50 protein-coding genes and 1 riboswitch (1 of these 51 running past the window's edge) are annotated in these 56,813 nt (G+C 72.1%); of the genes, 31 read left to right on the top strand and 19 right to left on the bottom strand.

Annotated features, from left to right (window positions below; all coding sequences use genetic code 11):
* A protein-coding gene (locus tag ABZ453_RS29995) for an MFS transporter (protein WP_359019636.1) crosses the window boundary here: on the bottom strand, positions 1-393 show its beginning. 819 nt of this gene lie to the left of the window's left edge; 393 of the gene's 1,212 nt are visible here — the first part of the coding sequence; it begins with the start codon at positions 391-393; its stop codon lies off the left edge, out of view.
* Positions 394-534: 141 nt separating this feature from the next.
* On the opposite strand from ABZ453_RS29995, the gene ABZ453_RS29990 reads away from it, so the two are divergent.
* Positions 535-2,238, top strand: coding sequence for an ROK family protein (locus ABZ453_RS29990; protein WP_359019634.1), 1,704 nt, complete (start codon positions 535-537; stop codon positions 2,236-2,238).
* Between the two features lie 474 nt (positions 2,239-2,712).
* Here the strand turns inward: ABZ453_RS29990 and ABZ453_RS29985 are convergent, their stop codons facing one another.
* Positions 2,713-3,453 carry an SDR family oxidoreductase gene (locus ABZ453_RS29985; protein WP_359019632.1) on the bottom strand — a complete coding sequence of 247 codons (741 nt, stop codon included), beginning with the start codon at positions 3,451-3,453 and terminating at the stop codon, positions 2,713-2,715.
* A gap of 90 nt (positions 3,454-3,543) precedes the next feature.
* Entirely contained in the window at positions 3,544-4,431 is an 888-nt protein-coding gene (locus ABZ453_RS29980) for an RNA polymerase sigma-70 factor (RefSeq protein WP_359019630.1), read from the bottom strand.
* Between the two features lie 230 nt (positions 4,432-4,661).
* Positions 4,662-4,792, top strand: a riboswitch (FMN riboswitch).
* Positions 4,793-4,934: 142 nt separating this feature from the next.
* On the opposite strand from ABZ453_RS29980, the gene ABZ453_RS29975 reads away from it, so the two are divergent.
* From ABZ453_RS29975 to ABZ453_RS29935, 9 genes are all read left to right on the top strand, one after another.
* Positions 4,935-5,540 (top strand): riboflavin synthase, encoded by a 606-nt coding sequence (locus ABZ453_RS29975; protein ID WP_359019628.1) that lies wholly within the window; start codon positions 4,935-4,937, stop codon positions 5,538-5,540.
* Complete coding sequence (gene pnuC / locus ABZ453_RS29970) at positions 5,537-6,178, top strand: nicotinamide riboside transporter PnuC (RefSeq protein WP_359019626.1); 642 nt, start codon at positions 5,537-5,539, stop codon at positions 6,176-6,178. Before ABZ453_RS29975 ends, pnuC begins: the two co-directional genes overlap by 4 nt.
* Positions 6,175-7,518, top strand: a complete 1,344-nt coding sequence (locus tag ABZ453_RS29965) for a bifunctional 3,4-dihydroxy-2-butanone-4-phosphate synthase/GTP cyclohydrolase II (protein WP_359019624.1) — start codon at positions 6,175-6,177, stop codon at positions 7,516-7,518. The genes pnuC and ABZ453_RS29965 overlap by 4 nt, the downstream gene beginning before the upstream one ends.
* A gap of 33 nt (positions 7,519-7,551) precedes the next feature.
* Positions 7,552-8,037, top strand: coding sequence for a 6,7-dimethyl-8-ribityllumazine synthase (gene ribH, locus ABZ453_RS29960; RefSeq protein ID WP_208783466.1), 486 nt, complete (start codon positions 7,552-7,554; stop codon positions 8,035-8,037).
* 33 nt (positions 8,038-8,070) lie between these two features.
* Positions 8,071-8,343 (top strand): phosphoribosyl-ATP diphosphatase, encoded by a 273-nt coding sequence (locus ABZ453_RS29955; RefSeq protein ID WP_030946750.1) that lies wholly within the window; start codon positions 8,071-8,073, stop codon positions 8,341-8,343.
* Positions 8,344-8,390: 47 nt separating this feature from the next.
* Positions 8,391-9,239 carry an ATP phosphoribosyltransferase gene (hisG, locus tag ABZ453_RS29950; protein WP_359019621.1) on the top strand — a complete coding sequence of 283 codons (849 nt, stop codon included), beginning with the start codon at positions 8,391-8,393 and terminating at the stop codon, positions 9,237-9,239.
* Positions 9,240-9,263: 24 nt separating this feature from the next.
* Positions 9,264-9,707, top strand: a complete 444-nt coding sequence (locus tag ABZ453_RS29945) for a PH domain-containing protein (protein WP_358603346.1) — start codon at positions 9,264-9,266, stop codon at positions 9,705-9,707.
* A 176-nt stretch (positions 9,708-9,883) separates the two neighbouring features.
* On the top strand, positions 9,884-11,209 hold the full coding sequence (locus ABZ453_RS29940) for a hemolysin family protein (protein WP_359019618.1): 1,326 nt from the start codon (positions 9,884-9,886) through the stop codon (positions 11,207-11,209).
* On the top strand, positions 11,206-12,291 hold the full coding sequence (locus ABZ453_RS29935) for a hemolysin family protein (protein WP_359019616.1): 1,086 nt from the start codon (positions 11,206-11,208) through the stop codon (positions 12,289-12,291). The genes ABZ453_RS29940 and ABZ453_RS29935 overlap by 4 nt, the downstream gene beginning before the upstream one ends.
* A 23-nt stretch (positions 12,292-12,314) precedes the next feature.
* On the opposite strand, the gene ABZ453_RS29930 is transcribed toward ABZ453_RS29935, so the two are convergent.
* Positions 12,315-14,174, bottom strand: coding sequence for an AAA family ATPase (locus tag ABZ453_RS29930; protein ID WP_359019614.1), 1,860 nt, complete (start codon positions 14,172-14,174; stop codon positions 12,315-12,317).
* 429 nt (positions 14,175-14,603) lie between these two features.
* Positions 14,604-15,266, bottom strand: a complete 663-nt coding sequence (locus tag ABZ453_RS29925; protein WP_359019612.1) for a hypothetical protein — start codon at positions 15,264-15,266, stop codon at positions 14,604-14,606.
* Positions 15,267-15,472: 206 nt separating this feature from the next.
* Here ABZ453_RS29925 and ABZ453_RS29920 point away from each other — a divergent pair, with 206 nt between their 5' ends.
* From ABZ453_RS29920 to ABZ453_RS29910, 3 genes are all read left to right on the top strand, one after another.
* A complete protein-coding gene (locus ABZ453_RS29920) occupies positions 15,473-16,810 on the top strand; it encodes a peptidase C39 family protein (RefSeq protein ID WP_359019610.1) in 1,338 nt (445 codons plus the stop codon).
* Positions 16,811-16,952: 142 nt separating this feature from the next.
* Complete coding sequence (locus ABZ453_RS29915; RefSeq protein ID WP_208782117.1) at positions 16,953-17,093, top strand: SCO1431 family membrane protein; 141 nt, start codon at positions 16,953-16,955, stop codon at positions 17,091-17,093.
* A gap of 72 nt (positions 17,094-17,165) precedes the next feature.
* Positions 17,166-17,825 carry a helix-turn-helix domain-containing protein gene (locus tag ABZ453_RS29910; protein ID WP_359019608.1) on the top strand — a complete coding sequence of 220 codons (660 nt, stop codon included), beginning with the start codon at positions 17,166-17,168 and terminating at the stop codon, positions 17,823-17,825.
* A gap of 6 nt (positions 17,826-17,831) precedes the next feature.
* Here ABZ453_RS29910 and ABZ453_RS29905 read toward each other — a convergent pair whose 3' ends face one another.
* On the bottom strand, positions 17,832-19,064 hold the full coding sequence (locus tag ABZ453_RS29905; protein WP_359019606.1) for a glycoside hydrolase family 18 protein: 1,233 nt from the start codon (positions 19,062-19,064) through the stop codon (positions 17,832-17,834).
* Between the two features lie 359 nt (positions 19,065-19,423).
* Here ABZ453_RS29905 and ABZ453_RS29900 point away from each other — a divergent pair, with 359 nt between their 5' ends.
* From ABZ453_RS29900 to ABZ453_RS29890, 3 genes are all read left to right on the top strand, one after another.
* A complete protein-coding gene (locus ABZ453_RS29900) occupies positions 19,424-20,596 on the top strand; it encodes an acyl-CoA dehydrogenase (RefSeq protein WP_359019604.1) in 1,173 nt (390 codons plus the stop codon).
* A 338-nt stretch (positions 20,597-20,934) separates the two neighbouring features.
* A complete protein-coding gene (locus ABZ453_RS29895; protein ID WP_359019601.1) occupies positions 20,935-22,035 on the top strand; it encodes a hypothetical protein in 1,101 nt (366 codons plus the stop codon).
* Positions 22,036-22,048: 13 nt separating this feature from the next.
* Positions 22,049-23,161, top strand: coding sequence for a phosphotransferase family protein (locus ABZ453_RS29890; protein WP_359019599.1), 1,113 nt, complete (start codon positions 22,049-22,051; stop codon positions 23,159-23,161).
* A 10-nt stretch (positions 23,162-23,171) separates the two neighbouring features.
* Here the strand turns inward: ABZ453_RS29890 and ABZ453_RS29885 are convergent, their stop codons facing one another.
* Positions 23,172-23,609 carry a hypothetical protein gene (locus ABZ453_RS29885; RefSeq protein ID WP_359019597.1) on the bottom strand — a complete coding sequence of 146 codons (438 nt, stop codon included), beginning with the start codon at positions 23,607-23,609 and terminating at the stop codon, positions 23,172-23,174.
* Between the two features lie 268 nt (positions 23,610-23,877).
* Between ABZ453_RS29885 and ABZ453_RS29880 the strand changes: the two genes are divergently transcribed.
* The 4 genes from ABZ453_RS29880 (at position 23,878) to fxsA (ending at position 27,983) form a co-directional block, all read left to right on the top strand.
* Entirely contained in the window at positions 23,878-24,318 is a 441-nt protein-coding gene (locus ABZ453_RS29880; RefSeq protein ID WP_020138156.1) for an Lrp/AsnC family transcriptional regulator, read from the top strand.
* A gap of 58 nt (positions 24,319-24,376) precedes the next feature.
* Complete coding sequence (locus ABZ453_RS29875) at positions 24,377-25,978, top strand: amidohydrolase (RefSeq protein WP_359019595.1); 1,602 nt, start codon at positions 24,377-24,379, stop codon at positions 25,976-25,978.
* Positions 25,979-26,547: 569 nt separating this feature from the next.
* Positions 26,548-27,342, top strand: coding sequence for a polyprenol monophosphomannose synthase (locus ABZ453_RS29870; RefSeq protein WP_359019593.1), 795 nt, complete (start codon positions 26,548-26,550; stop codon positions 27,340-27,342).
* Positions 27,343-27,422: 80 nt separating this feature from the next.
* Complete coding sequence (fxsA, locus tag ABZ453_RS29865) at positions 27,423-27,983, top strand: FxsA family membrane protein (RefSeq protein ID WP_359019591.1); 561 nt, start codon at positions 27,423-27,425, stop codon at positions 27,981-27,983.
* 101 nt (positions 27,984-28,084) lie between these two features.
* Here fxsA and ABZ453_RS29860 read toward each other — a convergent pair whose 3' ends face one another.
* The 4 genes from ABZ453_RS29860 to ABZ453_RS29845 all read right to left on the bottom strand — a co-directional run bounded on the left by ABZ453_RS29860 (position 28,085) and on the right by ABZ453_RS29845 (position 31,566).
* A complete protein-coding gene (locus tag ABZ453_RS29860; RefSeq protein ID WP_003977404.1) occupies positions 28,085-28,459 on the bottom strand; it encodes an RNA polymerase-binding protein RbpA in 375 nt (124 codons plus the stop codon).
* A 267-nt stretch (positions 28,460-28,726) separates the two neighbouring features.
* The gene (locus ABZ453_RS29855; protein ID WP_359019589.1) at positions 28,727-30,061 is read right to left on the bottom strand and encodes an MFS transporter; all 1,335 of its coding nucleotides are present in this window, start codon (positions 30,059-30,061) and stop codon (positions 28,727-28,729) included.
* 60 nt (positions 30,062-30,121) lie between these two features.
* The gene (locus ABZ453_RS29850) at positions 30,122-30,898 is read right to left on the bottom strand and encodes a glycerophosphodiester phosphodiesterase (RefSeq protein ID WP_359019587.1); all 777 of its coding nucleotides are present in this window, start codon (positions 30,896-30,898) and stop codon (positions 30,122-30,124) included.
* Positions 30,895-31,566, bottom strand: a complete 672-nt coding sequence (locus ABZ453_RS29845) for a hypothetical protein (RefSeq protein WP_359019585.1) — start codon at positions 31,564-31,566, stop codon at positions 30,895-30,897. The genes ABZ453_RS29850 and ABZ453_RS29845 overlap by 4 nt, the downstream gene beginning before the upstream one ends.
* A gap of 99 nt (positions 31,567-31,665) precedes the next feature.
* Here ABZ453_RS29845 and ABZ453_RS29840 point away from each other — a divergent pair, with 99 nt between their 5' ends.
* The gene (locus tag ABZ453_RS29840) at positions 31,666-33,165 is read left to right on the top strand and encodes a PLP-dependent aminotransferase family protein (protein ID WP_359019583.1); all 1,500 of its coding nucleotides are present in this window, start codon (positions 31,666-31,668) and stop codon (positions 33,163-33,165) included.
* A gap of 78 nt (positions 33,166-33,243) precedes the next feature.
* Here the strand turns inward: ABZ453_RS29840 and ABZ453_RS29835 are convergent, their stop codons facing one another.
* Positions 33,244-34,851 (bottom strand): hypothetical protein, encoded by a 1,608-nt coding sequence (locus ABZ453_RS29835; RefSeq protein ID WP_359019581.1) that lies wholly within the window; start codon positions 34,849-34,851, stop codon positions 33,244-33,246.
* 40 nt (positions 34,852-34,891) lie between these two features.
* Positions 34,892-35,086: a hypothetical protein gene (locus ABZ453_RS29830; RefSeq protein WP_359019579.1), complete on the bottom strand. Its 195-nt coding sequence runs from the start codon at positions 35,084-35,086 to the stop codon at positions 34,892-34,894.
* A gap of 258 nt (positions 35,087-35,344) precedes the next feature.
* Here ABZ453_RS29830 and ABZ453_RS29825 point away from each other — a divergent pair, with 258 nt between their 5' ends.
* From ABZ453_RS29825 to ABZ453_RS29805, 5 genes are all read left to right on the top strand, one after another.
* Positions 35,345-35,737, top strand: coding sequence for an ankyrin repeat domain-containing protein (locus ABZ453_RS29825; protein WP_359019577.1), 393 nt, complete (start codon positions 35,345-35,347; stop codon positions 35,735-35,737).
* A 301-nt stretch (positions 35,738-36,038) separates the two neighbouring features.
* Positions 36,039-37,457, top strand: a complete 1,419-nt coding sequence (locus ABZ453_RS29820; protein ID WP_359019575.1) for a HEAT repeat domain-containing protein — start codon at positions 36,039-36,041, stop codon at positions 37,455-37,457.
* Positions 37,458-37,640: 183 nt separating this feature from the next.
* Entirely contained in the window at positions 37,641-38,777 is a 1,137-nt protein-coding gene (locus ABZ453_RS29815; protein ID WP_359019573.1) for a glycosyltransferase family 1 protein, read from the top strand.
* Positions 38,774-39,931, top strand: a complete 1,158-nt coding sequence (locus ABZ453_RS29810) for a glycosyltransferase (RefSeq protein WP_359019571.1) — start codon at positions 38,774-38,776, stop codon at positions 39,929-39,931. Before ABZ453_RS29815 ends, ABZ453_RS29810 begins: the two co-directional genes overlap by 4 nt.
* Positions 39,928-40,773, top strand: a complete 846-nt coding sequence (locus ABZ453_RS29805) for an SGNH/GDSL hydrolase family protein (protein ID WP_359019569.1) — start codon at positions 39,928-39,930, stop codon at positions 40,771-40,773. Before ABZ453_RS29810 ends, ABZ453_RS29805 begins: the two co-directional genes overlap by 4 nt.
* Before the next feature lie 63 nt (positions 40,774-40,836).
* Here the strand turns inward: ABZ453_RS29805 and ABZ453_RS29800 are convergent, their stop codons facing one another.
* From ABZ453_RS29800 to ABZ453_RS29780, 5 genes are all read right to left on the bottom strand, one after another.
* Positions 40,837-41,706 carry a biotin-dependent carboxyltransferase family protein gene (locus ABZ453_RS29800; protein WP_359019567.1) on the bottom strand — a complete coding sequence of 290 codons (870 nt, stop codon included), beginning with the start codon at positions 41,704-41,706 and terminating at the stop codon, positions 40,837-40,839.
* On the bottom strand, positions 41,703-42,320 hold the full coding sequence (gene pxpB / locus ABZ453_RS29795) for a 5-oxoprolinase subunit PxpB (protein WP_359019564.1): 618 nt from the start codon (positions 42,318-42,320) through the stop codon (positions 41,703-41,705). Before pxpB ends, ABZ453_RS29800 begins: the two co-directional genes overlap by 4 nt.
* Positions 42,317-43,075 (bottom strand): 5-oxoprolinase subunit PxpA, encoded by a 759-nt coding sequence (locus tag ABZ453_RS29790; RefSeq protein WP_359019562.1) that lies wholly within the window; start codon positions 43,073-43,075, stop codon positions 42,317-42,319. The genes pxpB and ABZ453_RS29790 overlap by 4 nt, the downstream gene beginning before the upstream one ends.
* Before the next feature lie 72 nt (positions 43,076-43,147).
* Positions 43,148-43,993 carry a putative hydro-lyase gene (locus tag ABZ453_RS29785; RefSeq protein WP_359019560.1) on the bottom strand — a complete coding sequence of 282 codons (846 nt, stop codon included), beginning with the start codon at positions 43,991-43,993 and terminating at the stop codon, positions 43,148-43,150.
* Positions 43,990-45,285, bottom strand: coding sequence for an MFS transporter (locus ABZ453_RS29780; RefSeq protein WP_359019558.1), 1,296 nt, complete (start codon positions 45,283-45,285; stop codon positions 43,990-43,992). Before ABZ453_RS29780 ends, ABZ453_RS29785 begins: the two co-directional genes overlap by 4 nt.
* Before the next feature lie 130 nt (positions 45,286-45,415).
* On the opposite strand from ABZ453_RS29780, the gene ABZ453_RS29775 reads away from it, so the two are divergent.
* From ABZ453_RS29775 to ABZ453_RS29760, 4 genes are all read left to right on the top strand, one after another.
* Positions 45,416-46,117, top strand: coding sequence for a GntR family transcriptional regulator (locus ABZ453_RS29775; protein ID WP_359019556.1), 702 nt, complete (start codon positions 45,416-45,418; stop codon positions 46,115-46,117).
* Positions 46,118-46,240: 123 nt separating this feature from the next.
* Positions 46,241-47,767 (top strand): hypothetical protein, encoded by a 1,527-nt coding sequence (locus ABZ453_RS29770; RefSeq protein WP_359019554.1) that lies wholly within the window; start codon positions 46,241-46,243, stop codon positions 47,765-47,767.
* 31 nt (positions 47,768-47,798) lie between these two features.
* Positions 47,799-48,689: a hypothetical protein gene (locus tag ABZ453_RS29765; RefSeq protein ID WP_359019552.1), complete on the top strand. Its 891-nt coding sequence runs from the start codon at positions 47,799-47,801 to the stop codon at positions 48,687-48,689.
* Positions 48,690-48,725: 36 nt separating this feature from the next.
* Positions 48,726-53,351: a hypothetical protein gene (locus ABZ453_RS29760; RefSeq protein WP_359019550.1), complete on the top strand. Its 4,626-nt coding sequence runs from the start codon at positions 48,726-48,728 to the stop codon at positions 53,349-53,351.
* Between the two features lie 71 nt (positions 53,352-53,422).
* Here ABZ453_RS29760 and ABZ453_RS29755 read toward each other — a convergent pair whose 3' ends face one another.
* Positions 53,423-53,953: a hypothetical protein gene (locus ABZ453_RS29755; RefSeq protein WP_359019548.1), complete on the bottom strand. Its 531-nt coding sequence runs from the start codon at positions 53,951-53,953 to the stop codon at positions 53,423-53,425.
* A gap of 418 nt (positions 53,954-54,371) precedes the next feature.
* Here ABZ453_RS29755 and ABZ453_RS29750 point away from each other — a divergent pair.
* Positions 54,372-56,813: nitrate- and nitrite sensing domain-containing protein (locus ABZ453_RS29750; RefSeq protein WP_359019546.1), on the top strand; the 2,442-nt coding region annotated here is incomplete at its 3' end.

The following is a 56,813-nucleotide window of genomic DNA, read 5'->3' as shown; positions in this document are numbered from 1 at the left end:
CTGCTCGATCTCGACGCCCAGTGCGTTCATGGCGACGTCGGCCATGCCCGCGCTCGCACCGTAGACGAACATCGCCAGGCACAGGGTGAGCATGTTCGGGGCCAGCGCCGGCAGGATCAGGGACAGGGTCCACATCGCGATCAGCCCGCGCAGGGCCGTACGGCTGCCGAAGCGGTGGCTGATGCGGCCCGCCAGCGGCATGGCGCAGGACGCGCCGAACGCGGTGAAGGCGAGCGCGAAGCCCAGCTCGCCCGCGCTGAGGTGGGCGTGCTCCTGGACCCAGGGAACGCGGGTGGCGAACGAACCGGTGACGGCGCCGTGCACGGTGAACACGGCGGCCACGGCGTACCGGGCCCGCCTCACCTCGTGCCGGTCGTACACCACGTCACACATTCTCGGCCCTCCCGTCGCCGCTCCGTTCCCGCTCGCGCCCGATAAACTATCAGGAACCCTGCCTGATAAATAGGGGATTACTGGCCGCACGGGACCCCGGGCCTCGCGCCCGCCCGTCCCGCGATCTGGAAGGATCCCGGCATGCCCGCATCCCCGAGCACCGCCCGGGCCATCAACGACCGGCTCGCCCTGCGTCTGCTGCAGCAGGAAGGCCCGCTGACGGCGGCGCGGTTGAAGCAGCTGACCGGACTCTCCAGGCCGACGGTCGCCGACCTCGTCGAGCGCCTCACCGTGTCCGGGCTGATCACCGTGGTCGGCGAGGCGGGCGAGGTGCGGCGCGGGCCGAACGCGAAGCTGTACGGCATCGTCGCCGACCGCGCCCATCTGGTCGCGCTGGACGTCCGTACGGAGGGTGTCTCCGTGGTCGTGTCCGACCTGGTGGGGCGGGTGCTCGCGGAGGCGTCGATGCCGATCGGGGGCGACACGGGGACGGGGCCGGCGGTGGAGCGGACGGTCGCGCTGGTGGAGCGGGTGGCCAAGGAGGCGGGGGCGGACCGGCTGCACACGGTCGGGATCGGCGCGCCGGGTCTGATCGACCCCGCCACGGGGGAACTCCGTGACTCGACGGGCCTGCCGGAATGGCACCGCCAACTGGTCGCCGCCCTTCAGGAACGGCTCCCCGAGGCGCGCGTCAGCATCGAGAACGAGACCAACCTGGCGGCCCTGGCCGAACAGCGCGACGGCACCGCCCGGGACCGCGACACCTTCGTCCTGCTGTGGCTCAGCCACGGCACGGGCGCCGCCGTGGTCCTGGACGGAAAGCTGCGCCGGGGCGCCTCCGGAGGCACGGGCGAGATCGGCTTCCTGCCGGTCCCGGGAACGGCGGGACTGCCGTCGGCCACGGACTGCGAGGGCGGTTTCCATTCGCTGGCGGGGGCTGCGGCGATCGGCAGGCTGGCGGAGGAGTGGGGGATGCCGGTGCCCTCCGGCAGCGATGGTGACCGCTTCGGTGAGGGGACGAACGGGGCAACGGTGGCGGCGCTGGTACGGGGCGCCGCGGCGGCGGTGCGGGAAGGTGCCGGGGCTGACGGGGGTGGGGCGGTTGCTGGTTCTGGGGTGGTGGTGGGGCAGGCTGCGTCGTTCGTCGGCGGAGAGTCCGGCGGGGCTGATGCGGGTGGGGCGGTTGGTGGCTCTGGGGTGGTGGTGGGGGAGGCTGCGTCGTTCGTCGGCGGAGAGTCCGGCGGGGCTGATGCGGGTGGGGCGGTTGGTGGTTCTGGGGTGGTGGTGGGGGAGGCCGCGTGGTTGGCCGCTGGAGACTCAGATGGGGCTGACACAGGCAGGGCGGTTGCGGGTTCGGGTGCGGTGGCGGGGGAGGCTGCGTCGCCGGCCCCTGGCGGCTCGGGCGTGGCTGATGCAGACGGGGTGGTCGCCCCGCCGGGAGCGGAGGTGCCGGAGGCTGCGTCGTTTGCCACCGGAGTCTCAGGCGCTGCTGACGCGGGCGGGACGGCCGCTGCCGTTGGGCCGGCGGTGCCGGACGGGGTGACGCCTGCCATCGTCCCCGAGGCCGCCGACCGCTTCCTGGACGCCCTCGCCGACCGGCTGGCCATTGGTGTCGCCTCCGTCGTGGCGGTGCTCGATCCGGGGTGTGTCGTACTTGGCGGTGAGGTCGGACAGGCCGGGGGCGCGGAGCTCGCTGGGCGGGTGCAGGCGCGGGTCCGGCGGATGTCACCGCTGGCCACCGAGGTGCGGCCGAGTGTCCTGGGCGGCGCCGCCGTGCTGCGCGGTGCCCTGCTCACCGCACGGGACCACGCCCAGGACGAACTGTTCGCGCCGTCGGATCGGTGAGCGACGGCACGACGGCGAGCGGGACACCTCGGCCCCGCTGCGGTAACGGGCAGGCCTCCGCTCCGCTGAGGTGAGCGACGCTTCGGCCCTGCTGCGGCGAGCGTGTCGCCTGAGCCCCGCTGTGGTGAGTGGCATGCCTCGGCCTCACTACGGTGAGTGGGTCGCCTCGGCCTCGCTGTGGTGGGCGGGACGGCCTGGCCCGGCTGTGGTGAGTGGCATGCCTCGGCCTCACTGCGGTGAGTGGGTCGCCTCGGCCTCGCTGTGGTGGGCGGGACGGCCTGGCCCGGCTGTGGTGAGTGGCATGCCTCGGCTCCGCTGCGGTGAGCGGGTCGCCTCGGCCTCGCTGTGGTGGGCGGGACGACCTGGCCCCGCTGTGGTGAGTGGCATGCCTCGGCTCCGCTGCGGCGAGCCGGTCGCCTAAGTCCCACTGCGGTGAGCGGGACGCCCCGGCCCCGCTGCGGTGAGCGGCACGACTCAACCCCGCTGCCTCTCCAGGTACTCCTCGAACGTGCCCTTCCCGATGGCGTGTTCCGGCGCCAGATGGCCGCCGTCGCGGAACGCCCGATACGCCTTGCCCCACAGGGGGACGTTCAGCACCGCCCGCCTGCGCCCCGTCGCCTTCAGCCAGGCGCGGGCCAGCGAATCGAACGTGCGGATCTCGGGACCGCCCATGTCCGCGACGCGCCCCGCGGGCGCCGCCTGTGCCAACTCCGCCAGCCGCTCGGCGACTTCGGCCACCTCGACCGGCTGGTCCCGCACCCCGGCCGGCAGCAGCAGCACCGGCAGCTTCGCCAGCGCCCGGAACAACATCACCGGCAGATCGTGGAACTGCGTCGCGCGCAGCACCGTCCAGCCCAGCCCCGACTCCTCGATCGTCCTCTCCACCGCGAGCTTGGTCCGGTAGTACGGGAACGGCACCCGGTCGACGCCGACGATCGAGATGTAGAGCAGGTGTCGTACCCCGGCCCGCCGTGCCGCCGCGATCAGATGGGCGGCCGCCTTCTCGTCCCCACCAGTCTGCGTGGTCGCGCAGTGCACCACCGTGTCCACGCCCTCGACCGCCGCGTCCAGCCGGGCCCCGCCCTCGCGCAGATCGACGGCGTGGGGCGGGGTGCGCCGGCTGAGCACCCGTACCTCGTGCCCGTCCGCCCGCAGCCGCTCGGTGACGAGCCTGCCGAGGGTGCCCGTCCCACCGGTCACCAGAATCGTGGCCATGCTGTCCAACCCTTCCCGCGGCGGACGCCCCGGGGTGGAGCGCCCTTCGCCAGCTGAGACGAGGCAGCCCGCGCGAAATGTGACAGCCCCCTAGGAACGCGTGAGCTGACGCCTCACGAAGTCCAGCTTCTCCGGGTTCAGCACGATCCGCAGGTGGGCGATCAGACCGTCCCGCACCTCGAACGCGACCACGCCGGCGAGCGTGTCGCCCGCCCAGGCGGCCAGCCCGTACTCGCCGTTGATCTCGGTCGGCGTGAACTCCAGCCCCGCCGCGAACCGCTCGGCGCCGCCCACCGCGAGCCGGGCGACCTTGTCGCGCCCCTCGACCGGCCGCCGGGCCGCGCTGACCTTGCCGCCGCCGTCGCTGGACCAGGTGACGTCCGCCGTCAGCACCTTCTCCAGTCCGACCAGATCACCGTCCCGGGCCGCGGTGAGGAACGAGGTGACGAGTTCCGCCTGCCGCCCCGGCACCGGCTCGAACCGCGACCGGTCCTCGTCCACTCGCCGCACCGCCCGCCGGTACAGCTGACGGCAGTTGGCCTCGGTCAGGTCCAGCACGCCGGCGATCTCCCGGTGGCCGTACCCGAACGCCTCCCGCAGCACGTACACCGCCCGCTCGTTCGGCGTGAGCCGCTCCAGCAGGACCAGCATCGCCAGCGACACGGCCTCCCGCTGCTCCGCCGACTCCAGCGGGCCGAGCGTGCCGTCGGAGGTGATGACCGGCTCGGGCAGCCAGGTGCCGACATACCGCTCGCGCCGGGCCCGCGCCGAGGCCAGCCGGGTGAGGCAGAGGTTGGTGACGACCTTGGCGAGCCAGGCCGAAGGACGCTCGATGCCCGCGCGGTCAGCGCCGCTGAAGCGCAGATACGCGTCCTGCACCACGTCCTCCGCCTCGTCGGCCGAGCCCAGCATGCGGTAGGCAAGACCGAACAGCCGCGGGCGGTGCGGCTCGAAGTCGTCGGCGGTCGCGCTGCTCATGGCACCACCCTGCCAGAGCCCACCGACACCGCGGCTGAGAAGGCCCGGCGACGGGCAAGGGCCGTCGTCACCGCCGCCGGGCCCGTCCAATGGAGCCCTAAAGGACTAGACCAAAGGGTCCGGTAAACAGGCCGAGTTGAGAAGTACAGCGACACTCCTTGTGAGCCACCCCACACCGTTCGCCCGTATGGACGTCGATCGGGCGTGGCACACTGGCTCTGTACCAGAAGCAGCGCACTCCGGGGTCGGTGAAATTCCGAACCGGCGGTTACAGTCCGCGACCCGTCCGCTTCCAGCGGCCGGTTGACCAGGTGAAATTCCTGGACCGACGGTTAAAGTCCGGATGGGAGGCAGTGCGCGGCGGGCGGGCATTCGTGCGCGCCGCCGTATGCGCTCGTCCGTGTGGACGGGTCTGTCCGGCGTCGCCCCGGTGTTCTCGCTCGCTTATGTCGTCTTCGACAGCCCCGGAGTCCGTGCCCGAATGAGGCAGGAGGACCCGGGAAGTGTTCACCGGAATCGTCGAAGAGCTGGGTGAGATCACCGCCGTCGAGAACCTCGGTGACTCCTGTCGCTTCCGCGTGCGCGGCCCCGTCGTCACCGACGGCGCGAAACACGGGGACTCCATCGCCGTGAACGGCGTCTGCCTCACCGTCGTCGAGCACGAGGGCGACGAGTTCACCGCCGACGTCATGGCGGAGACCCTCGACCGCTCCAGCCTCGGCGCCATCGCCGTCGGCTCCCGCGTCAACCTCGAGCGCCCCACCGCCGTCGGCTCCCGCCTCGGCGGCCACATCGTGCAGGGCCACGTCGACGGCACCGGTCGGGTGCTGGAGCGCAAGCCGTCCGAGAACTGGGAGATCGTCAAGATCTCGCTGCCCGCGGACCTTTCGCGCTACGTCGTCGAGAAGGGCTCCATCACCGTCGACGGCATCAGCCTCACCGTCGTGGACGCCGGGCCCGACTACTTCACGATCAGCCTCATCCCCACCACCCTCGCCCTGACCACGCTCGGCCTCAAGCAGCCCGGTGACCCGGTCAACCTCGAGGTGGACGTGGTCGCCAAGTACGTCGAGCGCCTGCTCGCGAGCACGCAGGGAGCAGACCGGTGAACTGGCTGAACTCGCAGGCGTTCACCCTCCTCGGTCAGCACATCATCTGGTCGGACATGATCGGCAACATCCTCGGTCTGATCACCCTCGCCCTCGGCTGGCGGCGCTCCCTGCTGACCTGGCCGGTGCAGTTCCTCTCCGGCCTTGTCCTGTTCATCGCGTTCTACGGCCATCTCGCGGGCAGCGCCGGCAAGCAGGTCGTCGTCATGGTCGTCGCGCTGTACGGCTGGTGGCAGTGGAGCCGCACCAAGGGCAGGTCCGCCGACGGTCACATCACCCCGCGGTTCGCCACCTGGCGCGAACGCGGCGCGATGCTGGGCGCGGCAGCCGTCGGCACGGTCGTGGTCGCCCTGCTCTTCAAGGCCTACCCGTCCCTGTCCTGGGACCCCTGGCCGGACGCCTACATCTTCGTCGGCACGATCGTCGCCATGTACGCCCAGGCACGCGGCATGGTCGAGTTCTGGATCGCCTGGCTCCTCGTCGACCTCGTCGGCGTCCCCCTCAACTTCGCCAACGGCTACGCCTTCTCCGGCTTCGTCTACGTCATCTACGGCGCACTCGTCCTGTGGGGCATGCGCGACTGGTGGCTGCGTTCCCGCAACACACCGCAACCCGTCCTGGAAGGAGCGCCGGCATGACCGCCCACCCGTCTCCCACCACCGCCCCAAACGAGGCGCTACGCGCCGCCCCTTTGATCCCACCGATTCTCTACAGCACGGACGGCATCGAGGACTGGTCCCTCGACCCCGTCGAGCAGGCGATCGCCGACATCGCGGCAGGCCGCCCGATCGTGGTCGTCGACGACGAGGACCGCGAGAACGAGGGCGACCTCGTCATCGCCGCCGAGAAGGTCACCCCCGAGATCGTCGCCTTCATGATGAGCGAGTGCCGTGGCCTGATCTGCGCCCCCATGGAGGGCGAGGAACTGGACCGGCTGAAGCTCCCGCAGATGGTCGACGACAACACGGAGTCGATGAAGACCGCCTTCACGGTCTCCGTGGACGCCTCGGGCGCCCACGGCGTCACCACCGGGATCTCCGCCGCCGACCGCGCGACCACCCTCCAGTTGCTGGCGAGCGGTGACGCACAGCCCGCCGACTTCGTGCGCCCCGGCCACATCTTCCCGCTGCGCGCCCGGTCCGGCGGCGTCCTGACCCGCGACGGCCACACCGAGGCCGCCGTCGACCTCGCCCGCCTCGCGGGGCTGCGCCCGGCCGGCGCGATCGTCGAGATCGCCGGCGAGGACGGCCGGATGCTGCGCCTGCCCGAGCTGATCCCCTTCGCCCGCAAGCACGGCCTGACGATCATCTCCATCGAGGACCTGATCGCCTACCGCCGCAGCTCCGAGCCCACCGTCCGCCGCGAGGCCGAGACCCATCTGCCCACCGTGCACGGCGAGTTCAAGGCCTACGGCTACCGCTCCACCGTCGACGGCGTCGAGCACGTGGCCCTCGTCCACGGCGAGATCGGCGACGGCGAGGACGTCCTGGTCCGCGTCCACTCCGAGTGCCTGACCGGCGACATCTTCTCCTCCCTGCGCTGCGACTGCGGCCCCCAGCTGGGGGCCTCCCTGGAGCGCATCCAGACCGAGGGCAGGGGAGTGGTCGTCTATCTGCGCGGCCACGAGGGACGCGGCATCGGCCTGCTGTCCAAGCTGCGGGCGTACGAGCTCCAGGAGCGCGGCCGCGACACCCTCGACGCCAACCTGGAGCTCGGCCTGCCCGCCGACGCCCGGGACTACGGCGCGGGCGCGCAGATCCTCGAGGACCTCGGCGTGCGCAGTGTGCGCCTGATGACCAACAACCCCGACAAGACCGACGCGCTCGTCCGGCACGGGCTCAAGGTCGTCGGCCGGGAGCCGATGCCCGTACAGGCGGGCGAGCACAACCTCCGCTACCTGCGCACCAAGCGGGACCGGATGGGACACGACCTGCCCTGGCTGGACACCAACCCGGTGTCCACCTGCAGCAACCAGTAACCGCACCCCCAGCACATCCAGGAGACGAGAAACGTGAGCGGCAAGGGCGCACCGGAGCTGTCCGTACGCAATGTGGGTGACCTGCGGGTCGCCGTCATCGCGGCGCAGTGGCACGAAAAGGTGATGGACGGCCTGGTGGACGGCGCGCTGCGCGCCCTGCACGACCTCGGCATCGACGAGCCGACCCTGCTCAGGGTCCCCGGCAGCTGGGAACTCCCGGTGGTCGCCAAGGTCCTCGCCGGCCGCGGCTACGACGCGATCGTCGCCCTGGGTGTCGTCATCCGCGGCGGCACTCCGCACTTCGACTATGTGTGCCAGGGCGTCACCCAGGGCCTGACCCAGGTCTCCGTCGACACCGGCGTCCCGGTCGGCTTCGGTCTGCTGACGTGCGACAACGAGGAGCAGGCGCTGGACCGGGCCGGTCTGCCGGGCTCCAACGAGGACAAGGGGCACGAAGCGGTGACGGCGGCGGTGGCGACCGCGGCCACCCTCCGCTCAGTATCTGAACCGTGGCACTGAGGTAACCGGCCGTGGCGTAGTCTGACGCTCACCATGTCCAACAAGACGTTCGAGGAGCTCTTCACCGAGCTCCAGCACAAGGCCGCCCACGGCGATCCCGCCACTTCCCGCACCGCAGAATTGGTCGGCAAGGGCGTCCATGCCATCGGCAAGAAGGTCGTCGAGGAAGCCGCCGAGGTCTGGATGGCCGCCGAGTACGAGGGCAAGGAGGCGGCCGCCGAGGAGATCTCGCAGCTGCTGTACCACGTCCAGGTGATGATGGTCGCCCGCGGGATCTCCCTGGACGACGTCTACGCCCACCTGTGAGCCCCGCCTCGTTCCCACAAGAAACCCACGCGAAGGAAGCCGACCTCATGCTGCGCATCGCCGTCCCCAACAAGGGTTCCCTGTCAGGCCCTGCGGCGGAGATGCTGCATGAGGCCGGCTACCGGCAGCGCCGGGAGTCCAAGGAACTGCGCACCGTCGACCCGTCGAACGACGTCGAGTTCTTCTACCTCCGGCCCCGCGACATCGCGATCTACGTCTCCTCCGGTCAGCTGGACATCGGCATCACCGGCCGTGACCTGCTGATCGACTCCGGCGCCGAGGCCGAGGAGATCCTCCCGCTCGGCTTCGCCCGCTCCACCTTCCGCTTCGCCGCCAAGCCGGGGACGGCGAGCGGCGTCGAGGACCTCAAGGGCCGTACCGTCGCCACCTCCTACGAGGGCATCGTCGAGGGCCACCTCGCCGAGCACGGCGTCGACGCCTCCGTGGTCCACCTCGACGGCGCCGTCGAGACCGCCATCGAGCTGGGCGTCGCCGAGGTCATCGCCGACGTCGTCGAGACCGGCACCAGCCTGCGCAACGCGGGCCTGGAGGTCTTCGGCGAGCCGATCATGAAGTCCGAGGCCGTCGTCATCCGCCGCACCGGAGCCGACGGCGAGGAGCCCAAGGTGCAGCAGTTCCTGCGCCGGCTGCAGGGTGTCCTGGTGGCCCGGACGTACGTGATGATGGACTACGACTGCCGCGTCGAGCAGCTGGAGAAGGCCGTCGCCCTCACCCCGGGTCTGGAGTCGCCGACCATCTCGCCGTTGCACAACGAGGGCTGGGTCGCCGTGCGTGCCATGGTCCCGACCAAGGACGCCCAGCGGATCATGGACGACCTCTACGAGATCGGCGCCCGGGCCATCCTGACCACGGCCATCCACGCCTGCCGTCTCTGAGAGACCGTACGAGGACCGTACGAGATGTCTGATCTGCCCGCTCTCCCCGTCACCTTCCGGCCGGGCCGCACCCGGGCCGTCCTGCTCACCGGCGGCGTCGCGATCTTCGTGGTGATCACGACCGTCGCCATGCTCCTGGAGCAGCTCGGCCCCGGTGAACGGCTCAGCTTCATCCTCACCGGCGCGCTCCTCTTCGGTGTCCTGGCCATGCTCGCCCGGGTGAAGGTCGTCGCCGAGGAGTCCGGTGTCACCGTCGTCAACATCGTCAGCAGACGGCACCTGGAGTGGACAGAGATCCTCCATGTGAACCTGCGTCCCGGCGACCCCTGGGTCTTCCTCAACCTCAGCGACGGCACCAGCCTGCCCGCGCTCGGCATCCAGCCCGGTATCGCCAAGGAGCGTGCCATCGCCGACGCGCGTATGCTGCGCGCGCTCGCCGAGGCCCGCTCGACGAGGGATCTGCCGTAGAGACCCCTGTCTTGATTAATCTGTTGGCGGAGGCGTTTTCTCGCGCCTCCGCCGCCGACGTGCCCCACGGCCCCCAGCGGCCCCCTGCTACCCGAGGAGTGACTCCCTCCAGCGATGGACGGATCGTCCTGTAGTACCTGCGCCGCCCCCTCCCGACATACCGAGGCGGCGGCATCATGACCACCCCCCTGCTGCTCCTCGGAGCGGCCGTCCTGCTGATCCTCGCCAACGGCTTCTTCGTGGCCGCCGAGTTCGGGCTGGTCACGGTCGAGGCGACGGACGCCGAGAAGGCCGCCGCCGAGGGCGACAAACGCGCCCGCAGGGTCGCCGAGTCGCTGAAGGAGCTGTCCTTCCAGCTCTCCGGCACCCAGCTCGGCATCACCATCACCTCCCTGGTCGTCGGCATGCTCGCCGAACCGGCCCTGGCCGCACTGCTGCGCGGCCCCTTCACGGCCGTCGGCATCCCCGAGGGCGCCGTCTCCGGCATCGCGGTCGTCGTCGGCATGCTGCTGGCCTCCGCGGTGCAGATGGTGATCGGGGAGCTCGTGCCCAAGAACTGGGCGATCTCCAAGCCCATGCAGGTCGCCCGGTTCGTGGCCGGCCCGCAGCACGTCTTCGCACGTCTGTTCCGCCCGGTCATCGCCGCGCTGAACACCGTCGCCAACCGCCTCGTCCGCGCCCTGGGCGTCGAGCCCGCCGAGGAGCTGGCCTCCGCCCGCACACCGGGCGAGCTGGTCTCCCTGGCCCGGCACTCCGCGCAGGCCGGCGCCCTGGAACAGGACACCGCGGACCTCTTCGTGCGGACCCTGTCGCTCGCCGAGCTGACCGCGCAGCACGTGATGACCCCGCGGGTGAAGGTGAGCGCGCTGCAGTCCTCGGCCACCGCCGAGGACGTGGTCAATCTGACCCGCGCCACCGGCCTCTCTCGCTTCCCCGTCTACAAGGAGAAGATCGACGAAGTCGTCGGCATGGTCCACCTCAAGGACGCGCTGGCCGTCCCCGTGCACGACCGGCTGCGGACCCCCGTCGGCCGTATCGCCCGCCCGGCCCTGCTGGTCCCCGAGACCCTGCCGGTCCAGCCCCTGCTGGCGCAGCTGCGCAGCGAGCAGCCCATCGCGGTCGTCGTCGACGAGTACGGCGGCACGGCCGGGGTGGTGACCCTGGAGGACATCGTCGAGGAGATCGTCGGCGAGGTCCGCGACGAGCACGACGGGCAGGACGTGCCCGAACTCGCCGCCGCCCCGCCGGAGGACGGCAAGCCCGCCTGGGACGCCGACGGCAGCTGCCGGGTCGACATCCTGCAGCGCATAGGACTCGACGTGCCCGAGGGGCCGTACGAGACGGTCGCCGGCCTCGTCGCCGATCTGCTCGGCCGGATCCCGGCCGCCGGTGACAAGGCCGAACTGCCCGGCTGGCGGCTGACCGTGCGCCGGGTGGGCCACTACCGGGCCGAGCGCGTCCGGCTGGTCAGGACCGGGCCGGTCGTGGAGGTCGCCCGATGAGCGTGCTGCAACTCCTGTTCGCCGCCCTGCTGGTGCTCGCCAACGGCTTCTTCGTCGGCGCCGAGTTCGCCCTGGTCTCCGTCCGCCGCAGCCAGATCGAACCCCTCGGCACGGCCCGGGCCCGCCAGGTGCTCTACGGCCTCGAACGTCTGCCCCAGATGATGGCGGCGGCCCAGTTCGGCATCACCGTCTGCTCGCTGACCCTGGGCGCGGTGGCGGAACCCACGGTCGCGCACCTGCTGGAGCCGGTCTTCGAGTGGATCCACCTGCCCGACGGCATGATCCACCCGCTGGGTTACGTCATCGCGCTGGCCGCGGTCGTCTTCTTCCACCTCGTCATCGGCGAGATGGTCCCGAAGAACCTGGCGATGGCCGCGCCCGAGAAGGCCGCCCTGTGGCTCAGCCCCGGGCTGGTCTACTTCGCCCGGGTCTGCAGGCCGATCACCGTGACCCTCGGCGCCTGCGCCCAGGGCATCCTGCGGCTCTTCCGGGTCGAGCCGAAGGACGAGGTCGAGGCGGTCTTCACCAGCGAACAGCTCAACCGCCTGGTGGAGGACTCCGGACTGGCGGGCCTGCTGGACCCCGAGGAGCAGGAACGCCTGGAGGACGCCCTGGAGCTGGGTTCCCGCCCGGTGACGGACGTACTGCTGGGGCGCGAGTCGTTGATCACGGTCAGCCCCTCGGTCACCCCCGGTGAGATCGTCCGGCTCACCGCCCGCACCGGCTACTCCCGCTTCCCGGTCGCCGCGGACAACGGCGCCTTCATGGGCTACCTGCACGTGAAGGACGTACTCGACCTGGAGGACTCCGAACGGGCGGTGCCGCAGCAGCTGTGGCGCCCGATGACGACCCTCCGTGCCGACCTGCCCCTGGACGACGCCCTCACGGTCATGCGCCGAGCGGCGACCCACCTCGCCCAGGTCGCGGACGGCTCGGGCAAGGTGCTGGGGCTGGTCGCCCTGGAGGACGTACTGGAGCTGCTGGTGGGCGAGGTCACGGACCCGGCGCACCGGGACACACGGGAGGTCCGGGTGACGGAGCCGCGGGGGAGCGGGGAGCCTGAGGAGGCGCTGGCGACCTGATCGGTGCGGGGGCCAGTGATATGTCACATGGCACTGGGATCCTGCGGCCCCCGCCCCGACAGCACCTCTCCGTACGCCTGCATCAAGTCGGGCAACCGCAACGTCGACAAGTCGTCCCGCGACAGCATCCCCGGGTAGGTCGACAGCCGCAGATCCCGGTACGCGCAGCTCTTCTCGTACAGGGTCCGCAGGAAGCGTCCGTTCCCCAGTTCGTCGATCCAGCCCTGGTCCACCACGTGCCCGGCGATCGAGCGCAGCTCGTCCAGGGCCTCCTCGTCCCACACGTCGCCGTTCTCCGCGGCCAGCACCTCGCCGATCGAGGTGAGTTCCAGCGGCCGGTAGGACGGGAAGTCGACGCGGGTCGTGAAGCGGGAGGACAGACCGGGGTTGGCGGCGAGCAGCCGGTCCATGCCCTCGGGGTAGCCGGCCAGTATCACCACCAGGTGGTCCCGGTTGTCCTCGGCCCGCTTCAGCAGCACCTGCAGCGCCTCGTCGCCGTAGGCGTCCCCCTTGCCGTAACCGGAGTTGGAGAGGGAGTAGGCCTCGTCCACGAAGAGCACCCCGCCGATCGCGGAGTCGATCAGCTCGTTGGCCTTCACGGCCGTCTGGCCCAGGTACTCACCCACCAGGTCGGCTCGCTGGGCCTCGACGAGGTGGTCGCCGCCGAGCAGGCCGAGGGCGTAGAAGACGCGGCCCAGGATGCGGGCGACCGTCGTCTTGCCGGTGCCGGAGGGGCCGGAGAAGACGAAGTGCCGTTTGGGCGGCTGGACCGGCAGCCCCTGCCCGGCCCGCAGCCGTGCCATGTTCAACTGCGCGGACAGCGCCTTGACCTGTCGTTTCACGGGCTCCAGGCCGACCATGCGCTCCAGCTCGGCGAGCGCCTCCTCGAGCAACGCCGGGTCGGTCGGACCGGCCGGCAGCGGCGAGCCGGCGACGCTCTTCTCGCGCACCGCCGGATCGATCACCGACGGCACCGGGCCGACGGGCGGGAGGTCGGGTTCGGGAAGCCGCAGGTCCCGTACCTCGGTGCCGAACAGCGGGTCGAGGGCGTCGGGGCCGTCCAGGACGTCCTGTGCGCCGGAGAGCGTGATCGCGGCGAGGTCGGCGGAGTCGTCGTACCCGTCCCCCTCGGCGATCGCCGCGAGCCGGGCCGAGGTGTCCATGAAGGCGGGGTCGACGCGGTGCACGGCCCGGTACAGGGGCAGCGCGGCGGCCGAACGGCCCGTGCCCTCGTGGGCCCGCGCCAGCCAGTACCGCAGCTCCTTGCGCTGCGGCTGCTCGCTGCGGCAGCGCATCAGCGCCGATGCGAGAAGCGGCTCGGCCTGGCCGTACATCTCCAGACGGACCCGGGCCATCCCGCCGAACAGGCCCGCCTCGATCCCGAGCAGCGGGTCGTCGATCAGGGGGTCGGTGTGGCGGACGAGCTGCTCCCAGTCCTTGACCAGGTAGGCGCGGCAGGCGTGCAGGAAGCGGACCTGGTGGTCGGTGTCGATGGGCGGCAGACCGGCCAGCGCCCGGTCCAGCTCGGGCACATGACGACCGTCCAGCCAGTGCGAGGCGTGCGCGAGCAGCAGGTCGCGCGGGCTCTCCAGCACCGGCTGCACCCACCAGCCCAGCCAGTACCAGGAGTTGAGGGAGCGGCGGTGCCGGGCGCGCTGCTCGCCGAAGCGGTCCCGGTGCCGGAACATCCGCAGCAGAGCGGTCGTCGTGTCGACGCGCAGCGCGTGCAGTCCGAGCCAGCCGTCGGCCATCCCGGGATCCATCCGCACCGCGGTCCGGAACTCCTCCTCCGCCTGCGGATACGCGCCCATGGTGTAGGCGTCCACGCCTCGCAGCCAGGCGAGGTCGGCCGGGGCCTCGGGGCCCTGCGTGCCGAAGTCCATCACGTCCCCCACAAACCGTGCCCCCGTCGGTTGACCGCCGGGTGGTCACCCGTCGGCCGCCTTGATCGAACCGCCGTACCGCTGACCGGAGTTGCGGTGCGCGCACAGCCGCTCGTAGGTCGCACCGAGGGCATGGTACCTGCGCCGGTGTCGCCCACCGAAGGGTGCCGCACACGAGGTTTGACGAGGTGGGAGCAGATGAGCCGGGGACCGGATGGTGACGGAGGGTGAGCGAAACGCACCACAGAGCGTCCGGAAAGGTGGGGGAGGGCAGAACGAAGCCCCCGATCACGGGGGAACAACCGGGGGCTTCGCGACAGTGGGCGGCTTCGCATGGCCGCACATTGAGAACGTAAGACCTGTACGGCCCCTCGGTCAAGCCGAGTTGAGGCACTCCGGGAAGTTCCCCGAGGCCCCGTCTTCACAAGTTCAGCACATTGCGGATGGTCCGTCACCCTGCGTGAGCGCCTGGTCCGGTCCAAGTCTCTTCCCTGGCCCCGGCAGTACCTCGTATCCCTTCTCGCACTGCTGTACCAGGGAGTTGGCGAACGGCCGGGAGGGATCCTCTGCGAAGTGCTGTCGTTCCGCCCGGACCCATCCGTCCCAGAACTCCCGTTGTTCCTCGCCGTCCCGCTGTCGCCCCCGCGTCCACGCCTCCTCGTGCGGCAGCTCCATCCACAGCAGATGTGCGAGATGGGGGCGGAGCGCGCGGCGGCCGGCGCCGACGCCTTCGACCAGCACCACGGGGGCGGTCGGCAGCGGCTGCGGTGGGCCGAAGCGGCGGGCGCGCCAGTCGTAGGGGGTGTAGTGGGCGGTCTCGCCGCGGCGGAACGGCTCGATCACCTGGGTCAGCAGGCGCCCGCTCCAGCCGAACAGCTCGTCGTGACTGGCGATGTCGTCGAGGTGCAGCACCGGTGCGTCGCCGAGGGCCCGGGCCAACTGGCCGGCGAACGTGGACTTCCCGGAACCCGCGTGTCCGTCGACCCCGACCAGGCGGACCGGACCGCAGGACGGGGGGAGACGGCGGAGCCGGTAGGCGAGGGAGTGGATGGCCGTTCCTTGGCTGCACGGAGGCGGGTGCGTTTCGGCCACAGTTTAGCCGGGGGCGGGATCGAGGCGGCGGAGCGTCGCAGGTCATGCCAGTGGTCCAGGCCAATATTGGTGGGCGCGCCGCGGGCCGAAGTGCTGGCCGTGGACCTCCTCGGCGGCCATAGTTGGCCCACGGCGGCGCCACAAGCCCGCGTCGCACGCGCGCAACGGACCCGTCCCGACTCGGACACCTGGGGGTCGTCCCACCCATGAGCAGAGCCGAACAGCCGTCCCGCAGAACCCTCCTGGCCGCCACGGTCGCCGCCGCGGTGGTGGGCCCCTCGCTCTCCGTCGGCGTGGCCCATGCCGACCCGGCCCGCCCCGTCGACTACCACGCCTGGACCTCGTACCCCGACTGGCGCGCCGGTGACGCCCTGGGCACCCGTGCCGTCGCCGGCACCCGTCCCGCAGTCGTGATCGCCGACCCGGCCGGCACCACCGAGTACACCGACCCGCACACCGGTACGACGGCGAGCTGGGAGTACGCGACCTGGACGTCCCCCGACCACACGCTCCGCGTTCCCGCCACCGAGGTGGTCGCCTCCTGGAACGCGCACACCCCGGCGGGCACCTGGCTCCAGGTCGAGTTGCACGGCAGGTACTCCGACGGCACCGAGACACCCTGGTACGTGATGGGCCGCTGGGCCGCGGGCGACCAGGACATCAAGCGGACCTCGGTGGACGGGCAGGCCGACGGCAAGAGCACGGTCTGGACCGACACCTTCGCCGTCGACGACGCGACCACCGGCCTGCGTCTGGTCTCCTACCGGCTGCGCCTCACCCTCCACCGCAAGCCCGGCACCCGGCTCACCCCCACCGTCTGGCGGCTCGGCGCGATGGGCTCCGACGTCCCGGACCGCTTCACCGTCCCGGCCTCCACGCCGGGCCTGGCCAGGGAACTGACCGTCCCGCGCTACTCGCAGGAGATCCACAAGGGCCAGTACCCGCAGTACGACAACGGCGGCGAGGCCTGGTGCAGCCCCACCTCCTCGCAGATGATCATCGAGTACTGGGGCGGCCGGCTCACCCCAGGGCAACTCGCCTGGGTGGACCCGGGCTACGCCGACCCGCAGGTCGACCACGCGGCCCGCTTCACCTACGACTACCAGTACGAGGGCTGCGGCAACTGGCCGTTCAACGCCGCCTACGCGGCCACCTACGAGAACCTGCAGGGCGTGGTCACCCGGCTCGGCTCGCTCACCGACGTGGAGACGCTGATCGCGGCCGGCATCCCGGCCATAACGTCCCAGTCCTTCCTCAAGGAGGAGCTCACCGGGGCGGGTTACGGCACCTCGGGGCATCTGATGACCGTCATCGGGTTCACCGCGGACGGCGACGTGATCGCCAACGACCCCGCCTCACCGAGCGACGAGGCGGTGCGACGGGTGTACCGGCGGCGCGAGTTCGAGAACATCTGGCTGCGCACCAAGCGGTACAACGCCTCCGGCAAGGTCGTCTCCGGCAGTGGCGGTGTCTGTTACCTGTACTTCCCCGCGTGTCCCAGTGCCCGGCAGCGCAAGGCGCTCGCGGCGGTCGGTGTGCGCTGAGCGGTCGGTCCCTCCGTGAAGGCCCCGGGGCGACCGGGGCCCTTGCGCTGTGACCAACGTCTCCGTCGCAAAAGCCGCTGCTGGTGGCAAGGTGGACACAACGACGGGGGAGTCCACCGCACGCCGAGCCCAGCGAGACACCATGACAGCACACTCAGTCACCGCCGCCCGCACGCGCACCGGCGGCCCCCGGGACGACGGCCCGAAGATCCTCGAGCATGTCATGGGCTGGACTCTGGTGGTGGTCGTCGCGATGCTCGTCGCCCAGTTCGGTCTGCTCTGACTCGAACTAACGGGCGTTGTTGTTCTGACATACTGCGGATGTCCCGCCCCCCGCCCGAGACCAGGGTCCGAATTGAAGATCAGCGAACAGAGCGATGCCGTCCGTCCACGGGCGCGCGGCACCGAGCGCTCACTGGCGCGCCGCGCCGAACTCATCGCCATCGGGCGGAAGTTGTTCGCCGACACGTCCTACGACGCACTCTCCATGGATGACATCGCCAAGCAGGCGCACGTCGCCAAGGGGCTGATCTACTACTACTTCCAGTCCAAGCGCGGCTACTACCTGGCGATCATCCACGACTCGGTCGCCGACCTGATCAACTTCGCGGGCGGCGAGGTGGACCGGGAACAGCTGGACCGGGTCCACCGCACCATGGAGGCCTATCTCCGCTGGGCCGAGCACAACCAGGCCGCCTACCGCACGATCGTCAGCGGCGGCGTCGGCTTCGACGCCGAGGTGCAGGCCATACGGGACGGGGTGCGCGAGGCGATCGTCGCGACCATCGCGGACGGGGCGTACGGCCGTACCGACATCGCGCCGCTGGCCCGGATGGGCCTGTTCGCCTGGGTGTGCAGTGTGGAGGGCGCGACCCTCGACTGGATCGACCGCCCCGCCCTGACCCGGGACCAGATGCGCGAACTGCTGGTCAAGACCCTCGGCGGCTCGATGCGTGCCATCGAGGAACTAGACCCCGCGTACCCGGCCCCGGCCCCGGCCCGACGGGACGGCTGAGCAAGGTCAGCCGATGGCCTTGATCAGCTCGCCGTTCGAGGTGTCGCCGCTGAGCTCCCAGAAGAAGGTGCCGCCCAGGCCCTGCTGGTTCTTGTAGGTCATCTTCGTCCCGATGGTCGAGGGCGTGTCGTAACTCCACCAGTTGTTGCCGCACTTGGCGTACGCGGTCCCGCCGACGGTCCCGGTCGCCGGGCACTTGGACTTGAGCACCTTGTAGTCGTCGATGCCCTGCTCGTACGTCCCCGCCGCGGGCCCGGTCGCCGTGCCGCCGGGCGCCGACTGCGTCACGCCGGTCCAGCCGCGGCCGTAGAAGCCGATGCCCAGCAGCAGCTTCGAGGCCGGGATGCCGAGGCCCTTGAGCTTGGCGATGGTCGCCGAGGTGTGGAAGCCGGCCTTGGGGATGCCGGAGTAGGAGTTCAGCGGTGAGTGCGGGGCCGTCGGACCGGTGGCGTCCCAGGCGCCGAAGTAGTCGTACGTCATCGGGTTGTACCAGTTGACGTACTGGGCCGCGCCGGCGTAGTCCGCCGCGTCGATCTTGCCGCCGCCGGTGGCGTCCGCGGTGATCGCCGCGGTGACCAGCGCACCGCTGCCGAACTTCGAGCGCAGCGCCGCCATCAGGTTCTTGAAGGCCTCCCGGCCGCTGGTGTCGCAGGTGTTTCCGCAGGCGTTCGGGTACTCCCAGTCGATGTCGATGCCGTCGAACAGGCCCGACCACTTCGAGTTCTTCACCAGGTCGTAGCAGGACTGGGCGAAGGCGGCAGGATTCCTCGCCGCCTCGCCGAAGCCGCTGGACCAGGTCCAGCCGCCGAAGGACCACAGGACCTTCAGCCCCGGGTGCTTCTTCTTCAGCTTCAGCAGCTGGTTGAAGTTGCCGCGCAGGGGCTGGTCCCAGGTGTCGGCGACGCCGTCCACCGACTCGGCGGCCGTGTAGGCGCGGTCGGTCGCGGCGTAGGAGTCGCCCATGGCGCACTTGCCGCTGGTGACGTTGCCGAAGGCGTAGTTGATGTGGGTCAGCCTCGCCGCCGATCCGGACGTCTCGACGTTCTTGACGTAGTACTTGCGGTCGTAGGTGCCCCATTCGGTGAAGTAGCCGACAACCTTGGAGCCGGCCGCTTCCTGGGTGGACGGCTTCGCGGAGGCCGTGCTGGCGCCGGCCAGCAGACCGGCGCCGAGGACGGCGCAACACGCGGCGGAGACCAGCGCCCGGAAGGAGGCGCGGGGGCGGTGCGGAACGTGCATCGGGTGTCTCCTCGTGGGGGAGAGGGAACGCGCGCCGATTGGCATGAACGCGGTAAAGCGTTGGTCATGAACCTTAGGAGGACTAGACCAGTCGGGTCAATGGTGCGGACCAATACGAGGCGGGTTCGCGGGGAGCGGACGGCGCTTCGGGGCGGCGCGGGATATTCTTGAAGTAAGCGGTCGTTAACTGGTGACGGGATGTCCCCGATCGGGCATACTCACAGCGCACAGCCGCTGGTCAGCAGCTTCCGAGACCCGGAGGCGCGAGCACCGGCAGGCCGCGAGCAGGACCCGGCGGAGCCGCCCCCACCCAGGGCGCACGCCGCCGATGTGCCCGAAACAGGGAGGAGAGCGTCGCCATGCCCGACCGCGCCCCGCAGCCGGTGGACCGTCAACTGCCCACGGACGAGGCCCGGGATCTGATCTCGCTCGTCCGGGACATCGCCCAGCGCGAGATCGCGCCGAAGGCGGCCGACGATGAGGACGTCGGACGCTTCCCCCGCGAGGTCTTCACGCTGCTGTCGAAGTCGGGACTGCTCGGACTGCCGTACGACTCCGAGCACGGCGGCGGCGACCAGCCGTACGAGGTCTACCTCCAGGTCCTGGAAGAGTTGGCAGCGGCCCGTCTCACCGTCGGCCTCGGCGTCAGCGTCCACACGCTCGCCTCCTACGCCCTCGCGGCCTACGGCACCAAGCAGCAGCAGGTCGAGCACCTGCCCGCGATGCTGGGCGGCGGCCTGCTGGGCGCCTACTGCCTGTCCGAGCCGTCGTCCGGCTCCGACGCCGCCTCCCTGCGCACCAAGGCGGTGCGCGACGGCGACCACTGGGTGATCGACGGGACCAAGGCCTGGATCACCCACGGCGGCATCGCCGACTTCTACACCGTCATGGCCCGCACCGGCGAGGACGGCCCGCGCGGGATCACCGCCTTCCTGGTGCCCGGCGACGCCGAGGGGCTCAGCGGCGCGGCGCCCGAGAAGAAGATGGGCCTCAAGGGCTCACCCACCGCCCAGGTCCACTTCGACGGGGTGCGGGTCCCCGACGAGCGGCGCATCGGCGAGGAGGGGCAGGGCTTCGCGATCGCCCTGGCCTCCCTCGACTCCGGCCGGCTCGGCATCGCGGCCTGCGCCATCGGACTCGCCCAGGCGGCGCTCGACGAGGCGGTCGCCTATGCCACCGGACGACAGCAGTTCGGGCGGCCCATCGCCGACTTCCAGGGGCTGCGGTTCATGCTCGCCGACATGGCCACCCAGATCGAGGCGGGCCGCGCCCTGTACCTGTCGGCGGCGCGGCTGCGCGACGCGGGCCGGCCGTTCGCCAAGCAGGCGGCCATGGCCAAGCTGCACTGCACCGACACCGCGATGAAGGTCACCACCGACGCCGTGCAGGTCCTCGGCGGATACGGCTACACCGCGGACTTCCCGGTCGAGCGCCATATGCGCGAGGCCAAGGTGCTGCAGATCGTCGAGGGCACCAACCAGATCCAGCGCATGGTCATCGCCCGTCATCTTGCGGGTCCGGAGACCCGCTGAACTGCCCTGGCAGCACCTGCGGGGCCGCCAGCCTGACCCACTCCGGGTCATGGCGGCCCGGCAGGGTGCGGCCCCGGTCGGCCCAGGTGCGCATCAGATCACGGTAGATCGGCGGGTCTGGGACGGGCGGCGCCGGGGGAACCGTTCCTGCGGGCGGCGGGACGAAGATACGGCGCTGACGCCCGGTCGCTGAATAGGTGGGGGTCATACCAGGGCAACGCGGCAACGGACGGACAGGTCACCGATCCGTCGAATCGAGCGTGAGTTCGCGACCCGTCTCTGGTCACCGGCCGCTGTCTGACGTACCGTCAGCCACGCCGTCTCCAGGGAGGTTTGGCATGGCCGACGACCGTCCCGTGCCGCTCGACGAGTACCCCGTGCACCAGGTCCCCCTGTCCATGCGGCACGTGGCCACCGGGGACCGCAACGCCTACGACCGCTGCATCTTCCACGTCCTGGACCACGAGGGCCGCGCCCTGCTGATCGCCGGCCTCGGCGTGTACCCGAACGTCGGCGTGATCGACGCCTACGCGACCTTGCGGGTGGGGGACACGGTCCACGCGGTACGGGCGTCCGACGCGCTGGGCGAGGACCGGATGCGGCTCGCCGTCGGACCGCTGCGCATCGAGGTCGAGCAACCGCTGTGCAGGCTCCGGCTGTTCAGCGACGACGAGGCGTTGTCGTACGACCTCACCTGGACCGCCGACTTCCCGGCCCTGTGGGAGCCCCACCACGTCCAGCGCCGCGGCGACCGGCTCACTCTCGAAGGGCGCCGGTTCGTGCAGGCGGGCAGCGTTGAGGGGGTGATCCGGGCGGCCGGCGAGGAGTTCCGGGTCAGCGCCGCCCGTTGGACCGGCACCCGGGACCGCAGTTGGGGAGTGCGGCCCATACCGGGGGAGGAGGGCGGCCGGTTCGCCGAGGAGCGGCCGACCGAGGGGTTCCACTGGTTGTGGTGTCCGGTCCGCTTCGAGGACCGGTTCCTGATGGTGATCGTCCAGGAGGACGCCGACGGCCACCGCTCCCTCAACGACGCCACCCTCGTCCGCCCCGGCCACCGCGACCGCCAACTCGGCTGGCCCCAGCCCGAGATCACCTACCGCTCCGGCACCCGCCACCCCGAGCGCGCCGTCGTCCACCTCGGCGACCTCCGCAAGCCGCAGGAACTGGAGGCCGAGATCCTCACCTCGTCCCCGCTCGCGATCGGCGCCGGCTATCCGCCCGCCGACGACTGGCAGCACGGCACCTGGCAGGGCCGGGGCTGGACCGACCGGCGTACGTACGACCTGACAGAGCCTCACCCTCTCGCCGCGTACGGCGTCACCGACCACGCGGCGCGCTTCCGGCTCGACGGGCAGGTCGGCTACGGCGTCTTCGAGCACGGCTCGTTCGGGCGGCACGACCCGAGCGGCTTCGCGGACTTCACCTCGGTCGCACCGTAAGGGGGTTCACGACATGGCCACGGCACCCCGCCCCCGCACCACCACCCGGGACCCGGAGGAGCTCGCCCGTCGCCTCACCGCCTGGCTGGGTACCCGGCTGCCCGGCGCCAAGGCGGTCGGCGTCAGCGTCCCCGAGTCCAACGGACTCTCCAGCGAGACCCTGCTCTTCGACATCGAGCACCCCCGGCCGCCGGTTGTCTCCTGCGCGTTGAGGCTGGCGGCGGACCCGGCGGCGTACACCGTCTTCCCGGTGTACGACATGCCGCGCCAGTACCGCACCATGCGCGTCGTGGCCGAGCACACCGACCTGCCCGTGCCGAAGGTGCTTTGGCTGGAGGAGGACCCGGGGCCGCTCGGGGCGCCGTTCTTCGTGATGGAGCGGGTCGCGGGGCGCGTGCCGCCGGACGTGATGCCGTACACCTACCAGGGCAACTGGCTGCACGCGGCGAGCGACGCCGAGCGCGAGCGGCTGGAGGCGGCCTCGATCGGACTCCTGGCCCGCCTGCACGACCAAGTGCCGCTGGAGGCAGCCGAGTTCCTCACCCTGCCCGGCGCTGGCGCTGGCGCTGGCGCTGGCGACGCGCTGCGCCGCCATGTCACCGCCCAACGCGCCTACTACGACTGGGTGGTGGACGGACACGCCCGCTCACCGCTGATCGAGGCCGCGTTCGACCGCCTCGAGGACCTCTGGCCCGACGATCCGGGCACGCCGGTCCTCAACTGGGGCGACGCGCGCATCGGGAACGTCGTCTACGACGCCTTCGAGCCCGTCGCCGTCCTCGACTGGGAGATGGCGGCCCTCGCCCCGCGCGAGGTCGACCTGGGCTGGACCGTCTACCTGCACCGCTTCTTCCAGGATCTGACGGTCGCCTTCGGCCAGCGCGGTCTGCCGGACTTCCTGCGCCGCGACCGCGTCGAGGCGCGCTACGCCGAACTCACCGGTCACACACCGCGCGACATGGACTTCCACACCCTGTACGCGGCGCTGCGGCACGCCATCGTGATGCTGCGCATCGCCTACCGGCAGGTGCACTTCGGCGAGGTGGCCGTCCCGGCGGATCCGGACACACTGATCCTGCACCACGGCAGCCTGCGTGCCATGGTGCAGGGCAGCTACTGGGATTGAGCGAGGCGGTTCAGGCGGCCTGACGGCGCATCACCGGCACGCGCATCGGGCGCGAGCCCGGGCCGCCGACGTGCGAGAACGGCTGCGTCCGCCAGTCGAGCCCCTGAGGGAGCGTCAACAAAAGGGCGGTGTCCTGCTCCTGGACCTCGGCGGAGTCGTCCGCGGAGCGGGCCTCGGCGGCCCTGCGACCCGTACCGGCGCAGACCGTCAGGCCGAACGGGTTCCACGGCGAGGCGCAGAGCGCGTGCTCAGGCAGGACCTCCTCGTCGGCGAGCAGGGCGATGGGCTGCGCGCAGTCCGGGCAGACCACCCGGTACATCTCGAAGGTGTCGTACGCGTCGAGTTCCTCATCGTCGTAGGCGTCGGGTTCGACGCTCTCCGGCTCGGGCTCGACGACCGAGTGGAGCCGCTTGGGCGCGGTGCGACCAGGGCGCTTGAGGCTCTGCATGGATAACTCCCCCTTGGGCTGGGGCCGTGAAGGCGCTGCGGCCTCGACCACAGCAAGCACTTCCCGTCCGCTCTCGGAGGTAATCACGAGAACATCACGGAGATGCCCCGGCGTATGTGGTGTTCGTCACATGCCGCTCGCAGGTGCCGCCGGCGGACCGTCTGTCGCCCGAACGGCTCACGGACCGCTCTCGCCCACATCACAAACCGGGTATGACCTGGGCTGCTCAGGTATCCGAGGAGATCACCCGCACTGTAGGTTCTGCCGCATGGAGGAGCTGGACCGTCAGATTGTGCAGCTGCTCGTCAAGGACGGGCGGATGAGCTACACAGACCTGGGCAAGGCCACGGGCCTGTCCACGTCGGCCGTGCACCAGCGGGTGCGGCGGCTGGAACAGCGTGGCGTCATCCGCGGCTATGCCGCGGTGGTCGACCCCGAGGCCGTCGGGCTGCCCATGACCGCTTTCATCTCGGTGAAACCCTTCGATCCCAGCGCGCCGGACGACATCGCGGAACGCCTCGCCGGCGTTCCCGAGATCGAGGCCTGCCACAGCGTCGCGGGCGACGAGAACTACATCCTCAAGGTCCGGGTGGCCACCCCCCACGAGCTGGAGGAGCTCCTGGCCCGGCTGCGCACGCTCGCGGGGGTCTCCACGCGGACGACGGTGGTTCTCTCGACGCCCTACGAGGCCCGCCCGCCGAGGATCTGACCGCACGGGCGCCGCCCCCGTGTGCAGGGGGCGCGCGGGGGCACGGGAGACTGTCCCCATGAGCGAGCGCAGCCCCGAGCCCAGCACCGTCCTCCTCCGCCGCGGCGAGGTCCACAGCCCCGCCGACCCCTTCGCGACCGCGATGGTCGTGGAGGCCGGACAGGTCGCCTGGGTCGGATCCGAAGGGGCCGCCGACGCCTTCGCGGACGGGGTCGACGACGTGGTCGATCTCGACGGTGCCCTCGTCACCCCCGCCTTCACCGACGCCCATGTGCACACCACCTCCACCGGGCTCGCGCTCACCGGCCTCGATCTGTCCGGCGCGCCCACGCTGGAGGCGGCCCTCGCTCTCGTACGGGAGTTTGCCGCAGGTCGGCTCGAGGACCGCGTCCTGCTCGGGCACGGCTGGGACGCCTCCCGGTGGCCCGGTGGACGGCCGCCGACGCGGGCGGAGCTGGACGAGGCCACCGGCGGACGTCCTCTGTATCTGAGCCGGATCGACGTCCACTCGGCGGTGGTGACCACGGCCCTGCTGGACATGGTCCCCGGGTTCGGCGCCCCCGACGGACCCCTCACCGCCGATGCCCACCACGCCGTCCGCGCGGCCGCGTTCGCAGCCGTGACGCCGCGGCAGCGCGCCGGGGCGCAGCGCGCGGCCCTCGCCCACGCGGCCTCCCTCGGCATCGGCTCGGTCCACGAGTGCGGTGGGCCCGAGATCTCCTCCGAGGGCGACTTCACCGGCCTGCTGCGGCTCGCCGCCGAGGAGCCGACCTCCCGGGTGGTCGGCTACTGGGCCGAACAGGACGTGGAGAAGGCCCGCGGGCTGGGGGCGGTCGGCGCGGCCGGAGACCTCTTCGTCGACGGCGCCCTCGGCTCCCACACCGCCTGTCTGCATCGGCCGTACACCGACGCCGACCACACGGGCGCCGCCTACCTGGACGCGGCCGCCGTCGCCGCCCATGTCGTCGCCTGCACCGAGGCCGGCCTCCAGGGGGGCTTCCACGCGATCGGCGACGCGGCCGTGACCGCCGTGGTCGACGGGGTCCGGGCCGCCGCCGAGAAGATGGGCCTCGCCCGGATCCGCGCCGCCCGGCACCGCGTCGAGCACGCCGAGATGCTGACGCCCGAGACGATCGCCGCCTTCGCCGAGCTCGGGCTGACCGCATCGGTGCAGCCCGCCTTCGATGCCCTGTGGGGCGGCGAGGACGGCCTCTACGCCCAGCGGCTGGGCGTAGAACGGGCCCGCACGCTCAATCCCTTCGCCGCCCTGCTGCGGGCCGGGGTGCCCCTCGCCTTCGGGTCCGACAGCCCGGTCACCCCGCTCGATCCGTGGGGCACGGTCCGCGCGGCCGCCTTCCACCGCACTCCGGAGCACCGCGTCTCGGTCCGCGCCGCCTTCACCGCCCACACGCGCGGCGGCTGGCGTGCGATCGGCCGTGACGACGCGGGCGTGCTCGTCCCGGGCGCGCCGGCCGACTACGCCGTATGGCGTACCGACGAACTGGTCGTGCAGGCCCCCGACGACCGGGTCGCGCGCTGGTCGACCGATCCCCGCTCCGGCACACCGGGCCTGCCCGATCTCACCCCGGGCCGTGACCTGCCCGTCTGTCTGCGCACGGTGGTCGGCGGGCGGACGGTCTTCGTACGGCCGGGCGAGTGATCTTCCCGGGGCGGCGCGGGTCCGAACGGGGCCCCGGGCCTCGGCGCGCGACCTGCGCCTCCGCCCGCTGACCAGGACGTTGATGGAATAGCCGCAGGTCAAACGGCTGTTGACAGGCGGCCGCACGGGGCCGATAGGTTCGGCCGAGTCCACCACCGGACGCCCTACCGGGGAACTTCCGCGCACTCGCCCGCGGCGCCGCTGGGTCAGGGACGGTGTGCCGCACCGGGGCACCGCCACTGGGAGCCAGGCTCAGCGCCCGCGACGCGGCGAGAGAACGTTCCGGCCGGTCGGGGAGGTGTGACCCGGGTGGGGCCCGGTCGTTCAGTAGACAACGGCTTCGGTCGATCCGCAGCCAGCGGGTCCCAGGTCGGCCCGAAGGGCGCCGGGCCCCCATCCGCAGCGTGTCACTGCCAGGCATGCGAGGACGCCACGGGGGCAAAAGGCCTGAAAGGGCGCTCTTACCCCACTCTTGCGGAATCGACACCACCATACGAACGTCCTGGCGCGTCTGCGCAGGCCGAGACCACTATGGTGGACGTCCTGCGTACGGACATGAAGGGGCAGCAGTGAACGACGGCGACGGAACCCTCGCGGCACAGGCCGGCAAGAGGCAGTTCGGCCCGCTCGGCACGGCCTTGGTGATCATCCCGACCTACAACGAGGCGGAGAACATCAAGAAGATCGTCGGCCGGGTCCGCAAGTCCGTTCCCGAGGCGCACGTCCTCGTGGCCGACGACAACAGCCCTGACGGCACCGGCAAGCTCGCCGACGAGCTGGCCGCCGAGGACGACCACGTCCACGTCATGCACCGCAAGGGCAAGGAGGGCCTGGGCGCCGCCTACCTCGCGGGCTTCCGCTGGGGCCTGGACAACGGCTACGGCGTTGTCGTCGAGATGGACGCCGACGGCTCCCACCAGCCCGAGGAACTGCCCCGTCTGCTCACCGCCCTCAAGAGCGCCGACCTGGTCCTCGGCTCCCGCTGGGTGCCCGGCGGCCGTGTGGTGAACTGGCCCAAGTCCCGCGAGTTCATCTCCCGAGGCGGCAGCCTGTACTCCCGCCTCGCCCTGGATCTGCCGCTGCGTGACATCACCGGCGGCTACCGCGCCTTCCGCCGCGAGACCCTCGAGGGCCTCGGCCTCGACCAGGTCGCCTCGCAGGGCTACTGCTTCCAGGTGGACCTCGCCCGGCGCGCGGTCAAGGCCGGCTACCACGTCGTCGAGGTCCCCATCACCTTCGTCGAGCGCGAACTCGGCGACTCCAAGATGAGCCGCGACATCCTCGTCGAGGCGCTGTGGCGGGTCACCGCGTGGGGCGCCTCGGAGCGGGTCGCCAGGGTCCGGGGCCGCGGGAAGAAGGCCTGATCGCCGCCGGTGTACGGTTCACAGGCCCGGCTGATCGTTCGTTTATCCCGCTCTGAGCCGGGGCCAGGCACACTGGACGCATGACGACTGGTGCTCCGACCCCCACGTATCCCGCCCGGCCCCGGCGCTCCCGGCTGCGTACCTTCCTGCCGCTCGGTGTCGCGGCCTGGCTGGTGCTGGAGATCTGGCTGCTGACCGTGGTGGCCGGGGCGTCGAGCGGGTTCGTGGTGTTCCTGCTGCTGCTCGCCGGGTTCGTGCTCGGCGGCGCGGTGATCAAGAAGGCGGGCCGGCGCGCCTTCCAGAACCTCAACGAGACGCTGCAGCGCGGCGGAACCCCGCAGCGCGGCGGTGGCAACGGTCTGCTGATGCTGGGCGGTCTGCTGCTCATGATCCCCGGCCTGATCTCGGACGCGGTCGGTCTGCTCCTGCTCGTTCCGCCGGTCCAGAAGGCCCTCAGCCGCAGCGCGGAGCGCACCTTCGACCGCAAGCTGCGCGAGGCGGCCACGGGCAGCTTCGGGGACGCCTTCCAGCAGGCCCGCATCCACCGCCCCGACGGCAAGGTCGTGCAGGGCGAGGTCGTGCGGGACGACGAGCCGCGCGGTGACGCCCCACAGGGGCCGCGTCCGCCGCTGACGCGCTGAGCGCTCCGCGGACGCACGACTGCGGGCGCCCTACGTGATGAACTCACGTAAGGCGCCCGCAGTCGTGTGTTTCGTTGTCGTACGCCCGGCCCTGGGAGGGACTAGGCCGACTTGCGGCTGTCCCGCGGATGGACGGCGATGTTCATCGCCCCCGAACGCAGAACGGCCAGGCGCTCCTCGAGGACCTCTTCGAGTTCCTCGCGGGTGCGCCGCTCCATCAGCATGTCCCAGTGCGTACGCGCGGGCTTGGCCTTCTTCTCTTCCGGGCCGTCGCCATCGACGAGGAGTGCCTGGGCCCCGCAGACCTTGCACTCCCACTCCGGCGGGATCTCCGCCTCGACCGAGAAGGGCATCTCGAAGCGGTGCCCCTTCTCGCATGCGTACTCCACGGCCTGGCGCGGGGCCAGGTCGATGCCGCGGTCCGTCTCGTAGCTGGTCACCACGAGGCGCGTGCCGCGAAGAGCTCGCTCACTCATGAATCGTGCCTCCCGGGCTTGTCGCCCACAGGACAGGTGTCGCTGTCGTCGTCATCCGGTCAACGTCCGGTCGGCGGTAAAGATTCCCGTTCCGAGTCCCGTTCCGGGTCATGCGTCGCCGTCGTAGCCGCCCCTTGTTGTACCCACCGTCGCCCGGTTTGTCACATCTGCTAGCAGATGTGACCCAGCGTTTCGTCATCTTTGACGCGCAGTAACGGTACGCCTGGCAGGCCAAACGCGTACACTACAGCCCTTTCGCCTCCGGCGCTAAATCCTCTCGGGAACCGGATTGCCCGCGTCGTTGATCGCCTGCCGCACCGGAACCCGCGCGAGCAGGGCGAATCCGATGACGAAGAAGACCACCAGCGAGATGATCGCGTCCCGATAACTTCCAGTCAGCTGGTAGGTGATCCCGAACAGAAGCGGGCCGAGCCAGCTCATACCCCGATCGCTCATCTCGTACGCCGAGAAGTACTCGGCCTCCTTGCCCGGCGGGACCAGATGGGAGAACAGGGAGCGGGACAGGGCCTGGCTGCCGCCGAGCACCAGGCCGATGCCGGCCGCCAGGACGAAGAACCACACCGGCGCACCGGCCGGCAGGAAGTAGCCGGCCGCCAGCGTTACCGTCCACGCCACCAGCGAGCCGAGGATGGTGCGCTTGGCCCCGTGGGTCCGCGCCAGCCGCCCCATCCCGAGCGCCCCCGCGACCGCCAGCACCTGGACCATCAGCACCGCCGTGATCAGCGTGGACTGGCTCAGGCCGAGTTCCTCGGAGCCGTAGACCGACGCCTGCGAGATCACGGTCTGGATGCCGTCGTTGTAGATGAGGTAGGCGAGCAGGAAGGAGAGCGTTAGGGGCTTGGCGCGCATGTCCCGGACGGTGGACGCGAGCTGCCGCCAGCCGTGGACGGCGGGTGCGGAGGCGGTCGTACGGCGGTCGCGCAGCCGCCTGAGCGGTACGAGGGTGAAGGCACCCCACCACAGGCCCGCGGAGGCCAGGCAGATGCGGACGGCCGTCGACTCGGTCAGGCCGAAGGAGTCGTGTGCCGTGAACAGCACCAGGTTGACGATCAGCATCGACGAACCGGCCGCGTAGCCGAAGGCCCAGCCGCGCGAGGAGACCCGGTCGCGGTCCTCGGGCGGGGCGATCTGCGGCAGATAGGAGTTGTAGACGACCATCGAGACCGCCACGGACGAGTTGGCGACGATCAGCAGCAGCCCGCCGAGCAGATAGCGGTCCCCGGACAGGAAGAACAGCCCGGTCGTGGCGGCCGCCCCCACGTAGGCGCAGGCGGCCAGCAGCGGCTTCTTGCGTCCCGTGCGGTCGGCGGCGGCGCCCACCAGCGGCATCACCAGGATCGACACGATCACGGACGCGGACACGCAGTACGCGAAGAACGACCCGGCCCGCACCGGGATCCCGAGCGGATGGACGTATCCGTCGGCGTCGGCCGCCGCCTTGGCGACCGAGGTCAGATAGGGGCCCAGGAACACGGTGAGCACGCTCGTCGAGTAGACGGAGCAGGCCCAGTCGTAGAAATACCAGCCGCGCTGCTCGCGCCGCAGGCCGATGGCTTCCGCCCGCACGGTGTCGGTGCTCACCCGTGCCCTCGCTTCCCCGCCGAAGGTGCCGTGCCAAGGGGGGCGGTGGTGCGGGGAGTGTCAGGTGTGGGGCACCCAGACGCCGCGGTCCTCCATGACCTTGCGCAACGTGTCGATGTGATCGGTCATGATGCCATCGACTCCCAGGTCCAGGAGCCGGTGCATCCGATCGGCCTCGTTGATGGTCCACACGTGCACCTGCAGCCCGCGCGCGTGGGCGGCGCGGACGAAGCGGTGGTCGACGACCTGGATGCCGGACTGTGCCTCGGGCACCTGGGCGGCGACGGCGGAGCGGCGCAGCGCGGCCGGCACACCCCAGGAGCGCAGCCGCAGATTGAGCACGCCCCGGGTGCCGTACGACGTCGCCAGGCGGGGCCCGGCCAGCCGCTGGGCGCGGATCACCCGGGCCTCGGAGAAGGAGCCGACACAGATGCGGTCCCAGGCGTTCGCGCGCTCGGCGAGCTCCAGGAAGGGGTGGAGGGAGGCCTCGGCCTTGAGGTCGACGTTCCAGCGCACCTCGGGGAAGGTCTCCAGCAGCTCCTCGAAGAGCGGCACCGGCTCCTTGCCCGCCACGCGCGCGTGGCTCACTTCCCTCCACGGCAGATCGGCTATGCGCCCGGCGCCGTCGGTCACCCGATCGAGGGTCGCGTCGTGGAAGGCGACCAGCCTGCCGTCCGCCGTGGTGTGCACATCGGTCTCGATGTACCGGTACCCCGTCTCCACCGCCCGCCGGAACTGCAGCACGGTGTTCTCCAGACCGTCCGCGGCCCCGCCCCGGTGGGCGAAGGCGATCGGGCCGGGATGGTCGAGATAGGGGTGGCGTATCCGCGAGGTCACCGTCGCAGTATCGCCCCCTCCGGTTGCCCCTCGGCAACGACCGTGCTGCCGCCGGATGCCGCGGGGACGTCGAACACCCGCAGGAAGAGCTGGGCGAGCGGACCGATGGAGAGCGCGTACAGGACCGTTCCCACGCCGACCGTGCCGCCCAGGGCGAATCCGGTGGCCACGACCGCCACCTCGATCCCCGTCCGCATCAGCCGGATCGACCGTCCGGTACGGCGGTGCAGCCCCGTCATCAGCCCGTCCCGCGGACCCGGCCCGAAGCGGGCCGAGATGTAGAGCCCGGTGGCGACACCGTTGAGCAGGACGGCGGCCACGAGGAGCGGGATCCGCACGAGCAGGGAGCGCACGTCGGGCGCGAGGTCGAGGGTGCCGTCCATGGCGAGCCCGACGACGAAGACGTTGGAGACCGTGCCGAGGCCCGGACGCTGACGCAGCGGGATCCACAGGAGCAGCACCGCCGCGCCCACGATGATCGACACGACGCCGATCGTCAGCCCGGTGAGCCGGGCCAGGCCCTGGTGCAGCACGCCCCAGGGCTCCAGCCCCAGGCCCGCCTCGACGAGCAGCGCGGAACTCACGCCGTACAGAACGAGTCCGGCGTAGAGCTGGATCAGCCGTCGCCCGAGACGGTGGCTGCTGGAACCGGGCTTCGCGGATCTCACGTCGTACCCCTGGTGGTCGTGGTGGCCTGGTGCATGTCACCCTGGGGCGTGGGTGGAAGTGTCATCCATGGCCAATTCGAGGAAGGTGGACTGATTCCCATGGCCCATTGGACGTCGGCGATGGGTGCCGCGCAGCTCGCTCGGCTGCTCAACTCCCAGCAGGACCGCCCCGCCGGCCCCGGCACCCGCCGCCCGCCCGCCTACCGGGCGCTGGCCGACGGCATCCGGCTGCTGGTGCTGGAGGGCCGCGTCCCGGTGGCCGCCCGTCTGCCCGCGGAGCGCGAACTGGCCCTCGCCCTGTCCGTGAGCCGTACGACGGTCGCCGCGGCCTACGAGGCGCTGCGCACCGAGGGCTTCCTGGAGTCGAGGCGTGGCGCGGGCAGCTGGACGGCCGTACCGGCGGGAAATCCGCTCCCCGCGCGCGGGCTGGAACCGCTGCCCCCCGAAGCTCTCGGCTCGATGATCGACCTGGGCTGCGCGGCGCTGCCCGCTCCCGAACCCTGGCTGACCCGGGCCGTGCAGGGCGCGCTGGAGGAACTGCCGCCGTACGCCCACACCCACGGCGACTATCCGGCGGGGCTCCCGGCCCTGCGCTCGATGATCGCCGACCGCTACTCCGCGCGCGGGATCCCGACGATGCCCGAGCAGATCATGGTCACCACGGGCGCGATGGGCGCCATCGACGCCATCTGCCATCTCTTCGCGGGCCGCGGCGAGCGCATCGCCGTCGAGTCGCCCTCGTACGCCAACATCCTGCAGCTGATGCGGGAGGCGGGGGCGCGGCTGGTGCCGGTCGCGATGGCCGAAGGGCTCGAGGGCTGGGATCTGGACCGCTGGCGTCAGGTGCTGCGCGACGCGGCACCGCGGCTCGCCTACATCGTCGCCGACTTCCACAACCCCACCGGCGCGCTCGCGGGCGAGGACCAGCGGCGGCAGCTCGTGGAGGCGGCCCGGTCGGCGGGAACGGTGCTGATCGCGGACGAGACGATGAGCGAGCTGTGGCTGGACGAGGACGTCGAGATGCCACGGCCGGTGTGCGCCTTCGACCCGGCCGGGTCCAGCGTCATCACCGTCGGCTCGGCCAGCAAGGCGTTCTGGGCGGGCATGCGCATCGGCTGGGTGCGCGCGGCACCCGATGTGATCCGCAGCCTGGTCGCCGCGCGTGCGTACGCGGATCTGGGAACGCCGGTGCTGGAGCAGCTGGCGGTCAACTGGCTGTTCAACACGGGAGGCTGGGCCGAGGCCGTCGACATCCGCCGGGAGCAGGCCCGGGAGAACCGGGACGCCCTGGTCGCGGCGGTACGGCGGGAGCTGCCGGACTGGGAGTTCGAAGTGCCCCGGGGCGGGCTGACGCTGTGGGTCCGCACGGGGGGTCTGTCCGGGTCCCGGTTGGCGGAGGCGGGGGAGCGGGTCGGCGTACGGGTCCCCTCCGGGCCGCGTTTCGGGGTCGACGGTGCCTTCGAGGGGTATGTGCGGCTGCCGTTCACCGTGGGCGGTGCGGTGGCCGACGAGGCGGCGGTGAGGCTGGCCGCCGCGGCGAAGCTGGTGGAGACGGGGGCGTCCGGGGGCGGGGAGACGCCGAGGACGTTCGTCGCGTAGCCGTGGTGGCCCGGGGCTGAGGCGGCGGGTCGCCGGCGCGGGCGAATGACATCCGCCCGCGCCGGCTTCGCCATGTCCCTAGGACGTCTCGGCCGCCACGGCCTTCGCGGCCGCCGGTTCCGTCTCGACCACCTCGGCCTCGATCCCGTCGGCCGCCATCCCCTCCGCGTCGGCGGGGGCGGTCCGCGGGGGCAGGAGGGCCAGCACCGCCTGACGGTCCGCGTCGCTGGTGGCGTCGTCGTAGGGGTCCGGAGTGGCGGGGACCTGGAGCCGGTGCACCGGTCCGGCGCCCAGACGCGCGTAGCCGCGGCCGGGCGGGACGTCGGCGACCGGCGTCGTGTGCGGCGGTGCCCCCAGCACCGCCTCCAGCTGCCCTGCCGTCGCCGGTCCGAGCACGACACGCGCGCGTGTGTGCTGCCGTACCGCGTCGGTCAGTGTGTCCTTGTTGTCGAACTGGTCGGCCACCACCACCGTGACGTTGGCGGCGCGGCCGTGCCGGAGCGGGACCTGGAGCAGGGCCTGCGGGTCCTTGCGGCCGTCCGCGGCGGCGAGGTGGGTGAAGGCCGTGGGGTGGTCCAGCAGGACCCACAGCGGGCGCTTGGTGTCCTCCGGCGGCGGGTGCCCGGCCTGACGGGCGCGGTTGGCCGCGATCAGGCGGCGCTCCGTCTCGGTGGCGGCCCATTCGAGGCTGGCCAGCGCCCCGGCCAGCCCGCACTCGACGGCGAGCACACCGTCCCGGCCGGTCAGGCACGCGTACTCGCCGGTGCCACCCCCGTCGACGATCACGACGTCACCGTGCTGCAGGGCCTGCAGGGCGACGGAGCGCAGCAGGGTCGAGGTGCCGCTGCCCGGCTGGCCCATCACCAGCAGGTGCGGCTCGGTGGAGCGGACGCCGGTGCGCCAGACGACCGGCGGGACGTCGCGCTGCTCCTCACCGTAGGTGAGGGGGAGCGTGCGCTGGACCTGGGAGGGGTCGGTGAAGCCGAGGACCGTCTCGCCCGGTGCCGTGACGAAGCGCTGGGCGCACAGGCCGGTGGGCAGCGGGGACAGGACGGTGACCGTGAGCTGGTTGCCCTCCTCGTCCCAGGCGAAGCGGTACTCGCGGCCGCGGCCCGACTTGGCGTGCAGCAGCTGCTCGATCCGCGCGCGGGCCTCGGGCTCGCCGTCCGGGAAGTAGGCGGGGTAGCGGATCACGAGCTCGGTGACCCGGCCGGACTCGTCGAACTCGTACGTCGGGAAGGCCTTCTCCCACGCGCCGCCGTGGGCGTAGAGGGGGGTGGGGTCCTCCGGGGTCGAGAAGTAGGGGACCAGGGCCTCGTAGAGCGACTTGAGGCGCTCCGTCTGCGACTCGTCGGGGCCGTCCGGAGCGGGCGGTTTGCGGTCGCGGCCCTGCCAGGCCGCCGCCGCCATCACGACGATGGCGGCGAGCAGCGGGCCGTACGGCACGAGCGCCACGACCAGGACCACCGACGCCACCAGGAACAGCAGCGGTCCGCGCTTGTCCTTGGGGGTCTCGGCCCATCTGCGCCGCCCGGCCCCCGCCAGCCGGCGCAGACCGCGCGTGATCGTGATCAGCGGATGGAGCACGTCGGTGGCGCTGTCGGCCGCCGTCCGGGCCAGCTCCCGGCTCTTGGCGATCTGCGCGCTGCCTGTGCTCAGGATGCGGGGGAGGGGGCGGCGGGCCACGGCTGTCTCCTGATGGTGCGTACGGACGGGACGGGCGGCGTCAGAACCTGATGCCGCCGAGCAGGCTGGCCAGGCTCTCGCCGCCGGCCTTGATGCTCGGGGCGATCGCCGTGCTCGCGAGGTAGAAGCCGAAGAGGGCCGAGATCAGCGCGTGCGACGCCTTCAGGCCGTCCTTGCGGAAGAAGAGGAAGACGACGATGCCGAGCAGGACCACACCTGAGATGGACAGGATCATTGGGATCTCCTGGTTCGTGGGGACAGTCACCATGAGTACTTCCAGGATCACAGAATGTATCCATACGATAAAAGGTGCAAATGGGTGAAATTCGTCGGATTTCCCCCGACCGGCCGAGCTCTTCCGGGCCGGTGAGCAGGACACTTGCGTCCGACCGGGTCTGTGCTGATCTTTACCTCCGGCGCATCGGGTCATGTGCGGCGCCAACCAGTACCCTTGCGATTCACCTGAACGGTTGTATGAGAGGCGGTCCGGCCGATGACTGAAGCCCCCGACCCCACGGTCGTGGAGCTGGCGACCAAGATCTTCGATCTGGCCCGGCAGGGGCGCACCGATGCGCTCGTGGCGTACGTCGACGCGGGTGTTCCGGCCAGCCTCACCAACGACCGGGGGGACTCGCTCGTGATGCTCGCCGCCTATCACGGTCACGCCGAGGCGGTCCGCGCGCTGCTCGACCGGGGCGCCCCCGCCGACGAGGTCAACGACCGGGGTCAGACCCCGCTCGCCGGCGCCGTCTTCAAGGGTGAGACGGACGTGATCAAGGTTCTTCTGGCGGGGGGCGCCGACCCCTCCCTGGGGACTCCGTCGGCCGTCGACACGGCCCGCATGTTCGGCAAGACAGATCTGCTCGAATTGTTCGGCGCACACTGATACGCACGTTCTGACCAGCGAAAACAAAGAAAACGGGGGAGGCGGTACAGGGCCGCCGAAATTTCGGTCGCGGCAGGTCGAAGTGCCGAGTCATCATGACGTCGTGATTCACGGACGCGATGGCCAGGCAGAGGTTGCCGCACCGCGCGGACCGTGATGCGGTCCGCACGGGCCACTGACGAGAGGCAGAGGAAGATGGTCTACAGCAAGCAGGAAACGGCGGGCGCCCCGACGTGTTGTCACGCGGCCAGGTGAAGCAGGACCCCCGGTTGCGTCGACGCTTGATGTGAGGCTGTTTCCCATGTTCGAACCGGTCATAGCGCCCAGCGGTACGCTGCTCGGCCTGCTCCAGCGGGGCCGCGGCGACGGCACCCTGCACGCGCTCACCGCCCCGCGCGCCGAGGCGCTCGCGGCCCTGAACCACTGCGTGCTGCGCGATCCCCGCCACGACTGGCAGGTGGAGAACCGCTCCCTTTACTACGCCCGTCTCTACCTCGACCTCAATGGCGAGCTGGACGAGATCGAGGCCCACCTCTTCGACGTCGAGGACGCCTTCGACACCGAGGAGTCCCGCACGGGCCTCGCCCTGGCCGTCCTCGGCCACCTGGCCTCCTACGGCCGTCTGGACGCCCTCGCGCTGCTGCGCAGGTACGCCGCGAGCGGCTCCAACTGGGCCTGGGCCCTGGACGAACTGGCGCTGCGCGACGACGACGCCGGCCTACGGGCCCTCGCCGCTCCCGTGCTCGCCCGCTTCCCCACCGACGCCGAGGGCGAGGCCGAGCTGGCCGTCGCCGTACGCGACGCTTTTGAGCCACGGCCCTGGCGGCTGTGGGCGGAGGACCCGCGCGAATCGATCGCCACACGCGTGCGTGCCGCCCAGGAGGCTGGCTGCTTCGACCGATGGCAACGCCAGATGCGACCGACCGGGCCCCGTCCGGGGTGGAGCGTCCAAGCGGTGTTCGAGTGGGCCCAGCAGGGCGTCGAGCGCGGTGCCGCGCTGCACGTCCCCGCCGCCCGCTGTCTCGTCGCGGTCGCCGGCCCCGAGGACCGGCCCGAGATCCTGCGGGCCGCCGTCGACGGCAGCGACGGAGCCCGCTGCACCGCGCTGCGCTACCTCGCCGACAGCAATGATCCAAGCGCCCTCGACCTGATCGAGGGCGCCGTGACCACCGGACCGACGGTCGTCGTGGAGGCCGCCGTCGACGCCTTCGAACGGATGCGCAGCATCGCCGCCGTCGACCGCGCGCGCGGCTGGGCCCACCGGCCCGACCCGCTGGGCGCCGCCGCCGGGCGCATGCTCGCCTGCCGGGGCGGCACCGAGGACAAGGACCTCGTCCTGGGGGCGCTGCGGGAGGCCGTACGGGGCGAGGGGCCCGACGCTCCGACCCTGTGGACCCTCGTGGACGGCACCGGACGGCTCGGCATCGTCTGCGCCGCTCCCGTCCTGCGCCACATCTACCGCGAGACCGCCTCCTCCCATCTGCGGGGCAGGGCCGCCCGCGCCCTCGCCGCCACCGACCCCTCCTTCCCCGCAGGCTTCGCCGTGGAATGCCTCTGGGACTGCGAGGAGTCCACCCGCGAGATCGCCGCCCGGCACGCCGAGACCGGCGACGCCAGGGTCGTGGAACAGCTCCGCAGGCTGGCCGCCGACCCGGCCGAGGAGGCCGAGGTCCAGACGGCCGTACGCAGCCGCATCGCCCCCGACGGACCCGCCGTGTGAGGAGGCACAGAAGTTCACCGGGCCCTCTCGGGGCCGGCAGGTGAACGACGGGTGACCCGCGGGTCAGACGGTCATGGACACGGTCTGACCTGCTTGGGTGTGCGAAGGAACGCTCACGGGACGTTCATCGTGCGCAAAGATCCACGTTGACGCGACCACGTCCAGCCCGGCGAGAACACGGGTATGCGTGTCGTCATCGTGACCGAATCCTTTCCCCCCGATGTGAACGGCGTGGCCCACTGCGCGCTCCAGACCGCCCGGCACCTCGTGGATCGCGGTCATTCCCCGCTCGTCGTCGCGCCGGCCCCGCCTCCCACCGCCGGCAAGCGGCCCGACGCCTCGGCGCCGTGCCCCGTCATCCGTGTCCCCTCCCTCCCGCTCCCGGGCTATCCCCAGGTCCGCGTGGCGCTGCCCAGCCGGCGCCTCGCCGCGGCGATCGTCGAGCACCGTGCCGACATCGTGCACCTGGCGAGCCCCTTCGTCCTCGGCGTCCGCGGCATGGCGGCCGCCGCCCGGGTCGGCGTCCCGGCCGTCGCCGTCTACCAGACGGACCTGGCCGGATACGCCCGCACCTACATGGGCGCCGGAGAGGCCGCCGCCTGGCGGCGCATCCGCTCCGTCCACTCGGCCGCCGACCTGACCCTGGCCCCCTCCAGCGCCTCCCTGCACGACCTCGAGACCCACGGTGTGCCCCGGGTCAAGCTCTGGCCGCGCGGCGTGGACACCGTCCGCTTCCGCCCGGACCTGCGCGACAACGCCCTGCGCCGCGAACTCGCCCCGAACGGGGAGCTGATCGTCGGCTACGTCGGCCGGCTCGCCCCCGAGAAGCACATCGAGCTGCTCGCCGGGGTCTGCGGACTGGACGGCGTGAAGGTCGTGATCGTCGGTGACGGCCCGAGCCGGCCAGGCCTGGAGGAGGTGCTGCCGGGCGCGGTCTTCCTGGGCCGCCGCACCGGCGACGACCTCGCCCGGATCTACGCGTCGCTGGACGTCTTCGCGCACACCGGGCCCTTCGAGACCTTCTGCCAGACGGTCCAGGAAGCCATGGCCAGCGGTGTCCCGGTGGTCGCCCCGGCCGTCGGCGGCCCCCTGGACCTCGTCGCCCACGACCGCACCGGGCTGCTGGTCCCGCCGCGCGACGCCGACGCCGTCCGGGAGGCCGTGCGCCTGCTGGCGGCGGACACGGAGCGCCGGATCGCCTTCGGCGCCACCGCGCGCGCCACCGTCGAGGGGCGCACCTGGGCCGCCGTCGGCGACCAGCTGATCGGTCACTACGGGGCGGTCCTCGGTGCCCGCCGGAAGACGGCGGTGGCGGCATGACCCCCCTGCGCATCGTGCGACTGGCCAACTTCGTGGCCCCCGCGTCCGGCGGTCTGCGCACCGCCCTGCGCGAGCTGGGCAAGGGCTACAAGGCCGCCGGACACGAACCCGTCCTCATCGTGCCGGGCGAGCGTGCCGACGACCGGGACACCGAGCAGGGCCGGGTCATCACCCTGCCCGGGCCGCTGCTGCCCGGCACCGGCGGCTACCGGGTCCTGACCGACAAGCGGCGCGTGACCCGGCTGCTGGAGGAGTTGGCCCCGGACCGCCTGGAGGTCTCCGACCGGACGACCCTGCGCTGGACCGGCAAGTGGGCGCGGCGGGCCCGGGTTCCCGCCGTGATGGTCTCCCACGAGACCGCCGACGGCGTGCTGCGTACCTGGGGACTGCCCGAGAACGCGGCCCGGCGCGCCGCCGACGCCCTCAACGTCCGTACGGCGCACACGTACGCGCGCGTGGTGTGCACCACCGAGTTCGCCGAGCGGGAGTTCGTACGGATCGGCGCCCGCAACGTCGTGCGCGCCCCGCTGGGCGTCGACCTGGTGGAGCGGCACCCCGCGCTGTACGACGCGGAACTGCGCGCCCGGTACGCGCGCGTGGACGAGACGCTGCTGGTCACCTGCACCCGGCTGTCCGTCGAGAAGCGGCCCGGCACCGCGCTGGACGCCCTCGAGGCGCTGCTGCGCCGCGGCAGGAAGGCCGTGCTGGTGGTGGCCGGGGACGGGCCGCTGCGGGCGCGACTCGAACTGAGGGCGCGCGAGCGCGGACTGCCGGTGACCTTCCTCGGGCACGTCTCCGACCGCGACGCGCTGGGCGCGCTGCAGGCCTCGGCCGACGTGTGCCTGGCTCCCGGGCCCGCCGAGACGTTCGGGCTGGCCGCGCTCGAGGCCATGGCCTGCGGCACGCCCGTGGTCGTGAGCACGTCGTCCGCGCTGCCCGAGGTCGTCGGCTCGGCGGGCGCCGTCGCGGCCGACCACGGGGAAGCCTTCGCCGACGCCGTCGACATGACGCTCGAACTCCCCGAGCGGGAGCGGCGGGAGGCGGCACGCGCGCGTGCGCAGTGCTTCGGCTGGAGCACCGCGGTGGACGCCTTCCTCGCCGCACACGACGCGACGGTGCCGGTGCGTCGCTTCGTGCCCGGGGGCGTGGGATGAGAGCGGTGCGTTTCGTCGCCCTCGGCGACTCGCTGACCGAGGGCGTGGGCGATCCCGTCGGCGAGGCGTGGCGCGGCTGGGCCGCGCTGCTCGCCTGCGGGCTGGCCGAGGAGCCCGTGGAGTTCACCAACCTGGCCGTCAGCGGCGCGCAGACCCGGGAGGTGCTGGAGGTGCAGACTCCGGCCGCTCTCGAGCTGAGGCCGGACGTCGTGTCCGTGGTCATCGGCGTCAACGACACGCTGCGCTGCACCTTCGACATCCATGCCGTCGCCGAGCGGCTGGACAAGGTGTACGCGGCCTTCACGGGGCAGGGGGCGACACTGCTGACGGCCTGTCTGCCCGACCCCGGCTCGATGCTCGGCCTGCCGGGTTCCCTCGCCCGTCCACTGGCCCGGCGGCAGCGGGCGGTGAACCGGGTGGTGCACGCCCTCTCCGACCGCTACGGCGCCGTCCATCTGCACGCGGCGGAGGAGGAGTGGATCACGGATCGCGCGATGTGGAGCGCGGACCGGCTGCACCCGGGGGAGCAGGGGCACCGGCAACTGGCCCTGCGCTTCCACGCCTTGCTGGCGGAGACGGACCGGGCGACGGGCATCGCCCCCTCGCCCGAACCGGAGTTCTCCGTACCGACCAGGTCGGCGAGCCTGCTGTGGCTGGCCACGGCGGGTACGGCCTGGGTCGCCCGCCGGTGCACCGACTTGTTGCCGCAGCTGCTGCGGCTGGCCGCGGACGAGATGCGGCACCGGGCCCGGGGGACGAGCGCGCGGCTGGACGTGCGCGCTGCCGCCGCGGTGTCGGCGGCGTTGGCCGCGGTGTCGATCTCGGAGCCGGATGCCGCCTGAACCGTGCCGGCCGGTGGTGCGCTGCGGGACCGTCGTGGCCGGCCAGCCCGCCTCCTCACGACGTCAACGCCGACCTACCGCCACGAAACGGACCGGGGTCCCCGGCGCCGCTTGGGCCGCGATCGGCAGGTCGCGTGTGCTGACCACCGCGATCACCGGGTAGCCCCCGGTCGTCGGATGGTCGGCCAGGAACACCACCGGCCTGCCGTCCGGAGGGACCTGGACCGCGCCCAGCACCATGCCCTCGCTGGGGAGTTCACCCGGGCGGGCCCGTTCCAGGGTGGGGCCCTCCGTGCGCAGGCCGATGCGGTTGCTGGCGGGGGAGACGCGGTAGGCGCGGGACGTGAAGGTGTCGAGTGCCTCGCGCGTGAACCAGTCGTCGCGCGGCCCCAGGGACACTCGCAGCACGAGTTCCGCCGGAGGCGCCGGTTGGGGAGCCACGTCCACGCGCGCGTGGACGCCACCGGGCACGCCCAGGGGCAGCACCGTGCCGTCCGTGAGCGGCGGCGGACCCAGCCCCGACAGGAGGTCCGTGGAACGGCTGCCCAGCACCGGCTCCACGGCGATGCCGCCGGAGACGGCCACGTAACCGCGCACTCCGGAGACGACGGTTCCGACCTCCAGCAGCGCACCCGCGGGCACGTGCACCGCAGTGCCCCACGCGGCCGGGCGGCCGTCCACGGTGACAGGGCAGGGGGCCCCGGCGACCGCCACGGTGACCGTCGAACGGGGGCGCAGGGCACAGCCGTTGACCGTGGTCTCCAGGACGGCCGCGGCCGGCGGGTTGCCGACCAGCCGGTTGGCCAGGGCCGCCGTGGGGGCGTCGAGCGCGCCGGAGCGGGGGACGCCGAGGTGGGCGTGTCCCGGACGGCCCTCGTCCTGGACGGTGGTCAGGGCCCCGGCCCGTACGACGACGAGCGCGCGGTCGGTCATGAGCCGGACACCGGGACGAAGCGGACACGCGTGCCTGGTGAGAGCAGCGCGGCCGGTACGCGCGCGTGGTCCCACAGGACGGTGTCCGTACTGCCGATCAGCTGCCAGCCGCCCGGTGACGACCGTGGGTACACGCCCGTGTACGGGCCCGCCAGAGCCACCGAGCCCGCCGGGACGGCCGTGCGCGGGGTGGTCCGGCGCGGGACGTCGTAGCGCCGCGGAAGACCGGTCAGATAGCCGAAGCCGGGGGCGAAACCGCAGAAGGCGACGCTGAACTCGGTGTCCGCGTGGATGCGGGCCGCCTTCCGTTCGGTGACGCCCCAGTGCGCGGCGACATCCGCGAGGTCGGGGCCGTCGTACCGCACCGGGATCTCGACGACCTCACGCGCGCGTGGGGGAGCGGCCGGGGCCTCGGTGGCGGTCAGTTCGGCGGCCAGGCGGGAGCGGTCGGTGAGGCCGTCGAGCAGGACCGTGCGGGCAGCGGGGACGATCTCGCGGACCGACAGCGTGCCCTCCGCGCGGCGGCGCAGCAGAGCCGCGTGCAGGGCCTGGGCCTCCTCGCCGGAGGTGACCTCGACGAGCAGGGCGTCGTCGCCCACGGGCAGCGCCCTCATGCGAAGGCCTCCACCCGGACGCCGGACTCCTGCAGGCGCTGCCGGACCAGCCGGGCCAGTTCCACCGCGCCCGGTGTGTCCCCGTGCACACACAGGGAACGAGCGCGTACGTCCACGCGCGTGCCGGAGTGCGAGGTCACCGATCCGTCGCGGGCCAGGCCCACCGAGCGCTCCACGACGGCCTCCGGATCGGTCACCACGGCACCGTTCCGACCGCGGGGGAGGAGTGTGCCCTCCGCGGTGTAGGCGCGGTCCGCGAACGCCTCGGTGACGGCCGGCAGACCCGCCTTGCCGGCGTACTCCAGCAGCCGGGAACCCGGCAGGCCGAGCACGGGCAGGGACGGGTCGGCGAGCCGTACGCCGTCCACCACCGCGCCGGCCTGTTCCTCGTCATGCACGACGCGGTTGTAGAGCGCGCCGTGCGGTTTGACGTACGACACGCGCGTGCCCGCCGCGCGCGCGAAGACCTCCAGGGCGCCGATCTGATAGGCGATCTCGGCCGTGAGCTCCGCGGGAGGCACGTCCATCGCGCGCCGCCCGAAGCCCGCGAGGTCCCGGTAGGAGACCTGGGCGCCGATCCGCACACCGCGCTCGGCGGCCAGCTCGCACACCCGCCGCATGGTGGCCGCGTCCCCGGCGTGGAAGCCGCAGGCCACGTTGGCGCTGGTGACCACGGACAGCAGCCGCTCGTCGTCGGTCAGCCGCCAGCGGCCGAAGCCCTCGCCGAGGTCGGCGTTCAGATCGATCGAGGCCATGGATCCTTCTCGTTCTCGTAGTTCTCGTAGTTCTCGCCGAGTGGACGCTCCGTCCCGTGGAGCGGGCGGTTCTCAGAGCACGCGGTACTGCGTGTCGCGGGCGTCGGTCAGGAACATCTGCCCCGGGGCGTGGGTGATGGCGAACGGCGGGCGGGAGGCCGTCACCGCGGCCTGCGGAGTCACACCGCACGCCCAGAACACCGGGATGTCGTCCGGTGCCAGGTCCACCGGGTCGCCGAAGTCGGGGCGGCCGAGGTCCTCGATGCCGAGCGCCGACGGATCACCGCAGTGGACGGGGCCGCCGTGCACGGCCGGGAGCAGGCTGCTCTCCCGGATCGCCGCCGCCAGGTGCTCGGGAGGCACCGGCCGCATGGACACCACCATCGGGCCGCGCAGCCGCCCGGCCGGGTGGCACTGACGGCTCGTCACGTACATCGGGACGTTGCGGCCCTGCTCGACATGGCGGATCGGGACGCCCGCCTCGGCCAGCGCCCACTCGAAGGTGAAGCTGCAGCCGATCAGGAACGACACCAGGTCCTCGCGCCAGTACCCGCGCACGTCCGTCGGCTCGTCCACCAACTCGCCGTCCCGCCACACCCGGTAGCGCGGCAGGTCGGTGCGCAGGTCCGCGCCCTCGGCGAGGGCGCTGGTCCAGGACCCGGCGTCCGTGACCTCGAGCACCGGGCAGGGCTTGGGGTTGCGCTGGCCGAACAGCAGCATCTCGTACGCCCAGTCGGCGGGCAGCGAGATCAGGTTGACCTGGGTGTAGCCGGCCGCGACCCCGGCGGTGGGTCCGCAGAGCCCTTCCCGGAAACGGGCACGGGCGGTTCGCGGGCTCCACGCGTGCGCGTGCTCGTCGATGAGCACCAGGGGGCGGTCGTCGGTCACGGTCGAGGTGAGGTTCTCGGTCGGGTTCACGCCAGTTCCCTCCCGCGCGTCTCCGGCAGGCCCAGGAGCGCCAGCGCCGCGAGGCCGTAACCGATCGCGCCGAAGACCAGCGCACCGCCCACGCCCCAGCTGTCGGCCAGGAAGCCGACCGCGGTGGGGAAGACGGCGCCCACCGCGCGCCCGGTGTTGTACGTGAAGCCCTGTCCGGTGCCGCGCACCGCCGTCGGGTAGAGCTCGCTCAGATAGGAGCCGAAGCCGCTGAAGATGGCCGACATGCAGAACCCGAGCGGGAAACCGAGCACCAGGAGCAGGGTGTTGGCGCCCTGCGGGATGTTCGCGTACGCCAGGATGCAGATCGCCGACAGCAGCGCGAACAGCCAGATGTTGCGCCGGCGGCCCAGCCGGTCGGTGAGATAGCCGCCGGTGAGATAGCCCAGGAAGGCGCCGGAGATGAGGAACGTCAGGTAGCCGCCGGTTCCGACCACCGACAGGCCCCGGTCGGTCTTCAGGTACGTCGGTACCCAGGTGGCCAGCGTGTAGTAGCCGCCCTGCACGCCCGTGGACAGCAGCCCGGCGAAGACCGTGGTGCGCAGCAGACCGGGTTTGAAGATCGCGACGAACGAACCCTTCTGCGCGCTTCTCTCGCGGACCGCGACCGCCTGTGGGGCGTCGTGCACCCGGCGCCGCATCCAGATCACCAGCAGGGCCGGCAGCGCGCCGGTCCAGAACATGATCCGCCAGGCCAGGTCGTCCCCCGCGAACGAGAACACCAGGGTGTACACGACGGCGGCCAGCGCCCAGCCCACGGCCCACGAACTCTGGACCGCCCCCAGGGTGCGGCCCCGGTGCCTCGCGCTCGCGTACTCGGCGACCAGGATCGCGCCGACCGCCCACTCGCCGCCGAAGCCGAGGCCCTGCAGCGCCCGGAACACCAGCAACGTCTCGTAGGTGGGCGCGAATCCGCAGGCCACGGTGAAGACGGCGTATGTGATCACTGTGATCATCAGGGCCCTGACCCGGCCGAACCGGTCCGCCACCACGCCGGCGACGGCGCCACCGACCGCGGAGACCACCAGCGTGACCGTGGTGAAGAGGCCGGTCTGTCCGCTGTCCAGACCGAAATAGGCGGCCAGCGCCACCATGCTCAGCGGCAGCGTGAAGTAGTCGTACGAATCCAGGGCATAGCCGCCGAACGCACCGGCGAACGCACGCCGGCCGCGCGGACCGAGGGCGCGCAGCCAGCCCAACGCGCCATCGTGCTCGGTGAGTTCGGCGCCCGACGCGCCGGTGGACAGGGCTTGCGGTGGAGGGGTCGTGCTCATGGGCACCTCGCAGAGGGAGGACGGAGGGTGCGGAGCTGAGCGGTGCAGTGAGCAGTAAGGTAGAGGATCGTTGAACGATCCTTCAATACCCGCGTTGTTTCGTTCTCCTGTGTGCGATTGAATTCCGGGCATGGCAGAGCAGCTGAGCGGACTGGCCGACGACCGCGCCCTCCTCGGTCGCACCAGTACCGCCGAACGGGTCTCGGACATCCTCAGGAGCCGGATCGCCGAGGGGTTCTTCCCACCCGGCACCCGGCTGTCGGAGGACAGCATCGGCGGCGCCCTCGGGGTCTCCCGCAACACCCTGCGCGAGGCGTTCCGCCTGCTCACCCACGAACGCCTGCTGGTCCACGAACTCAACCGGGGCGTCTTCGTCCGGGTGCTGACCGTCGAGGACGTCGAGGACATCTACCGCACCCGCGGGCTCGTCGAGTGCGCCGTCGTACGCGGCCTCGGCGACCCGCCGTACGACCTGGACGCGCTCGCCCAGGCCGTGGACGAGGGGCGGCGGGCGGCGCGCGAAGGTGACTGGAAAGCGGTGGGTACCGCCAACATCCACTTCCATCGCGAACTGGTGTCCCTGGCCGGCAGCGCCCGCACCGACGAACTGATGCGCAGCGTCTTCGCCGAACTCCGCCTCGCCTTCCACGTCGTGGACGACCCCAGGGCCCTCCACGAGCCGTACCTCACGCGCAACGAACAGATCCTGCGGGCGCTCCAGGCAGGCGAGAGGGCGACGGCGGAGGAACAGCTCGCCGTCTACCTCGCCGACTCACTCGAACGAGTGGTCGAGGTGTACCGGAGAAGGGTCGGCGCGGAGGACGCCCTCTAGGGCCGCGGAGGACGCCCCGCAGGGCACCTCCAGGGCTGCGGAGCAGTGACGACCAGGGGAGGCGCCGCGTGACCGTACTCGTCGTTTGGGGAGTTGTCAGACCCACCACCTAGTCTGTGCACCGTGACTTCGCCTGCATCGACGGACAGCGTTCCGCCCCAGTTCAGCGCGGGGCCGCGCCCCGCGCCGGGCCCGGCCGCCGACGAGGGACTGGCGCGGCGGCTGCGCGCGCTCGCCTGCACCGCGCCGCTGCACGACCTGGACGCGCGCAAGGCCAACCTGGCGGGCGAGTACTCGGTGTACGGCATGGCGGAGGTCGCGCTCGCCGCCATCGACCTGGTCACTCTCAACATGGACTTCGACACGGGCGCCGACCACGACCAGATCGTCGCCCGGCTCATCCCGCGCATCGCCGCGCAGGCCCCGCAGCGGCCGGTGGCCGAGCACGAGCGCGTGGCCCGCTGGGTCCTGGAGAACCTGATCAACGTCGGCAGCGTCGACCGCGGCTTCCGGGCGGTGTACGGCACCTTCACGACGGACGGCAGCTATGTCCGCCGTGACTACGACTTCAAGCTGATCGAGGAGGTGCCCGGCCCCGGCGGCACGGTCTATCTCCGCACCACGGACGAGGCGGTCAACGTCCTGGTCGGCGCCCTGGACACCGACGTCACCAGCGCCCAGATCGCCGCCGAGGTCAAGCTCGAGGTCCTGATCAACCGGGGGCGACTGGCGGACGCCCAACTCGCCGCCGAACAGGCCCGCTACCGGACCGTGCAGTACTCGGAGACCCTGCGCCGCGCTCTGGACGCGACCCGGCGCAACGTCCGCGCCGTGGACTGGCTCAACTCCGTGCCCGACATGATCGCCGAGGCGCTGGACCACGTGGCCGACCGCTACCGCCACGAGAACGCGATCCTCACCAACATCCGCAAGGCGCGGGACGAGACGGAGGAGGCCGAGCACAAGCGGCGGGCCGCAGAACTCGTCGACATCGTCAAGGACTGCATCCGACGGCACACGCAGTTGCAGTCGCGACTGCTGGAGGCGGGCCCGCTCTTCCGTGCCGAGCAGGACCGGCAGGCGTTCGCGACGCCCATGACGTCCTCCGGGATCGACCTCTACGGCCATCTGGTCGCCCCCGTGCTGCCGTTGCCGCTGGAGCAGGCGGTCCGGGTCACGGACGCCTTCTTCGCGCGCGGAACGGGACTGCGGACACCGGTGTCGGTGCGGGTGGGCGATCTCGTCGACCTACTGCTGACGCCTCCGGTGGAGCGGGAACACCTCGGCGCGGAGATGCCGGAGCCGGATCTGATCGCCACGCCGGACGACAGCCGGTTCAGCGAGGAGCAACTGGCGGCGGCGACCGAGCTGCTGGACCTGTCGGCCGACGCGCCCCGTCGGCTGTCGGGGCTGCTCGCGGAGGCGCGCCGGCGGGACCCGGAACTGCCGTATCTGGTGGCCCTGTTGGCGGTGCACGCGGCCAGTCCGCCGGTCGGAACCGCCTACCGGCAGGGCGAGGAGAAGCTGCTGTTCGCCGTGGACGACGGGACGGAGCTGGACGATCCCGAGTTCGGCGGCGCCGACCTGATCGTGGGGACGGCCCTGCTGGACGCGGCCGGGATGGCGGCGGACCGGACGGAAGCAGCATGAGTGGACGACAGCGCGACAAGGAGCCCGAGCAGTGACCGAGCACATCGAGTGGAGTGACACGGAGGCCCCGGCCCCGTCGGCCCCGAGTGCGGTCACGCCCGCCGACGCCGCCGACGCGGCCCGGCTCGTCGCCTTCGGGCTGCAGCCCAAGCTGCAGCCGGCGCGTGACCAGGAGTACGCGGAACTGCTGCGGCGCTACCGGGAGGACCCGGCGTTCGCGCGGCTCGCGGACGCCGTGGCCGCCGGGCTCGGGCTGGTGGTGCTGGAGGTCTCCCCGCGCGCGGGGATGGCCGTGACGGCCGCCGAGGACTCGGTTTTCGCGGTTCGCATGGGCGACTACGCGCGTCGTACGTCCGCCGACGGCGGGGACCGGTTCCTGCACGGGCTGGCCCATCTCGCCGTCGCCGCCATGGCGTTCCCGCGCCCGGAGGACCTGGCCGACGACGGGTACATCGGGCGCGTGACGGTCAACGGCGTCGACGCCTTCGTACGGCAGGCGTGTCGGCGACTGGAGGAACGCGCCGAGGAACAGGGCGAGAACACCGACCCGGCCACGGACGCGCCCGGCCTGGAGGCCGCGTGGCGGATCTGGGTGAGACGCAGCGCGGCCGGCGCCACCAAGGACGCCCGCAGACTCGCCGGATCCACGACCGGCATCGTCGGCAAGGCGGTGGCCTTCCTCACCGACTCCGGCTTCCTGCAGCGCACCGGCGACGACAACGGCGGCACGTACCGGACCACGGCCCGCTACCAGCTCCAGGTGCGGGACATGGCGGGCAGCGCCGCGATGGCCGAACTGCTGGAGCTGGGCGTGGTCCCGGTGACGGACGGTACCCCCACCCTGCTGCCGCCCCAGGACGGTGAGGACCTGGACCTGGCGGCCGACGCCGGGCTGCCGTTCCACTCCTCCATGCCCTCCTGAACCCCTTGACCTGCCGAAGACCTACGAGAGTCCGCCATGTACGAGCTGTCCCGGATCCGCCTCTACTCCATCGGTCCCGCCGGTGCGCGCTACGCCGACACCGTGCTCGACCTGCGGGGCGTCGGCGAGCCGGTGCCCGACCCCGCGCCCACCCAGGCGGAGTTCTTCGAGCAGGAGCCCGTGGGCCCGCCGCGCCGCCCGGCGCCCGCGGGCGTGCTCTTCCTGGAGAACGGCGGCGGCAAGTCGGTGCTGCTGAAGCTGATCTTCTCGGTGATGCTGCCGGGACACCGCAACACCCTGGGCGGCGCCAGCTCCGGTGTGCTGCGCAAGTTCCTACTCGCGGATGACTGCGGGCACGTCGCCCTGGAGTGGCAGCACACGCTGACCGGCGAGTGCGTCGTCGTCGGCAAGGTCAGCGAGTGGCGCGGGCGCCAGGTCTCCAACGACCCGCGGAAGTTCGCCGAGGCCTGGTACTCCTTCCGGCCCGGACCCGGGCTGTCCCTGGACAACCTGCCGGTCGCCGAGGCCACTTCGGTACGGCCGCCCGTCGAGGGCCAGTCGGGCGCGCAGGGGCGCCGGCGCACCATGAAGGGCTTCCGGGACGCCATCACGGAGGCGGGCAAGGCGTATCCGCACCTGGAGGTGCACTGGGAGGAGATCCACGACCGGTGGATCGAACACCTCGGCGACCTCGGCCTCGACCCCGAACTGTTCCGCTACCAGCGGGAGATGAACGCCGACGAGGGTGAGGCCGCAGGCCTCTTCGCGGTGAAGAAGGACTCCGACTTCACCGACCTGCTGCTGCGCGCCGTCACCGACACCCGGGACACCGACGGACTCGCCGACCTGGTCAGCGGCTTCGGCAACAAGCTGGGCCGCCGCGCCGAGCTGATCGCCGAACGGGACTTCACCGCCGGGTCGGTGGACCTGCTCGGGCGGATCGTCGAGGCCGCCGAAGCCCGTGCACGCGCGCGTGACATCCACGCCGGCGCCGAACGCCGTACCCGTACGCTCGCTCGCCGTCTGTCGGCGCGGAGCGGCCAGGAGCGGGTCCGGGCCGCCGATCTCGCCCAGCGCGTCACGGCTGCCGCGTACGCGGTCACGCACTCCGAGGCGGCCCGGGAGCGCAGTGCGCTGATCGCCGCCGAACTCGCCTTCCGCAACGCCTCCCTGGCGCTGGCCGCCGCCGAGAAGTCCGCCGCCGGACAGAAGCGCGAGCTGGCCGACGCGCGCACCCTGCACTCCGCCTGGCAGGCCGCCGAGGCGGTGCTGCGCCACCGCGCCGCCGCCGACCGCGTCGCGCGCGTGGCCGCCGCGATCCAGGAGGCCGAGCGGGACGCGGCCCCAGCGCTCGCCGCCCGCGCCAAGGCCGCCGTGGACCTCGTACGGGCCCTGCACGCGGCCGCCGAGAGCGCCGAGACCCTCGCCAACGAGGAGGAGGAGCGCTCCGCCGCACTCCAGGAGGCAGGCGAGTCGGCCCACCGTGACGCGACCGCCGCCGCCACGGAGGCGCAGCGGGCCCGCAGCGAGATCGGCCACCTCCGCCAGCGCCTCAGCGAGGTGGAACAGGAGACCACGGAGGCGGTGCGCGCCGGCTGGCTCGACGACAGCGCGCCCGACGCCGACCCGGCCCGTGCCGCCCTCGCGGCCAGCGACGCCGAGAAGAGCGCCGTCGCCGCCTGGGACACAGCCCGTGAGGCGTCCCGCAAGGCCACGGAGCACGCCCGGGAGGCGGCCGCGGCGGAGTCCCGCGCCGAGCTGACGGCCGCCCGCGCGGCGGACGCGGCCACGGCCACCCAGCGCTCCTACGAGGCCGAACTGCGCATCGCCGAGTCGCTGGCCGCCGAGGAGCGGCTGACGGAACTGCTGAGCCTGTCCGGCGGCGGCCGGACGCGCTCCTCCGTCCCGCAGCCCCGCCACGAGACGGACGACGACGAAGCGGCGCTCACTCCCGAGGAGTTGGACCGTTTCGCCGACGAACTGCGCGAACTGCTCGACGACTCCGTGTCCTCCGCCGAACGCCAGCTCTTCGAACTGCGGACCGCGGCGGCCGACGACTCCCGGATCCTCGGCGCGCTCGGCGACGGCGGGCTGCTGCCCCCCGGGCCGGACGTGCTGGCCACCGTCGAGTTCCTCGGCGAGCACGGCATCCCCGCCCTGCCCGGCTGGCGCTACCTCGCCCAGGCCGTGGACCCGGCCGACCACGCACGGGTACTGGCCGCCCGCCCGGAACTGGTCGACGGCGTCATCATCACCGATCCGGCCACCCACGCCCGTGCCCGCGACGCGCTCACCGACGCGGCCCTGCTCCCGCGGTCAGCCGTCGCCGTCGGCACGGCCGCCGCCCTGCTGGCACCGACCCCCGCCCCCGACACCCAGGGCGGTGACGTCTTCCTCGTCCCGCCGAACCCGGCCATGCACGACGAACACGCCGCCGACGAGGAACGGCAGGCCCTGCGGGCCCGGGCGGCCGAGCGGGACGAGGAGATCCGGGCGCTCGCGGCCCGCCTCGGCAAGGACCGTGAGCTGGCGGCACGCCTCGCCTCCTGGCGCACCGGCTGCCCGGCCGGACGGCTGGTCGAACTGGCACAGGCCGCCCACGACGCGCGCACCTTCGCGGAAGAGGCCGAGGCCGAGCTGACCGAGGCACGCACCGTACGGGTCGAGGCCGACGAGACCGCCGCCGAGGCCGCGCAGATCCGGGACGAGCGGCAGGAGGCCGCACAGAAGGCCCGCCGCGCCGCCGACGCCCTCGCCGGGCTCGCCTTCCGGCTGCGGGAGCGCGCCGGCTGGCAGGTGAAGCTGCGCGAACTGGCCGACGAGGGCGCCGAGTCCGAGGCCCGCGCGCAGGCCTGCCTGGAACGCGCCCGCGCCGCTGACGAGGACCGGCGCGCCGCCCAGCGCGCCGCCGACGACGCCCGCCGCACCGCCCGCGCGCTGCGCGCCGAGCGCTCGGAGATCGCCGGCGCCCCCGACGACGTACCCGACGCCGACGCGGACGCGGGCGTTCCCAAGGCGTCCCTGCCCGCCCTGCGCGAGGCCTACCGGGCCGCCTCCCAGCTGTACGAGAAGGTCGGCGTCGGCGCCGACCTGCGGGCCGAACAGGCGCGCGCGGAGAGCGACGAGAGCGCGGCCCGCGCCGAACTGGACCGGCTCAGCAACAAGGTCCGCACCCGCGCGGAGCAGCTGCTGCAGTCACCGGACGGCTCCGACGGGCCGTCCCGGCAGGCCGCCGCCGCCCGCGCCGAGGAGCTGGTGCAGCTCCTGGAGACGCGGATGTCCAGCGCGAGCGAGCAGTTGGGCCGGCTGCGCGGCGAGGCCGAACGGCACGCCCCCGAGGACGGCGAGGCCCACACCGAGCTGCCCGAGGAGCTACAGCCGCGCGACGCCGAGCACGCCCAGGCCCTGCTGCGCACAGCGACCGCCGAACTCGCCTCCCGTACCGAGGCGTTGACCCAGGCCCGGGAGGCCCACGCCGAGCTGCTCGACGCCCATCGCGCGGCCGAGGACGCGGCCGGCGGCTTCGACGAGACGGCCGCGATGCTGCGGGACCTGCTGCGCGAGCACGCCATGGAGGACGACCAGGAGGAACCGGAGCCCTACCCCGGCACCCTGGAAGAGGCCCGCCAGTCGGCCGCCGAGGCCCGGCGATCGCTGCGCGGCTGCGCCGCCGACCTCTCCGCCGCCGAGGCCGCAGTCCGCGAGGCCGGCGACGTCCTCGTCCGGCACGCCAACTCGACGCGATACGAACAGGTCCGCACCCCGGCCCGCCAGCAGATCCGTGAACTGCCCGCCTCCGCACTGCCGGAGCACGCGCAGAAGTGGGCGGACGCCTTCGCACCTCGACTGCGGGTCCTCACCGACGAGTTGGCTCAATTGGAGCGCAACCGCGACTCGATCGTGGACCGGCTGCGCGGGCTGGTCGAGTCGGCGCTGGCGACCCTGCGCTCCGCCCAGCGGCTCTCCCGGCTGCCCGAGGGGCTCGGCGAATGGTCCGGTCAGGAGTTCCTGCGGATCCGCTTCGAGGAACCCGACCAGGCCACCCTGACCGAGCGCCTCGGCGAGGTCATCGACGAGGCGACCCGGGCCGCCGTGAAGAAGAACTCCGACCTGCGCCGCGACGGCATGTCCCTGCTGCTGCGAGGCGTCGGCGCCGCCCTGCAGCCCAAGGGCGTTTCGGTGGAGATCCTCAAGCCGGACGCCGTGCTGCGCGCCGAGCGTGTGCCCGTCGGGCAGATGGGCGACGTCTTCTCGGGCGGCCAGCTGCTCACCGCCGCCATCGCCCTGTACTGCACGATGGCGGCACTGCGCTCCAACGACCGGGGCCGCGACAAGCACCGGCACGCCGGCACGCTGTTCCTCGACAACCCCATCGGCCGCGCCAACGCCACGTATCTGCTGGAGCTCCAGCGCGCGGTGTCCGACGCGCTGGGCGTTCAGCTCCTGTACACCACAGGCCTGTTCGACACCACCGCGCTGGCCGAGTTCCCCCTGGTCATCCGGCTGCGCAACGACGCCGACCTACGGGCCGGGCTGAAGTACATCAGCGTGGAGGAGCATCTGCGGCCGGGACTGCCGAGCGAGGCTCCCGCGGGGGAGGCCGGGCACAGCGAGATCACCGCGACACGGATGTTCAAGCGCCCGGCACCGACGGCGTCTTAGCCGACCAGCGCCGTAGCCGACCGCGTCCCAGCCGCCCCGGCGCCGACGACGCCGTATCGAACCGGCGGTCCTCAGGGGTGCGAGAGCTGTCCGGCGTTGCCGCGTCGGCGTATTCGCGCCTGCGCCCGCTCCGTGGCTTTCGCCTGTCGCCGGGTCCGGCGCTTCTCGCGCCGCAGGGCCCGGGCCGTGCTGCTCGGCGTCGACACCACGCCGTTGCGCTGGTTCCACACCTGCCGGGTCACCCAGACGTCGAGAGCGCTCCAGGTGGCCACCACCGTGCTCACCACAGCGCTGATCACCATGGGGAAGGCCGGCCAGGACCCGGCCATGGTGCACAGGAAGGCCACCATCGCCAGCAGCAGCGTCACGGCGATGATCAGGCCCGCCCGCACCGCCGCCGTACGGACCGGATCAGGCAGCCGACGGCGCTTGGCCGGCTCCTCGACCCACAGGGGCCGATAGCCCCGCTCCGGCTCCTCGTCTCGCTCGACCCTGTTCCTGGCTGCCGGAATGTCGGGATCCGGTGCTTCGGGAACCCGGTCCTCGACCAGGCTCGTCGCCATGCCGTCCCCGGGCGCCTCGCGCCGCTCCGCCGTGCCCATCAACGTGTCACTCCCCACCGCCAGCAGACCGCTCGTCCGCGCCCGACGGCACGGCTCCCCTGTGGTTGCCCGGCTTGCGCTGTTTTACGCCGCCCGGGTGCGGGATGCGGCTCATGTGGCCGATTCCGTCCCCGTTTCCCATCAAGAAGGACGAACGACGTGCCCCGAAGATTCCCGAGAAGCGAAAAATTTCGGCCAACAGACCAAGTGCACCCGGTGGATGAGTTCCCGTCACCGAGCGGGCAAACAGGGACGCAATCTCCCCCAATGGTCGGACAACTCGCCATGTCTCGTCGCCCGCGCGGAAGTTCACCTTCCGGACCGCTCTTCGAGTTACCAGTGTGTCGGTAGTAGGCTCGCGCCGTTTGTTGACGTACATGTGTACCCCCGGCCGGCGGGGGTCGAGCTGGGGGAGGCCATGCGCTTTCGCGGGAAGTCCATCCGCCGGAAGATCGTGGCGCTGCTTCTCGTGCCGCTGGTGTCCCTGACAGCCATCTGGGGCTTCGCCACGGTACTCACGGGCCGCCAGGCGGAGGACCTGTTCAATGTCTCCGACGTGGTCGAGAAGGTCGCGTACCCGATCGAGGACACCGTCCGCGTCGTGCAGCAGGAACGCCGTCAGTCCCTGGTCTACCTCGCCGACCCGCGGGCCTCCGACGGTCTGTCGGACCTCAGGCGCAGCCGGGCCGCCACGGACGAGGCCATCGCCGAGATCCGGCGGAACTCCAAGAACCCCGACGTCCGCGACGCCATGGGCCAAGCGACGAGCGATCGCCTGAGCACCGTGCTGGACACCTTCGACGGTCTCGCCTCGCTGCGCCGCAGCGTCGAGGACGGCACCGTCGACCGCGCACACGCCCTCGACCTCTACAACAGCCTGGTCGACCCGTGCTACGTCCTGCTCGCCAATCTGCACGTCGTCGACAACGTCGAGATGGACAAGCAGTACCGCGCCCTGGTCAACCTCGCGCGCGCCCGCGAGTTGCTCTCCCGCGAGGACGCCCTGCTGGGCTCCTCCCTGATCGTCGGCAAGCTCACCCGTGACGAAGTCCGTGACATCACCGACCTCGTGGCCCAGCGGGGCCTGATGTACGACGTCAACCTCCCGCTGCTGCCCTCGTCCGAACGCGACCGCTACCAGCGCTTCTGGAAGAACGCCACCACCGCCCCGCTGCGTGCGGACGAGCAGGCGGCGATCTCCTCCACCACGGGCAGGCCCGGCGAGGTCACCGCGCAGAGCTGGGACACCGCCGCCGGAAGCGTGCTCGCCAAGCTGGGCACCCTCAACGACCAGGCGAGCGACCGTTATCAGGACCGCGTCCGCCCGGTCGCCGTCGGTGTCATCGCCAAGGCGGCCATCGCCGGCGTCCTCGGTCTGATCGCCCTGCTGCTCTCGCTGTTCCTGTCCGTGCGCGTCGGCCGCACCCTCATCCGCGACCTGCGGCAACTGCGTCTGGAGGCGCACGAGGCGTCCGGCGTCCGGCTGCCCAGCGTGATGCGCCGCCTGTCCGCGGGCGAACAGGTCGACGTGGAGACCGAGGTCCCCCACCTCGAGTACGACAAGAACGAGATCGGCGAGGTCGGCCAGGCCCTCAACACCCTGCAGCGGGCCGCCGTCGAGGCGGCCGTCAAACAGGCCGAACTGCGGGCCGGAGTCTCCGAGGTGTTCGTCAACCTGGCCCGCCGCAGCCAGGTCCTGCTGCACAAGCAGCTCACCCTGCTGGACAGCATGGAGCGGCGTACCGAGGACACCGACGAACTCGCCGACCTCTTCCGGCTCGACCACCTGACCACCCGTATGCGCCGGCACGCCGAGGGACTGGTGATCCTCTCCGGGGCCGCCCCGTCCCGGCAGTGGCGCAAGCCCGTCCAGCTCATGGACGTCGTACGGGCCGCCGTGGCCGAGGTCGAGGACTACGAGCGCATCGAGGTCCGCCGGCTGCCCCGGGTCGCCGTCACCGGCCCGGCCGTCGCCGACCTCACCCACCTCGTGGCCGAACTCCTGGAGAACGCCACGGTGTTCTCCCCGCCGCACACCGCCGTTCAAGTGGTGGGCGAACGGGTCGCCAACGGCTTCACCCTGGAGATCCACGACCGAGGCCTCGGCATGGCGGCCGACGCACTGCTGGACGCCAACCTCCGGCTCGCCGAGACACCCGAGTTCGAGCTGTCCGACACCGACCGGCTCGGCCTGTTCGTGGTCAGCAGGCTCGCCCAGCGGCAGAACGTCCGGGTCTCCCTGCAGCCGTCCCCCTACGGCGGCACCACCGCCGTCGTCTTCATCCCCGACGCCCTGCTCACGGACGACGTGCCCGACACCAACGGCATCGGCTTCCGCCTCGACCGGCCCCACCCGTCCAAGGAGGCCGAGCTGGAGGAGGGCCGCCGGACCGCGCTTCCGCGCGTGCCCGCGCAGCTGCCCGGCCTGCCCGCCTCGCTCCTGGACGGCCCGGTGGAGCTGGAGGCGCCCGTCGACCTCGACGCCGTCGACGACTTCCCGGCGGTGCTGGAGGAGGACGGCGAGGAGGGTGGCCTGTTCCGCCCCCGGCGCTCCATCGCCCGCGTGGAGGACGAGGCCACCGGCCGTCATGGCGAGCACCTCCACGGCGACGACGTCAGCCATGGCCGGGACGGCGCGGACGACCAGCTGGGCGCCCCGGTCTCGCTGCCCCGGCGCGGGGCCCCCAAGCTGGTCAGCTCGCACGGGCGCCCGGTCACCGAGCAGCGGTTCCGCCGCGAGGACGCGCCGGATGAGTCGCCGGAAGCGGCTCGGCGATCCGAGCCCCAGTGCTCGGCCCCCCCCGCGACCCCTCGCCGGGGGGGCGCACCTCTTGCCGCCGACGGCCCCGGCCGGCCCGGC

Origin of the sequence: Streptomyces sp. NPDC005799, from assembly GCF_040630525.1 — a bacterium.
In the GTDB taxonomy this organism is placed as follows: domain Bacteria; phylum Actinomycetota; class Actinomycetes; order Streptomycetales; family Streptomycetaceae; genus Streptomyces; species Streptomyces griseorubiginosus_B.
This window is presented reverse-complemented; position numbering and strand designations above follow the sequence as displayed.

Excerpts from the sequence above, each read along its gene's own strand:
- ABZ453_RS29990 (WP_359019634.1), top strand. The coding sequence starts at position 535 with ATGCCCGCATCCCCGAGCACCGCCCGGGCCATCAACGACCGGCTCGCC.
- ABZ453_RS29985 (WP_359019632.1), bottom strand. The coding sequence starts at position 3,453 with ATGGCCACGATTCTGGTGACCGGTGGGACGGGCACCCTCGGCAGGCTC.
- ABZ453_RS29980 (WP_359019630.1), bottom strand. The coding sequence starts at position 4,431 with ATGAGCAGCGCGACCGCCGACGACTTCGAGCCGCACCGCCCGCGGCTG.
- ABZ453_RS29965 (WP_359019624.1), top strand. The coding sequence starts at position 6,175 with ATGACCGCCCACCCGTCTCCCACCACCGCCCCAAACGAGGCGCTACGC.
- ABZ453_RS29955 (WP_030946750.1), top strand. The coding sequence starts at position 8,071 with ATGTCCAACAAGACGTTCGAGGAGCTCTTCACCGAGCTCCAGCACAAG.
- hisG (WP_359019621.1), top strand. The coding sequence starts at position 8,391 with ATGCTGCGCATCGCCGTCCCCAACAAGGGTTCCCTGTCAGGCCCTGCG.
- ABZ453_RS29945 (WP_358603346.1), top strand. The coding sequence starts at position 9,264 with ATGTCTGATCTGCCCGCTCTCCCCGTCACCTTCCGGCCGGGCCGCACC.
- ABZ453_RS29940 (WP_359019618.1), top strand. The coding sequence starts at position 9,884 with ATGACCACCCCCCTGCTGCTCCTCGGAGCGGCCGTCCTGCTGATCCTC.
- ABZ453_RS29935 (WP_359019616.1), top strand. The coding sequence starts at position 11,206 with ATGAGCGTGCTGCAACTCCTGTTCGCCGCCCTGCTGGTGCTCGCCAAC.
- ABZ453_RS29930 (WP_359019614.1), bottom strand. The coding sequence starts at position 14,174 with ATGGACTTCGGCACGCAGGGCCCCGAGGCCCCGGCCGACCTCGCCTGG.
- ABZ453_RS29920 (WP_359019610.1), top strand. The coding sequence starts at position 15,473 with ATGAGCAGAGCCGAACAGCCGTCCCGCAGAACCCTCCTGGCCGCCACG.
- ABZ453_RS29915 (WP_208782117.1), top strand. The coding sequence starts at position 16,953 with ATGACAGCACACTCAGTCACCGCCGCCCGCACGCGCACCGGCGGCCCC.
- ABZ453_RS29905 (WP_359019606.1), bottom strand. The coding sequence starts at position 19,064 with ATGCACGTTCCGCACCGCCCCCGCGCCTCCTTCCGGGCGCTGGTCTCC.
- ABZ453_RS29900 (WP_359019604.1), top strand. The coding sequence starts at position 19,424 with ATGCCCGACCGCGCCCCGCAGCCGGTGGACCGTCAACTGCCCACGGAC.
- ABZ453_RS29895 (WP_359019601.1), top strand. The coding sequence starts at position 20,935 with ATGGCCGACGACCGTCCCGTGCCGCTCGACGAGTACCCCGTGCACCAG.
- ABZ453_RS29890 (WP_359019599.1), top strand. The coding sequence starts at position 22,049 with ATGGCCACGGCACCCCGCCCCCGCACCACCACCCGGGACCCGGAGGAG.
- ABZ453_RS29885 (WP_359019597.1), bottom strand. The coding sequence starts at position 23,609 with ATGCAGAGCCTCAAGCGCCCTGGTCGCACCGCGCCCAAGCGGCTCCAC.
- ABZ453_RS29880 (WP_020138156.1), top strand. The coding sequence starts at position 23,878 with ATGGAGGAGCTGGACCGTCAGATTGTGCAGCTGCTCGTCAAGGACGGG.
- ABZ453_RS29875 (WP_359019595.1), top strand. The coding sequence starts at position 24,377 with ATGAGCGAGCGCAGCCCCGAGCCCAGCACCGTCCTCCTCCGCCGCGGC.
- fxsA (WP_359019591.1), top strand. The coding sequence starts at position 27,423 with ATGACGACTGGTGCTCCGACCCCCACGTATCCCGCCCGGCCCCGGCGC.
- ABZ453_RS29860 (WP_003977404.1), bottom strand. The coding sequence starts at position 28,459 with ATGAGTGAGCGAGCTCTTCGCGGCACGCGCCTCGTGGTGACCAGCTAC.
- ABZ453_RS29840 (WP_359019583.1), top strand. The coding sequence starts at position 31,666 with ATGGCCCATTGGACGTCGGCGATGGGTGCCGCGCAGCTCGCTCGGCTG.
- ABZ453_RS29830 (WP_359019579.1), bottom strand. The coding sequence starts at position 35,086 with ATGATCCTGTCCATCTCAGGTGTGGTCCTGCTCGGCATCGTCGTCTTC.
- ABZ453_RS29825 (WP_359019577.1), top strand. The coding sequence starts at position 35,345 with ATGACTGAAGCCCCCGACCCCACGGTCGTGGAGCTGGCGACCAAGATC.
- ABZ453_RS29820 (WP_359019575.1), top strand. The coding sequence starts at position 36,039 with ATGTTCGAACCGGTCATAGCGCCCAGCGGTACGCTGCTCGGCCTGCTC.
- ABZ453_RS29815 (WP_359019573.1), top strand. The coding sequence starts at position 37,641 with ATGCGTGTCGTCATCGTGACCGAATCCTTTCCCCCCGATGTGAACGGC.
- ABZ453_RS29810 (WP_359019571.1), top strand. The coding sequence starts at position 38,774 with ATGACCCCCCTGCGCATCGTGCGACTGGCCAACTTCGTGGCCCCCGCG.
- ABZ453_RS29805 (WP_359019569.1), top strand. The coding sequence starts at position 39,928 with ATGAGAGCGGTGCGTTTCGTCGCCCTCGGCGACTCGCTGACCGAGGGC.
- ABZ453_RS29800 (WP_359019567.1), bottom strand. The coding sequence starts at position 41,706 with ATGACCGACCGCGCGCTCGTCGTCGTACGGGCCGGGGCCCTGACCACC.
- pxpB (WP_359019564.1), bottom strand. The coding sequence starts at position 42,320 with ATGAGGGCGCTGCCCGTGGGCGACGACGCCCTGCTCGTCGAGGTCACC.
- ABZ453_RS29790 (WP_359019562.1), bottom strand. The coding sequence starts at position 43,075 with ATGGCCTCGATCGATCTGAACGCCGACCTCGGCGAGGGCTTCGGCCGC.
- ABZ453_RS29780 (WP_359019558.1), bottom strand. The coding sequence starts at position 45,285 with ATGAGCACGACCCCTCCACCGCAAGCCCTGTCCACCGGCGCGTCGGGC.
- ABZ453_RS29775 (WP_359019556.1), top strand. The coding sequence starts at position 45,416 with ATGGCAGAGCAGCTGAGCGGACTGGCCGACGACCGCGCCCTCCTCGGT.
- ABZ453_RS29760 (WP_359019550.1), top strand. The coding sequence starts at position 48,726 with ATGTACGAGCTGTCCCGGATCCGCCTCTACTCCATCGGTCCCGCCGGT.
- ABZ453_RS29755 (WP_359019548.1), bottom strand. The coding sequence starts at position 53,953 with ATGGGCACGGCGGAGCGGCGCGAGGCGCCCGGGGACGGCATGGCGACG.